The organism is Pseudomonas sp. MM227 (assembly GCF_947090715.1).
GTDB lineage: Bacteria > Pseudomonadota > Gammaproteobacteria > Pseudomonadales > Pseudomonadaceae > Aquipseudomonas > Aquipseudomonas baltica.
In genome coordinates, this window is sequence record NZ_OX352319.1 from 1,039,810 (window position 1) to 1,095,925 (window position 56,116).

General features: G+C 63.2%; 53 protein-coding genes (1 of these 53 cut by a window edge). 28 read left to right on the forward strand and 25 right to left on the reverse strand.

Features of this window, described 5'->3' with window-relative positions; translation table 11 throughout:
- Positions 1-521: the 5' portion of a LysE/ArgO family amino acid transporter gene (locus ONG87_RS04660; protein ID WP_122479435.1), read on the reverse strand. It extends 79 nt beyond the left edge of the window; only the first 521 of its 600 coding nucleotides appear in the window; its start codon is at positions 519-521; the stop codon falls past the left edge of the window.
- Between the two features lie 89 nt (positions 522-610).
- Between ONG87_RS04660 and ONG87_RS04665 the strand changes: the two genes are divergently transcribed.
- The 3 genes from ONG87_RS04665 to ONG87_RS04675 all read left to right on the forward strand — a co-directional run bounded on the left by ONG87_RS04665 (position 611) and on the right by ONG87_RS04675 (position 3,569).
- Entirely contained in the window at positions 611-1,501 is an 891-nt protein-coding gene (locus tag ONG87_RS04665) for a LysR family transcriptional regulator ArgP (protein ID WP_122479434.1), read from the forward strand.
- Positions 1,502-1,640: 139 nt separating this feature from the next.
- Positions 1,641-2,639: an NAD(P)-dependent oxidoreductase gene (locus ONG87_RS04670; RefSeq protein WP_264382295.1), complete on the forward strand. Its 999-nt coding sequence runs from the start codon at positions 1,641-1,643 to the stop codon at positions 2,637-2,639.
- A 90-nt stretch (positions 2,640-2,729) separates the two neighbouring features.
- Complete coding sequence (locus tag ONG87_RS04675) at positions 2,730-3,569, forward strand: ATPase (protein WP_264382296.1); 840 nt, start codon at positions 2,730-2,732, stop codon at positions 3,567-3,569.
- A 37-nt stretch (positions 3,570-3,606) separates the two neighbouring features.
- On the opposite strand, the gene ONG87_RS04680 is transcribed toward ONG87_RS04675, so the two are convergent.
- From ONG87_RS04680 to ONG87_RS04690, 3 genes are read right to left on the reverse strand one after another with little or no spacing between them, the layout of a single operon-like run.
- Positions 3,607-4,656 carry an alkene reductase gene (locus ONG87_RS04680; protein WP_122479431.1) on the reverse strand — a complete coding sequence of 350 codons (1,050 nt, stop codon included), beginning with the start codon at positions 4,654-4,656 and terminating at the stop codon, positions 3,607-3,609.
- A gap of 15 nt (positions 4,657-4,671) precedes the next feature.
- Positions 4,672-5,838 (reverse strand): MFS transporter, encoded by a 1,167-nt coding sequence (locus ONG87_RS04685; protein ID WP_122479430.1) that lies wholly within the window; start codon positions 5,836-5,838, stop codon positions 4,672-4,674.
- A 13-nt stretch (positions 5,839-5,851) separates the two neighbouring features.
- Positions 5,852-6,154 carry a helix-turn-helix transcriptional regulator gene (locus ONG87_RS04690; RefSeq protein ID WP_043186925.1) on the reverse strand — a complete coding sequence of 101 codons (303 nt, stop codon included), beginning with the start codon at positions 6,152-6,154 and terminating at the stop codon, positions 5,852-5,854.
- Between the two features lie 141 nt (positions 6,155-6,295).
- Here ONG87_RS04690 and ONG87_RS04695 point away from each other — a divergent pair, with 141 nt between their 5' ends.
- Positions 6,296-6,868 carry an ACP phosphodiesterase gene (locus tag ONG87_RS04695; protein ID WP_192053630.1) on the forward strand — a complete coding sequence of 191 codons (573 nt, stop codon included), beginning with the start codon at positions 6,296-6,298 and terminating at the stop codon, positions 6,866-6,868.
- Between the two features lie 66 nt (positions 6,869-6,934).
- Here the strand turns inward: ONG87_RS04695 and ONG87_RS04700 are convergent, their stop codons facing one another.
- Together ONG87_RS04700 and olsB are read right to left on the reverse strand one after the other, a co-directional pair.
- Positions 6,935-7,705 carry a lysophospholipid acyltransferase family protein gene (locus ONG87_RS04700; protein ID WP_264382297.1) on the reverse strand — a complete coding sequence of 257 codons (771 nt, stop codon included), beginning with the start codon at positions 7,703-7,705 and terminating at the stop codon, positions 6,935-6,937.
- A complete protein-coding gene (olsB, locus tag ONG87_RS04705) occupies positions 7,705-8,460 on the reverse strand; it encodes an L-ornithine N(alpha)-acyltransferase (RefSeq protein WP_185794009.1) in 756 nt (251 codons plus the stop codon). Before olsB ends, ONG87_RS04700 begins: the two co-directional genes overlap by 1 nt.
- 209 nt (positions 8,461-8,669) lie before the next feature.
- On the opposite strand from olsB, the gene ONG87_RS04710 reads away from it, so the two are divergent.
- The 4 genes from ONG87_RS04710 to sbcB all read left to right on the forward strand — a co-directional run bounded on the left by ONG87_RS04710 (position 8,670) and on the right by sbcB (position 12,869).
- Positions 8,670-9,749 (forward strand): serine hydrolase, encoded by a 1,080-nt coding sequence (locus ONG87_RS04710; protein WP_264382298.1) that lies wholly within the window; start codon positions 8,670-8,672, stop codon positions 9,747-9,749.
- The gene (locus ONG87_RS04715) at positions 9,746-10,075 is read left to right on the forward strand and encodes an amidase (RefSeq protein WP_122479425.1); all 330 of its coding nucleotides are present in this window, start codon (positions 9,746-9,748) and stop codon (positions 10,073-10,075) included. The genes ONG87_RS04710 and ONG87_RS04715 overlap by 4 nt, the downstream gene beginning before the upstream one ends.
- A 123-nt stretch (positions 10,076-10,198) precedes the next feature.
- A complete protein-coding gene (locus tag ONG87_RS04720; RefSeq protein WP_264382299.1) occupies positions 10,199-11,356 on the forward strand; it encodes a phosphatidylserine/phosphatidylglycerophosphate/cardiolipin synthase family protein in 1,158 nt (385 codons plus the stop codon).
- A gap of 73 nt (positions 11,357-11,429) precedes the next feature.
- Positions 11,430-12,869 (forward strand): exodeoxyribonuclease I, encoded by a 1,440-nt coding sequence (gene sbcB / locus ONG87_RS04725; RefSeq protein ID WP_264382300.1) that lies wholly within the window; start codon positions 11,430-11,432, stop codon positions 12,867-12,869.
- 96 nt (positions 12,870-12,965) lie between these two features.
- Here the strand turns inward: sbcB and mvaT are convergent, their stop codons facing one another.
- Positions 12,966-13,346: a histone-like nucleoid-structuring protein MvaT gene (gene mvaT, locus ONG87_RS04730; protein ID WP_122479728.1), complete on the reverse strand. Its 381-nt coding sequence runs from the start codon at positions 13,344-13,346 to the stop codon at positions 12,966-12,968.
- A gap of 314 nt (positions 13,347-13,660) precedes the next feature.
- Here mvaT and purU point away from each other — a divergent pair, with 314 nt between their 5' ends.
- Positions 13,661-14,512, forward strand: coding sequence for a formyltetrahydrofolate deformylase (gene purU, locus ONG87_RS04735; RefSeq protein ID WP_192175578.1), 852 nt, complete (start codon positions 13,661-13,663; stop codon positions 14,510-14,512).
- A gap of 2 nt (positions 14,513-14,514) precedes the next feature.
- On the forward strand, positions 14,515-14,742 hold the full coding sequence (locus ONG87_RS04740) for a hypothetical protein (RefSeq protein ID WP_264382301.1): 228 nt from the start codon (positions 14,515-14,517) through the stop codon (positions 14,740-14,742).
- Here ONG87_RS04740 and ONG87_RS04745 read toward each other — a convergent pair.
- Positions 14,711-15,706, reverse strand: coding sequence for a lysylphosphatidylglycerol synthase transmembrane domain-containing protein (locus tag ONG87_RS04745; protein ID WP_264382302.1), 996 nt, complete (start codon positions 15,704-15,706; stop codon positions 14,711-14,713). The two genes, ONG87_RS04740 and ONG87_RS04745, sit on opposite strands and share 32 nt — an antisense overlap.
- A gap of 343 nt (positions 15,707-16,049) precedes the next feature.
- Between ONG87_RS04745 and ONG87_RS04750 the strand changes: the two genes are divergently transcribed.
- Positions 16,050-17,522, forward strand: a complete 1,473-nt coding sequence (locus tag ONG87_RS04750; RefSeq protein WP_264382303.1) for a DUF853 domain-containing protein — start codon at positions 16,050-16,052, stop codon at positions 17,520-17,522.
- A gap of 67 nt (positions 17,523-17,589) precedes the next feature.
- Here ONG87_RS04750 and ONG87_RS04755 read toward each other — a convergent pair whose 3' ends face one another.
- Positions 17,590-19,062 (reverse strand): inorganic phosphate transporter, encoded by a 1,473-nt coding sequence (locus tag ONG87_RS04755; protein WP_122479418.1) that lies wholly within the window; start codon positions 19,060-19,062, stop codon positions 17,590-17,592.
- A gap of 297 nt (positions 19,063-19,359) precedes the next feature.
- Entirely contained in the window at positions 19,360-19,560 is a 201-nt protein-coding gene (locus tag ONG87_RS04760; protein ID WP_122479727.1) for a hypothetical protein, read from the reverse strand.
- Positions 19,561-19,837: 277 nt separating this feature from the next.
- Between ONG87_RS04760 and pcaR the strand changes: the two genes are divergently transcribed.
- The 9 genes from pcaR (at position 19,838) to pcaC (ending at position 29,330) form a co-directional block, all read left to right on the forward strand.
- The gene (gene pcaR, locus ONG87_RS04765; protein ID WP_264382304.1) at positions 19,838-20,707 is read left to right on the forward strand and encodes a pca regulon transcriptional regulator PcaR; all 870 of its coding nucleotides are present in this window, start codon (positions 19,838-19,840) and stop codon (positions 20,705-20,707) included.
- A gap of 165 nt (positions 20,708-20,872) precedes the next feature.
- On the forward strand, positions 20,873-22,219 hold the full coding sequence (locus tag ONG87_RS04770; protein WP_264382305.1) for an MFS transporter: 1,347 nt from the start codon (positions 20,873-20,875) through the stop codon (positions 22,217-22,219).
- 133 nt (positions 22,220-22,352) lie between these two features.
- Positions 22,353-23,213, forward strand: coding sequence for a CoA transferase subunit A (locus ONG87_RS04775; RefSeq protein ID WP_192136989.1), 861 nt, complete (start codon positions 22,353-22,355; stop codon positions 23,211-23,213).
- Entirely contained in the window at positions 23,210-23,989 is a 780-nt protein-coding gene (locus ONG87_RS04780) for a CoA-transferase subunit beta (protein ID WP_122479414.1), read from the forward strand. The genes ONG87_RS04775 and ONG87_RS04780 overlap by 4 nt, the downstream gene beginning before the upstream one ends.
- Entirely contained in the window at positions 23,986-25,191 is a 1,206-nt protein-coding gene (pcaF, locus tag ONG87_RS04785; RefSeq protein WP_264382306.1) for a 3-oxoadipyl-CoA thiolase, read from the forward strand. The genes ONG87_RS04780 and pcaF overlap by 4 nt, the downstream gene beginning before the upstream one ends.
- Before the next feature lie 235 nt (positions 25,192-25,426).
- A complete protein-coding gene (locus ONG87_RS04790) occupies positions 25,427-26,716 on the forward strand; it encodes an MFS family transporter (protein ID WP_122479412.1) in 1,290 nt (429 codons plus the stop codon).
- A gap of 45 nt (positions 26,717-26,761) precedes the next feature.
- Positions 26,762-28,126 (forward strand): 3-carboxy-cis,cis-muconate cycloisomerase, encoded by a 1,365-nt coding sequence (locus ONG87_RS04795; RefSeq protein ID WP_264382307.1) that lies wholly within the window; start codon positions 26,762-26,764, stop codon positions 28,124-28,126.
- Positions 28,127-28,136: 10 nt separating this feature from the next.
- Positions 28,137-28,925, forward strand: coding sequence for a 3-oxoadipate enol-lactonase (pcaD, locus tag ONG87_RS04800; RefSeq protein WP_264382308.1), 789 nt, complete (start codon positions 28,137-28,139; stop codon positions 28,923-28,925).
- A gap of 12 nt (positions 28,926-28,937) precedes the next feature.
- Entirely contained in the window at positions 28,938-29,330 is a 393-nt protein-coding gene (gene pcaC / locus ONG87_RS04805; protein ID WP_122479410.1) for a 4-carboxymuconolactone decarboxylase, read from the forward strand.
- Positions 29,331-29,378: 48 nt separating this feature from the next.
- On the opposite strand, the gene ONG87_RS04810 is transcribed toward pcaC, so the two are convergent.
- The 4 genes from ONG87_RS04810 to ONG87_RS04825 form a co-directional block, all read right to left on the reverse strand.
- Positions 29,379-30,644 (reverse strand): OprD family porin, encoded by a 1,266-nt coding sequence (locus ONG87_RS04810; protein ID WP_122479409.1) that lies wholly within the window; start codon positions 30,642-30,644, stop codon positions 29,379-29,381.
- Positions 30,645-30,971: 327 nt separating this feature from the next.
- Positions 30,972-32,426, reverse strand: coding sequence for an AdeC/AdeK/OprM family multidrug efflux complex outer membrane factor (locus ONG87_RS04815; RefSeq protein WP_122479408.1), 1,455 nt, complete (start codon positions 32,424-32,426; stop codon positions 30,972-30,974).
- Entirely contained in the window at positions 32,423-35,599 is a 3,177-nt protein-coding gene (locus ONG87_RS04820; RefSeq protein ID WP_122479407.1) for an efflux RND transporter permease subunit, read from the reverse strand. The genes ONG87_RS04815 and ONG87_RS04820 overlap by 4 nt, the downstream gene beginning before the upstream one ends.
- A gap of 3 nt (positions 35,600-35,602) precedes the next feature.
- Entirely contained in the window at positions 35,603-36,751 is a 1,149-nt protein-coding gene (locus tag ONG87_RS04825) for an efflux RND transporter periplasmic adaptor subunit (protein ID WP_122479406.1), read from the reverse strand.
- Between the two features lie 258 nt (positions 36,752-37,009).
- Here ONG87_RS04825 and ONG87_RS04830 point away from each other — a divergent pair, with 258 nt between their 5' ends.
- Both ONG87_RS04830 and ONG87_RS04835 read left to right on the forward strand, forming a co-directional pair.
- Positions 37,010-37,642, forward strand: coding sequence for a TetR family transcriptional regulator (locus ONG87_RS04830; protein ID WP_122479405.1), 633 nt, complete (start codon positions 37,010-37,012; stop codon positions 37,640-37,642).
- A gap of 137 nt (positions 37,643-37,779) precedes the next feature.
- Positions 37,780-38,676: a DMT family transporter gene (locus tag ONG87_RS04835; protein WP_122479404.1), complete on the forward strand. Its 897-nt coding sequence runs from the start codon at positions 37,780-37,782 to the stop codon at positions 38,674-38,676.
- A 56-nt stretch (positions 38,677-38,732) separates the two neighbouring features.
- Here ONG87_RS04835 and ONG87_RS04840 read toward each other — a convergent pair whose 3' ends face one another.
- On the reverse strand, positions 38,733-40,241 hold the full coding sequence (locus ONG87_RS04840; RefSeq protein ID WP_264382309.1) for an MDR family MFS transporter: 1,509 nt from the start codon (positions 40,239-40,241) through the stop codon (positions 38,733-38,735).
- Positions 40,242-40,365: 124 nt separating this feature from the next.
- Positions 40,366-41,295 (reverse strand): AraC family transcriptional regulator, encoded by a 930-nt coding sequence (locus ONG87_RS04845; RefSeq protein WP_264382310.1) that lies wholly within the window; start codon positions 41,293-41,295, stop codon positions 40,366-40,368.
- A 311-nt stretch (positions 41,296-41,606) separates the two neighbouring features.
- Here ONG87_RS04845 and ONG87_RS04850 point away from each other — a divergent pair, with 311 nt between their 5' ends.
- Positions 41,607-41,930, forward strand: coding sequence for a putative quinol monooxygenase (locus tag ONG87_RS04850; protein ID WP_192053660.1), 324 nt, complete (start codon positions 41,607-41,609; stop codon positions 41,928-41,930).
- 42 nt (positions 41,931-41,972) lie between these two features.
- Positions 41,973-42,212: a hypothetical protein gene (locus tag ONG87_RS04855; protein WP_192053662.1), complete on the forward strand. Its 240-nt coding sequence runs from the start codon at positions 41,973-41,975 to the stop codon at positions 42,210-42,212.
- Here the strand turns inward: ONG87_RS04855 and ONG87_RS04860 are convergent.
- From ONG87_RS04860 to bglX, 5 genes are all read right to left on the reverse strand, one after another.
- Entirely contained in the window at positions 42,205-42,831 is a 627-nt protein-coding gene (locus ONG87_RS04860; RefSeq protein ID WP_264382311.1) for a flavin reductase family protein, read from the reverse strand. The genes ONG87_RS04855 and ONG87_RS04860 overlap by 8 nt on opposite strands.
- A gap of 96 nt (positions 42,832-42,927) precedes the next feature.
- Positions 42,928-44,247, reverse strand: a complete 1,320-nt coding sequence (locus ONG87_RS04865) for an MFS transporter (RefSeq protein WP_264382312.1) — start codon at positions 44,245-44,247, stop codon at positions 42,928-42,930.
- A 159-nt stretch (positions 44,248-44,406) separates the two neighbouring features.
- Entirely contained in the window at positions 44,407-45,735 is a 1,329-nt protein-coding gene (locus ONG87_RS04870) for a sigma-54 dependent transcriptional regulator (RefSeq protein ID WP_185793991.1), read from the reverse strand.
- Positions 45,732-47,486 carry an ATP-binding protein gene (locus ONG87_RS04875; protein ID WP_264382313.1) on the reverse strand — a complete coding sequence of 585 codons (1,755 nt, stop codon included), beginning with the start codon at positions 47,484-47,486 and terminating at the stop codon, positions 45,732-45,734. Before ONG87_RS04875 ends, ONG87_RS04870 begins: the two co-directional genes overlap by 4 nt.
- A gap of 24 nt (positions 47,487-47,510) precedes the next feature.
- Positions 47,511-49,802 (reverse strand): beta-glucosidase BglX, encoded by a 2,292-nt coding sequence (gene bglX / locus ONG87_RS04880; protein ID WP_264382314.1) that lies wholly within the window; start codon positions 49,800-49,802, stop codon positions 47,511-47,513.
- 223 nt (positions 49,803-50,025) lie between these two features.
- On the opposite strand from bglX, the gene ONG87_RS04885 reads away from it, so the two are divergent.
- Both ONG87_RS04885 and ONG87_RS21100 read left to right on the forward strand, forming a co-directional pair.
- Positions 50,026-51,231 (forward strand): SAM-dependent methyltransferase, encoded by a 1,206-nt coding sequence (locus ONG87_RS04885; protein ID WP_264382315.1) that lies wholly within the window; start codon positions 50,026-50,028, stop codon positions 51,229-51,231.
- Positions 51,232-51,317: 86 nt separating this feature from the next.
- Positions 51,318-51,530 (forward strand): response regulator transcription factor, encoded by a 213-nt coding sequence (locus ONG87_RS21100; RefSeq protein WP_277305613.1) that lies wholly within the window; start codon positions 51,318-51,320, stop codon positions 51,528-51,530.
- A gap of 22 nt (positions 51,531-51,552) precedes the next feature.
- On the opposite strand, the gene ONG87_RS04895 is transcribed toward ONG87_RS21100, so the two are convergent.
- The gene (locus ONG87_RS04895) at positions 51,553-52,572 is read right to left on the reverse strand and encodes a DUF4917 family protein (RefSeq protein ID WP_264382316.1); all 1,020 of its coding nucleotides are present in this window, start codon (positions 52,570-52,572) and stop codon (positions 51,553-51,555) included.
- 182 nt (positions 52,573-52,754) lie between these two features.
- On the opposite strand from ONG87_RS04895, the gene ONG87_RS04900 reads away from it, so the two are divergent.
- Positions 52,755-53,783, forward strand: coding sequence for a glycerophosphodiester phosphodiesterase (locus tag ONG87_RS04900; protein WP_264382826.1), 1,029 nt, complete (start codon positions 52,755-52,757; stop codon positions 53,781-53,783).
- Positions 53,784-53,881: 98 nt separating this feature from the next.
- Here the strand turns inward: ONG87_RS04900 and ONG87_RS04905 are convergent, their stop codons facing one another.
- Together ONG87_RS04905 and ONG87_RS04910 are read right to left on the reverse strand one after the other, a co-directional pair.
- Positions 53,882-54,196 (reverse strand): hypothetical protein, encoded by a 315-nt coding sequence (locus ONG87_RS04905; protein WP_185793985.1) that lies wholly within the window; start codon positions 54,194-54,196, stop codon positions 53,882-53,884.
- A 102-nt stretch (positions 54,197-54,298) separates the two neighbouring features.
- On the reverse strand, positions 54,299-54,880 hold the full coding sequence (locus ONG87_RS04910; RefSeq protein ID WP_264382317.1) for an ATP-binding protein: 582 nt from the start codon (positions 54,878-54,880) through the stop codon (positions 54,299-54,301).
- A gap of 367 nt (positions 54,881-55,247) precedes the next feature.
- Between ONG87_RS04910 and ONG87_RS04915 the strand changes: the two genes are divergently transcribed.
- On the forward strand, positions 55,248-55,688 hold the full coding sequence (locus ONG87_RS04915) for a YqaA family protein (protein WP_185793983.1): 441 nt from the start codon (positions 55,248-55,250) through the stop codon (positions 55,686-55,688).
- Positions 55,689-55,765: 77 nt separating this feature from the next.
- Here ONG87_RS04915 and ONG87_RS04920 read toward each other — a convergent pair whose 3' ends face one another.
- Entirely contained in the window at positions 55,766-55,987 is a 222-nt protein-coding gene (locus tag ONG87_RS04920) for a PLDc N-terminal domain-containing protein (RefSeq protein WP_122479387.1), read from the reverse strand.
- Between the last annotated feature and the right edge of the window lie 129 nt (positions 55,988-56,116).

Genomic DNA, 56,116 nt, shown 5'->3' on the forward strand with positions numbered 1-56,116 from the left:
CGCGCCAGCCAGGGCGCCAGCCACGCCGCAGCCAGGGCCAGGCCGAAGAACCACAGCAGCGATGCGCTGGTGGCGCCGGCGACATAGGCGGCAGGCACGCTTTGCTGGGCGCCGAGCGAGCCGATCAGCAGGACCGTGTCCAGATACACGTGGGGGTTGAGCAGGGTCACCGCCAGGGCGCTGAGCAGCACCGCCCTGCGCGAGCGCAATCCGGCGGTGCCGGCCTGTTCCAGGCTTTGCCGCGAGCAGGCACGGCGCAGGGCCTTGACGCCGTACCAAAGCAGAAACAACGCACCGCCCCAGCGTGCCACCGCCAGCAAGGTCGGATTGTGCGCCAGTACCGTGGCCAGGCCGAACACACCCGCAGCCACCAGCAGCGCATCGCATACCACGCACAGCAGCGCCACGGGCAGGTGATGCTCACGGCGCAGGCTCTGCGCCAGAACGAAAGCGTTCTGCGTGCCGATCGCCATGATCAGGCCGAACGCGACCAGCAAACCGTTCAAGTAACTCTGCCACATCGCTGTATCTCCCATTTGATGCTGGCCATTGTGAAGCGCGGCGCGGTATAAGAAAAAGCAATAGTGCTGATCACTCATTAGGAAATCTGATGTTCGATTACAAGCTGCTCGCCGCGCTGGCCGCTGTGGTGGAGCAAACGGGCTTCGAGCGCGCCGCGCAGGTGCTGGGCCTGTCGCAGTCGGCCGTGTCGCAGCGGATCAAGCTGCTCGAGGCGCGGGTGGGTCAGCCCGTGCTGATTCGCGTCACGCCGCCGGCACCCACCGATATCGGCCGCCGCCTGCTCAACCATGTGCAGCAGGTACGCTTGCTCGAGCGTGACCTGCAGGGGCAGGTGCCGGCGCTGGATGAGCAGGGCATGCCCGAGCGCCTGCGGATTGCCTTGAACGCGGACAGCCTGGGCACTTGGTGGGCCGGCGCGGTCGCGGATTTCTGCATTCGCGAGCAATTGCTGCTGGACCACGTGGTGGAGGATCAGGACGTCGGGCTCAAGCGTATGCGCGCCGGTGAAGTGGCCGCCTGCCTGTGTGCCAGTGAGCGGCCCCTGGCCGGGGCGCGCAGCCTGTTGCTGGGGGCCATGCGCTATCGCGCGCTGGCCAGCCCCGAGTTCATGGCTCGGCATTTTCCCGCAGGCTTCGAACCGGCCCATCTGCCCCGCACGCCTGCGCTGGTGTTCGGCCCCGACGATTATCTGCAACATCGTTTTCTGGCGTCGCTGGGGCTGGCGGAAGGTTTTCTCCATCACCTGTGCCCGTCGTCGGAAGGGTTCAACCGATTGGCCAAGGCCGGGATGGGCTGGGGCATGGTCCCCGAGCTGCAGGTCGAGGATGCACTGGCTGACGGCAGCCTGATCGAGATCGTAGCCGGGCATCCGGTGGACGTACCGTTGTACTGGCATCACTGGCGCAACGGTGGGCAATTGCTCGAGCGCCTCACCCGGCATCTGCGCGAGGGCGCCGCAAGCTGGTTGGTGCCGCTGTGAGCCCTGCGTGCGTCTACCGCTAGCGGCCCGGTCGCCTGCAGCCAGGGTGCCGGGCAGCGAGTGACCTCGAAGAACGCTGCAGGACCTTCCCGAGGTCGTGCGGCGGTAACACATTGAACGATGCACAGCGGAGCAATTCATGAAGATTCTGGTTACCGGCGCAAGCGGCTTCATCGGCGGGCGCTTCACGCGCCTGGCGTTGGAGCAGGGGCTTGAAGTGCGCATCAACGGTCGCCGGGCCGAAGGGGTGGAGCATCTGGTACGACGCGGCGCACAGTTCATGCAGGGCGACCTGCTCGACCCCGACCTGGCCAAGCGCCTGTGCATCGGCGTCGACGCCGTGGTCCATTGCGCCGGTGCCGCAGGTACCTGGGGCCGCGCCCAGCTGTTCCAGCAGGCCAATGTCGAGGTCACCGAGAACGTCGTCGAGGCCTGCCTCAAGGAGCACGTGCAGCGGCTGGTGTATCTGTCTTCGGCAGCGGTCTGTTTCGACGGTCGCAGCCACCTGGCAGTCAAGGAAGAGCAGGTACCGGGACGTCTGCGCGGGCATGCCGCGCGCAGCAAATGGCTGGCCGAGCGCAAGGTGCTCGGCGCTGCCGAGTTCGGCCTGGAAACCGTTGTGCTGCGAGCACATCGGGTGACCGGTGCGGGCGACGGGCAGCAGTTCGCGCGGTTGATCGAGATGCAGCGCAAGAATCGCCTGCGGATCATCGGCGACGGCTTGAACAAGGTCGACTTCACCAGCGTGCAGAACCTCAACCAGGCACTGCTGGGCGCTCTGACGGCGGGCGATACCGCGCTCAACCAGGTCTACAACATCAGCAATGGCGCGCCGATTCCGCTGTGGGACGTGATCAACTACGTGATGCGTCAGCTGGAGTTGCCCCAGGTACGTCGCTACCGCGACTTCGGCCTGGCCCACGTCAGTGCTGCGGTGTGCGAGTCGGCGTGCCTGCTCTGGCCCGGCCAACCCCGACCGCGCTTGTCGCGTTTTGAAGTCCAGGCCTTGCACGAGCATTTCACCCTGGATATCAATCGCGCCCGGCATTACCTGGGCTACGAGCCACGCACGTCCGTGTGGGCATCGCTGGATGAATTCTGTGGCTGGTGGCGTGCCCAGGGCACGCCCGGCGGTTGAGCCAATCGCCCGGGTGGTCGGCCAGTGCCCGCCGTTGCAAGGGTATACTCGCGGTCCTGGCCATTACCCCGTGACACAAAGGTTTCTCACATGCGCAAAGATGCTCCCGACGACTTCGACGACAATCTGCCCAGTTTGCGTGGTGATACCCGCGACGATCACGAGTTTGCCCCAGTGGGCGGCGGGCGCGATCGCGACGCGTTGTACTCGCGCAACACGCCGGTGGTGCGCGTCAAGGCGCCCAGCACGGGTGCGCTGTGGGCGCTGATCGGCGCGTTGTTCATCGCCCTGGGCGGCCTGGGCTGGTGGAGTTTCCAGCAGATCAACCTGATGGAGCAGCAACTGGTAGCGACTCAGGAAAGTTTTGCGCGCATCAGCGAAGAAGCGGCGGGGCGCTTGCAGGACATCAGCGGCAAAGTAGCCAACACCCAGTCCACTGCCGTATCGGGTAGCGAAGCGCTGCGGGCCGAAATCAAGCAGTTGCAGGACCAGCTGGCGCAACAGACTCAGCAACAGAGTGGCGTGGCCGGCCAGCAGAGCACCTTGCAGACCCGTCTGGAACAGGCCGCGTCTCAGGTGGCTGCGCAGCAGACGCTCAACGAGCAATTGCAGACGCAGTTGAAGGCGCTGGCGACCGAGCTTGCGACGTTGAAGCAGGCACAGCCGGACACCGGCAAGTTGCAGGCACGTCTGGACAGCGTGGACGGCGAGCTAGCCGCGTTGAAGAAGAGCAATCCGGGCGCGCAGCTCGAACGCCTGGAGCAGGATCTCATCGTGCTCAAGAGCGAGCAGGACAATCGACCGGCCACCACCAGTGGCCCCAGCATCAGTGAGTTCGATGCGTTCCGCGGACAGGCCACGCGCAGCTTGAACACGCTGCAGAGTCAGGTGCAGAACCTGCAGCAGCAGATCAGCCAGCTGCGACGCTGAACGGCCGGGCACGCCTGGCGGCGGCCCGGCCTGCCGCTTACATGCGCGGGTAGTCCAGGTAGCCTGCGGCGCCCTTGGCGTAGAACGTTTCGGGGTGTGGCTCGTTCAATGGCGCGTCGGCCTGCAGGCGTTCCGGCAGGTCGGGGTTGGCGATGTACGGAACGCCGAAGGCCACGGCGTCGGCAATGCCATTGGCCAGGGCGGCGTTGGCCGACGCCTTGTCGAAACGCTCGTTGACGATGTACGGACCGCCAAACGCATCACGCAGTTGCGCGGCCAGGCTGTCCTCGCCTTCCTTCTCGCGGGCACAGATGAACGCGATGCCGCGCTTGCCCAGTTCGCGGGCAACATAGGTGAAGGTTTCGGCACGGTTGCCGTCGCCCATGTCGTGCAGGTCGGCACGTGGCGAGAGGTGCATGCCGACACGGTCGGCGCCCCAGACGTCGATGGCCGCATCGGTCACTTCCAGCAGCAGCCGTGCACGGTTTTCCAGGGAGCCGCCATAGGCGTCGGTGCGCTGGTTGGTGCTGCTCTGCAGGAACTGGTCGAGCAGGTAACCGTTGGCGCCGTGGATTTCCACGCCATCGAAGCCCGCAGCCTTGGCGTTCTCTGCGCCCACTCGATAGGCCTCGACGATGTCGGCGATTTCAGCGGTTTCCAGTGCCCGTGGGGTTTCGAAACCGGTGATCGGACGCACCAGGCTGACGTGGCCGTCGGCGGCGATTGCGCTGGGGGCCACCGGCAGCTCGCCGTTCAGGTATTGCGAATGCGAGATCCGGCCCACGTGCCACAGCTGCAGCATGATCCGGCCACCGGCGGCGTGCACGGCCTGGGTGACGTTGGCCCAGCCGCGAACCTGGTCGTTGGACCAGATGCCAGGGGTGTCCGGGTAGCCGACGCCCATGGGCGTCACCGAGGTCGCTTCGCTGAGGATCAGCCCGGCGCTGGCGCGTTGCACGTAGTAGTCGGCCATCATCTGGTTGGGCACGCGGCCCTCGTCGGCGCGGCAACGGGTCAGCGGTGCCATGATGATGCGGTTCGGCAGTTCCAGTGCGCCGAGCTTGATCGGGTCGAAAAGTGTGGTCATGTAGGACAGCCTCTATCAGTGAGTGACGGGTGCCAGGTCCGGCGTCCGGGTCTGGCGAAAAGTGATCAGGGTGACGATCAGGGCAAGCACGGCCAGCGCTGCGGCGGCCAGCGGCACGCTGGTCAGGCCCAGGCCGCCGGCGATGACGGCGCCGCCGATCCAGGCGCCCAGGGCGTTGCCGACGTTGAAGGCACTGATGTTCAGGGTCGACACCAGGTTGGGCGCCGACTTGCCGAAGGTCACCACGTTGATCTGCAGCGCAGGCACGGCGGCGAATGCCGCGGCGGCCCAGAGGAATAACGTGATTTCGGTCGGGATGACGGCCACTGCGGTCCAGCTCAGCGCGGTGGACACCACGGCCATGGCCGCGAAGACCCCGATCAGGGTGGCACCCAGGCGTCGATCGGCCAGCTTGCCGCCGATGATGTTGCCCACGGTCAGGCCCAGGCCGATCAGCAGCAGGGTGTAGGTGACCCCGCGCGGTGATATGCCGGTGACATCACCCAGCAGCGGCGCGATGTAGGTGAACAGGGTGAACATGGACGCGGCGAACAGCGCTGTCATGCTCAGCGACAGCCAGATGCCGGCGCCCTTGAGCGCCGACAGTTCGGCGACCATGTCCAGCTTGGCTTCTTCGCGATTGCCTGGCAGAAAACGCAGCAGACCGATCAGCGCGATCACGCCGATCAGGGTGACCACCCAGAACGTCGAGCGCCAGCCCGCCGCCTGGCCCAGCGCAGTGCCCAATGGCACGCCCAGCACGTTGGCCAGGGTCAGGCCGGTGAACATCAAGGCCACCGCCGAGGCACGCTTGTTGGGTGCCACCAGCCCTGCAGCCACCACCGAGCCGATGCCGAAAAAGGCACCGTGGGACAACGCAGTAACCACCCGAGCGAACATCAGCACGTTGTAGTCGCTGGCGATGGCGCAGAGCAGGTTGCCGACGATGAAGATGCCCATCAGCACCACCAGCGCGGCCTTGCGCGGCAGGCGCGCGGTGGCCAGGGCCATGAACGGCGCGCCGATGGCCACGCCCAGGGCGTAGCCGGTGACCAGCCAGCCGGCGCTGGGAATGCTGACGCCGAGGTCGCCCGCCACATCGGGCAACAGGCCCATGATGACGAACTCGGTGGTGCCGATCGCGAAGGAGCTCAGCGCCAGGATCAGCAGAGATAAAGGCATGAAAAAATCCTTGTCAGAGCTGTGCGCTCATTTGCGCGAGAAACGCCTGGATGACGTCCTCGTTGCGTTTGAAGAAGTGCCACTGGCCAACCTTCTTGCTGCTGATCAGGCCGGCCCGTTGCAGGGTGGCCAGATGCGCCGAGACGGTTGACTGCGAGAGGCCGCAGCGTTGGTCGATCTGCCCGGCACATACACCGTTTTCGGTGCTGTGGTGCTGATCGGGAAACTGCCCCTGGGGATCCTTGAGCCACGCCAGGATTTCCCTGCGCACGGGGTGGGAGAGGGCTTTTATTATTTCGTCGAGATCGAGGGACATGACGTACTCGGCTTATATCGGGACGAGGCGAAATATATATCTGTATTTCGCGATATACAAATATGAATGTGTGCTAACGACGGGTCATTCGGCTATATCGGGTTATAACGATACAGTCGCAATGGTGCTAAGCTGCGCGGCATGAACTACCTGGCACACCTTCATCTCGGCGGTCCTGCACCTGAGCAACTGCTCGGCAGCCTCTATGGCGATTTCGTCAAAGGCCCGCTGGCAGGGCGCTTCAGCGCACCCATGGAGGCCGGCATTCGCCTGCATCGGCAGATCGATGCATTCACCGACAGTCACCCGCTGGTGCTACGCGCCATCGGCCGCTTCCCGGCCGAACGGCGCCGCTATGCCGGGATCATCGTCGATGTGTTTTTCGATCATTGCCTGGCGCTGCACTGGGCGGACTATTCCCGGCAGCCGCTGACGGCGTTCACCGACCATGTCTATCGGGTGCTGGCAGCCGAAGCCGAGCTGCCGGGGCGGCTGGCGGCCATGGCGCCGCACATGATCGCCGAGGATTGGTTGGGGTCGTACCGGGATTTCCAGATCATCGAGCGGGTGCTGCAGGGGATCTCACGGCGGTTGTCCAAGCCCGAAGGGCTGGCTGGGGGGTTCGAGGAAGTACGAGCCCTGTACGCGCCACTGACCGAAGATTTCCGCGCGTTCTATCCGGTGGTGCAGGGGTTCGCGCGGGAGAGGCGGTGACTGTACTGACGTATTCGCGGGCGGCGAGCCCTCTGCCCGCGAATGACGCAACTCGGAACACCAGACTCACGCCGCCTGCCGCAGCTCCTCAACCTCCCCGAACAACGCGAAGCGCACTGCCTCCTGAGCCTCATAGGCCAGCGCCGCGCGTTCCTTGCCCAGGCTGGCGATCGGTGTCAGCACCTGGATCAACACCTGCCCGCGGGGCTGAGCAAAGATGCGCAGCAAGTGCGACAGCAGATCATCATCGCCCACAAACGGCGCGATCGGATCCAGCTCGCCGTCACGCTGATAGCGGATCGCGATCGGCTGCACCGGCACCCCCGCGTCTATGGCGCTGGACATCAGCCGCCCATGGAACGTACGCAGGCTGTGACCATCGGTGGTGGTGCCCTCGGGGAAGATCATCAGGTCCAGATCGTTGCGCAAGTGCTGGGTCATCTGCCGCCGGATCAACTGGCTGTCGCCCGCGCCGCGACGAATGAACAACGTGCCGGCCTTGAGCGCCAGCCAGCCGGCCACTGGCCAGGTACGCACTTCGGCCTTGGACAGGAACGAAAGCGGCGCCAGCATGCCGAGCAGAGGGATGTCGGTCCAGGAAACATGGTTGCCGACCCACAGCATGGGCTTGTGCGGCAACTCGCCCTGCACGGTTACCTCGAACGGCAGCGCGTTGCTCAGGCGCACCATGAACCAGCGCGACCAGCGCTGGCGACGGCCCATGCAGTCGGGCAGGCGCAGCCGCTCCAGCAGGCTGAACATCGCGGCCAGCGCCAGGCCCAGGCCGATCACCCAGAGCAGGCGCAGGATGCGCGCGTACACGCGCCAGCGCGGCATCACACAGCCGCCTTGAAGTGGCGAGCGTAGCGCGGGCATAGATCGTCGCGCTTGAGCAGGATGAACACGTCGGCAACCTGGAAATCCGGGTCCCAGCATGGCTCGCCACAGATCTTCGCGCCCAGGCGCATGTAGGCCTTGAGCAGCGGCGGCAGTTCGGCAATGACGTTGCCTGGAATGTCCAGGCTGGGCAGGGGCATCTTCGGCTCGGCGCGCAAGTGCTCGGTGCACAGGTAGCGCTCGCGCAGACGCTGCATGATCGCCTGCGCCTGGATGCCGCCATCCTGCATCGGGATGCTGGCACAGCCCATCAGGTAGTCGTAGCCACCTTCGTTCAGCACCTCCGCCAGCTCGCCCCAGAGCACCGCGATGGTGCCGCCGTTGCGGTAGGCGGGGGCCACGCAGGTGCGCCCGATTTCCAGGATCGAGCCTTGCAGGTGGCGCAGGCCGTGCAGGCTGAATTCTTCTTCGCTGTAGAAGCGCCCCAGCCGGTCGGCAGCGCGGTGGTCGAGCAGGCGTGTGGTTGCTACCAGTCGCCCGGTGGCCAGGTCGCGCACTCCGATGTGCTGGCAATGGGCATCGTAGTCGTCGATATCCAGACCCTGCTCGGCGCTCTTGAGTTTGGCGTTGAGCTCGGTGCTGAACACGGCGAAGCGCAGGGCCTGGGCCTCGTGCAGAGCTTGCGGGCCGACAAGTCGTTCGGCGTGCAGACGGCGTTCGGTACGGGTGTCGCCAGAGCGTGCGATCTGAGTCATTGCAAGTCTCCAAAAGCCGGCCGGTGAGTGCGGCAGGTCGATTTTGCTAGGCATGGCCAGCCTAGGAAGGCCCGGTGTCATCACCATGAAGCTTTGGTGATGCTTGCGTGACAGCCCTCGACTGCCATACGCCACACAACTCTTGCAGCGAACGGCTGTCATACCCGCACTGCACACTCGCTCCAACCTCGATCACGAGCCTTCCCCGCATGCCGCGTCTGCTTATCCTGTCGATCTCTCTGCTGTGCGCGTTACCGGTGGGTGCGCAGAATTGGCCATCCGAGCGATGGAGCCAGGCACCGGCACCGGCGTCGCCGGCCATTGCCGCTCTGGAGCAATACGCGTTCGTCGCCCGCGATGACGCCGTGCGCGAAGGCGTGCGCACCGATGCGCTGCTGGTGGTCCGCGACGGCGAGATCGTCTACGAGCGCTACGCCGGCCCCGGTGCTGCCGACCGGGTACATGCCACCTGGTCGATCAGCAAGAGCCTGCTGGCCACGGTAATGGGCGTGGCCTATGGCGAAGGGCGTTTTGCCCTGCAGGATGCCGCCGCCGACTATTTCCAGCCCCTTGCCCAGCACCGCGATATACGCGTGCAGGACCTGTTTCACTGGGCGTCGGGGCTGGACTGGCAGGAAGACTACGAATATGCACCGCTCAATTCCTCGGTGGTGGCGATGCTCTACACCCGTGGTCAGCGCGACATGGCCAGCTATGCCGCCAGTCACGGGCGTGCCTACCCGCCCGGCGAACATTTCCGCTACTCCAGTGGCGACAGCAATCTGCTCGCCGCAGCGCTGCGCAACATGGTCGGCCTGCACGAGTACCCGGACTATCCCTGGCAGGCGTTGTTCACGCCTCTGGGTATCGACCAGGCGGTGTGGGAAACCGATGCCAGCGGCACATTCGTCGCCTCGTCCTATGCCTACCTGACCGCGCGCGATCTGGCCCGGGTGGGCCTGCTGATGCAGCGCGATGGCCAATGGCGTGGCCGGCAATTGCTGCCGCAGGCGTGGGTGGCCTTCAACCGCACGCCGTTCGCCCCGAGTGAGCACGTTGCGAGAGAGCCCGCAGCAGGCGCGCACTGGTGGCTCAACAGCAATATGGCCTGGCCCCATGCTCCGCGCAGCACCATGGCGGCACTGGGGCATTGGGGGCAGGCGCTGTACGTGCTGCCCGAGCAACGCCTGGTGGTGGTGCGCTATGCCGACGACCGCGATGGCAGCTTCAGCCACGATGCGCTGTTGCAGCGGATCGTGGCCGCCTTCGCCGCACCGGGTGGCCAATGAGCACTGGCAAGCGCGCCTGGGCGGCGCTGGGCCTGCTGCTGTCGCTGGCGGCGGCCACTTGGCTGTGGCACGAACGCACGCAGTTGCTGGCCTTTCCCGACATTCTCAGCGCCTTTTCAGCGAAGGAATACTGCTCGTGCCGCTATGTGCTGCAAAACAGTGCCGACTACTGTCAGAGCTACATCAAGCAGTATCTGCCGCTCAGCAGCCTGAGCGAGGACGCTGGCCAGCGGCGGGTTCTGGCCAGCGGCCTGGGGCGCAGCAATACGGCGGCCTGGGTTGGGCCACGGCAAGGCTGCCGCTTGATTCCCGGGAGCGACGGATGAACCGGCCCGAACCTGGTCTGCCTGCACCCGCCACCGATGTCTCCATCCACCTGGTTACAGGACTGCCCATGCGTGAATCGAACGGCTTGCAAGCGACCCTATCTGTCATGCAGGGGCGCTGACATGGGCGGGCCGGTGTTTCCGTGGCGCGAGAGCAGCGAATTCGAGTTGCTGATCGACGGGCCGCAGTTCTTCCCGCGCATGCTCGAGCGCATCGGCCAGGCCGAGCACGCGATCGATCTGGAACTGTACCTGGTGGAGGCCGGCGCCTGTGCCCAGGCCGTGGTCCAGGCACTGCACGCGGCGGCCGCACGGGGCGTGCATGTACGCTGCCTGTTCGACCACTACGGCTCGCTGGCCTTCACCGCAGAACTGCGCGCGCAGTTGACCGACGTTGGGGTGGAGCTGCGTTTCTACAACCCGATCAGTTGGCGCCGGGGCGTGCGCAACCTCTACCGCGACCATCGCAAACTGTTGCTGGTGGACCAGCAATGGGCGATGGTCGGCGGCACTGGTGTCACCGACGAGTTCTGGCAGCCAAATGAAAGTGTCAGCGAATGGCATGAGGTGATGGTGGCCATGACGGGCACCTTGGTCGCTGACTGGCAGATGCTGTTCGACCGCCAATGGCGCGCCAACCTGCGGCGCACCGCCTGGCGTCCGCCTACCCATTTCGGCTTGGCGCGCGTGCCACCCATGCCCGACGGCGGCCAGGGGCTGGGGCGGGTCGCCTACGCCGATGCCCGGCAACATCGCGACATTCTGCAGTCACTGGTGCGCGCACTGAACAGCGGACAGCGCCGCATCTGGCTGGCGACACCTTATTTTCTGCCGACCTGGAAGGTCCGCCGCTCGCTGCGTCGCGCCGCCAGCCGCGGCATCGACGTCAGGCTGTTGCTCACCGGTCCGCGCACCGACCACCCATCGGTACGCTATGCCGGCCATAACTATTACCCGAAGTTGCTCAAGGCCGGGGTCAAGATCTATGAATACCAACCCTGTTTCCTGCACTTGAAAATGGTCTTGATCGACGACTGGGTCAGTGTCGGTTCGTGCAACTTCGACCATTGGAACCTGCGCTTCAATCTGGAAGCCAACCTCGAAGCGCTGGACCCTGGCTTGACTGCGGCGGTGGAACGCAGCTTCATCACCGACTTCGCCGCCAGCCATGAAGTCAGCCTGGCCGATTGGCGCCGTCGGCCGTTCTGGGGGCGGGTTCAGCAACGCATTTTCGGCTGGATGGATCGCCTCAGCGTGGCGGTGTTTCGGCGCCGGGGCTGAGGCCGCCCGACAACCGTGGCCTCATGCGGGGCAGGGCTCTACACTGTCGCGCAACTGCGCACAGGACACCTCAGTGACTTCCAGCATTTTCTGGTACGACTACGAAACCACCGGTATCAACCCGCGCTGCGATCGGCCCTTGCAGGTCGCCGGCATCCGCACCGATGCAGACCTCAACGAGATCGCCGCGCCGGTCAACCTGTACTGCCAGCCCAGCGACGATATTCTGCCGCACCCGGCAGCCTGCATGATCACCGGCATCACTCCGCAGCGCCTGGCCGATCGCGGCCTGAGCGAGGCCGACTTCATGACCCGGGTCCACGCCCAGCTGGCGATGCCCGGTACCTGCGGGGCCGGCTACAACACCTTGCGCTTCGACGATGAAATGACCCGCTACAGCCTCTATCGCAACTTCTTCGACCCCTACGGTCGCGAGTGGCAGGGTGGCAACAGCCGGTGGGACTTGATCGACGTGGTTCGCGCTGCCTATGCGCTGCGCCCCGAGGGCATCCACTGGCCGCAGGTGGACGGACGGGCGAGCATGCGCCTGGAGCTGCTCACGGCCGCCAACGGCATCGACCATGGTCAGGCGCACGATGCGTTGTCCGACGTGCGTGCAACCATTGCGCTGGCGCGCTTGATTCGCCAGTGCCAGCCTCGGCTATACGATTGGCTGTTCCAATTGCGTGGCAAACAACGGGTGCAGGAAAACATCCAGCTGTTGCAGCCGCTGGTACATGTTTCCGGGCAGTTCGGCGCAGCGCGACGCTATGCCGCAGTGGTGTTGCCATTGGCTTGGCATCCAAAGAATCGCAATGCCTTGATTGTCTACGACCTGGCTCATGATCCGCAGCCGTTGATCGAGCAAAGTATCGAGGTATTGCAAGAGCGTCTGTACAAACGCCGCGAGGACCTCGCGGAGGGCGAGGCGCCATTGCCTTTGAAACTTCTGCACATCAATCGCTGCCCGGTAATAGCCCCGCTTGGCGTACTGCGCGACGAAGATTGGCAACGCCTGAATCTGGACAAGCCGCTTTATCAAGCTCGGGCAATGCGTTTGTGCGATGCCCAACCGCAATGGCATTACAAATTGTCACCGTTGTATCAAGCGCAGGCGTTTTCCGAGAGTGTCGATCCGGAACAACAGTTGTATGACGGGTTCATCGGTGACCGCGACCGGTTATTGTGCGAACAGATTCGCACATTGGATCCAGAACAGTTGGCGACAGCTCAGTGGGTATTCGATGACGAACGCCTGCCTGAATTGTTGTTCCGCTACAGGGCGCGCAACTTTCCGCATACCCTGAATCCTCTTGAAACACAGCGTTGGTTGCAATTCTGCCAACAGCGCCTGAGTGATCCACTATTGGGCGCGCCCAATACTCTGCAAGGTTTCAATGCCGCGCTGGTCGACTGCATGGTCAAGGCCGATCCGGCGCAGACCCAGGTGCTGAATCACTGGCAGACCTACGCGCAGGCACTGGCGGCGCGCCTGGGCCTACAGCCGACTTGAATTGAAGTCGCGGCCATAAAAAACGCCAGTCACAGGACTGGCGTTTTTTTATCTACAGGCTGTGATCTACAGACTGCGATCCAAACGATGTAGCGATCAGCCGAGGAAACTGGCCCAGCTTTCGACCACGTCACCACCCCATTTGGCTTTCCATTCTTTCAGGGTCTTGTGGTTGCCACCCTTGGTCTCGATGACTTCACCGTTGTGCGGGTTCTTGTATTGTTTGACCTTGCGCGCGCGCTTGGTGCCGGTAACTTTGCCTGTGGCAGGGCGCGGTGCCTTGTTCAACTTGGCTTCCGGATCCAGCAGGGCAATGATGTCACGCAGTGATTTCTGGTATTCGCCCATCAGGGTACGCAGTTTGCCTTCGAATTCCAGTTCGGTTTGCAATTTGTCGTCTTCGGACAGGTTCTTCAGGCGTGCCTGAAGCTCTTTGATAGCCTCTTCGGTTGCGCGATATTCGTTGATCAGGGACATGGTCATACCTCGGTAATGCAAGTGTCAGTGGAAACAGTGTCGTGATAATAAGCATCCACCGAGGCCAAGTAAACATTTAACGGAAACACTGCGTTGATACCGACAGTGCCTGCAAACTCGAGGTGAATGATTTTTCATGTCATTACCGGGCAGATCTATTTAATACCTGTGACTCCATCGACAGTGTGCCGGCCGACCCGTTCGGTGGAGCGGGGCGGGTGTGCGACACGCTTGAAAGGCTGCAATCAATACTGCAGATTCGGCCGTCAGCCGCTAGAATGGCGCCCTTTGCGAAGTTTCTGGAGTTTGAATACATGCGCACTTTTCGGCTGGTGACCGCTTGCCCGGACCGCGTTGGCATCGTTGCCAAAGTCAGCCATTTCCTGGCGTCCCACAACGGCTGGATCAGCGAATCGAACCACCACTCCGATGACCAGAACGGCTGGTTCTTCATGCGCCACGAAATTCGTGCCGACACCCTGCCGTTCGACATCGACGCCTTCCGCGAAGCCTTCGCGCCCATCGCCGAAGAGTTCGCCATGGAATGGCGGGTCACCGACACCGCGCAGAAGAAGCGCGTGGTGCTCATGGCCAGCCGCGAATCCCACTGCCTGGCCGACCTGCTGCACCGCTGGCACAGCAACGAGCTGGACTGCGACATCGCCTGCGTGGTGTCCAACCACGACGACCTTCGCAGCATGGTCGAATGGCATGGCATTCCCTACTACCACGTGCCGGTCGACCCTCAGGACAAACTGCCGGCGTTCGCCGAAGTCTCGCGCCTGGTCGATCAGCACCAGGCCGATGTCGTGGTACTGGCGCGTTACATGCAGATTCTGCCACCGCAGTTGTGCCAGGCCTATGCCGGCAAGATCATCAACATCCACCACAGCTTCCTGCCGTCTTTCGTCGGCGCCAAGCCTTACCACCAGGCCTCGCTGCGCGGCGTGAAACTGATCGGTGCCACCTGTCACTACGTCACCGAGGAGCTGGACGCCGGCCCGATCATCGAGCAGGACGTGGTTCGCGTCAGCCACAGCGACAGCATCGACGACATGGTGCGCTTCGGTCGCGATGTCGAGAAAATGGTTCTGGCCCGTGGTCTGCGCTATCACCTCGAAGACCGCGTGATGGTGCACGGCAACAAGACCGTAGTCTTCAGCTGAGCATGGACGAGCCGGGCGACAAGGCCAGTGCCAAGCCGTTGCCGGTGCTCGGTGCGGGCTGTGCGAGCCGCTTCGATCCCGAGGCGCTGAGCGAGGAGCACGGCACCGATTTTCCGGGTGCCGAGGCGTTGTGGGCGCAGCAGCTGCGGGAACAGCCGCAGGGCGAGCCTGCCAGCGACGTCGACACGCCCGCTGCGGTCAAGCCTGGCGGGCCCGCAGCAGCTTGTTGAGCAAGGGCTTGCCCAACAGGGCGACGAACACCGGGCCGCCGGCGATCAGGTAGAAGTAGTAGGTGACCAGCCGCCAGATCAGAATGGCGGCGGCAGCGGTCGACTTGCCTACCATGGGCGCCAACAGGGCGGCCGAGGCCAGCTCGGCGGCGCCCGCGCCGCCGGGCAACAGGCTGAACTGGCCGGCGCTCAGGGCCAGCATCTGAATCAGAAAGCTCCACGCCCAGTCCACCTCGCTGCCCAGCCCCTGCAAAGTGAAATACAGCACGCTGTAGCGCAGCGTCCAGTGCACGCAGGTCAAGGCAAACACCTGGGCAAGCACGCGGCGCGGCAGGCGGAAGTTGTCAGCGAAAGCGTCGAGAAAATGCAGCAGTTTGCGCGCCCAGCGCCGTCGTGTGGCGGGCTTGATGCGCAGCAGTTGCAGGAGCCGGCCGTTGATCTTGATCACCGGGCGGTGATAGCGCGCCAGTACCGCACAGGCGATCAACGCGCCCGTCATCAGAACTCCGCTGGCCAGCAGCATGCTTTCCAGTGCCTGGCTGAGGTTGTGAAACAGCGCGTAGACCAGAATGCACAGCAGGGCGAAGAAGAAGAACATCAGGTCGTTGAGCTGGTCCATGGCGAACACGGCGCTGGTCTTGGCCGCGCCGATGCCCTGGCGTCCCAGCAAGGCCAGTAGGGTCAGTGGTGCGCCGCTGCCGCCCGGGGTGGCGCAATAGGCGAACTCTGCCGCCATCACTACCGCAACCGTCTTCAGCCGACCGATGCGTGCGGCCTGCTCGGCCAGCAGCAGCCGCAGGCGCATGGCATTCACCACCCAGCCGACGCAGATCATGCCGAACATGCCCAATAGCAGAAGCAGCGAGAACCCGCGCAGGCGCTGGAGCATTTCGCTGCCGCCCATGACGATGGGAATGAGCACGGCGACGGCGATGATCAGAACCAGCCACAGCATACGACTCATGGTAGGCGAGTCGTCGCGAGGTTCGCGGGAGGGGAAAGGCGAGTGCGCTGCATGGAAGAGTCCGTATGGGCCGGCGTCGGGCCGTCGTGGGCGAGATGATAGCCGCGTCGGCGCGATTCGTCAGCGACTTGGGTTCGCGGTTAGATCAGTGGGTCATACGTGCACTCAGGGGCCTCTTCGCGGGCAGAGCCCCGCTCCCACAGGGAACACCCCCCTTGCCCTGTGGGAGCGGGCTCTGCCCGCGAAGAGGCCGGCACTGATTCACCCAGGATTTTTTCCTGCACACCGGCCGGTTTGGCATTACGCTGGGTCAGGCTTCATTGAATAACAGCAGAGGTGCAACATGACGGATGCCCGACACGTATTGTTCGGTGCCGACCTGAGCGGCGAGCCAGTGGGTCTGGACCTGCGCCTGGCCAACCGCCACGGTTTGATTGCCGGCGCCACCGGAACCGGCAAGACGGTCACCCTGCAGCGCCTGGCCGAGGCTTTCAGCGAGGCCGGAGTGGCGGTGTTTGCCGCCGATATCAAAGGCGATCTGTGCGGCCTCGGCGCCAGCGGCAATCCGCAGGGCAAGATCGCCGAGCGGATTGCGCAGATGCCATGGCTGGATTACCGCGCTCAGGCCTGTCCGGTCACCCTCTGGGACATCCATGGGCAATCCGGCCATCCGTTGCGTACCACGCTGAGCGAAATGGGACCGCTGCTGCTGGGCAGCCTGCTGGAACTCACCGACAGCCAACAGTCCGCGCTGTACGCCGCCTTCAAGGTAGCCGACCGCGAAGGCTTGCTGCTGCTCGACCTCAAGGATCTCAAGGCGCTGCTCAACCACCTCCGGGACAACCCAGAGCTGCTCGGTGACGACAGCGCGCTGATGACCACGGGCTCGAGCCAGGCACTGTTGCGCCGCCTTGCCACGCTGGAGCAGCAGGGCGCCGAGGCGCTGTTCGGTGAGCCGGCGTTGCGCCTGGAAGACATTCTGCACCCGGACGCCGACGGCCGTGGTCGCATCCATTTGCTCGACGCCAGCCGCCTGGTGCACGAGGCGCCGAAAGTCTACGCCACGTTCCTGCTGTGGCTGCTGGCTGAGCTGTTCGAGCAATTGCCCGAACGCGGCGACGCCGACAAGCCGTTGCTGGCGCTGTTTTTCGACGAAGCCCACTTGTTGTTCAACGGCACCCCCAAAGCCCTGCAGGATCGCCTGGAGCAAGTGGTGCGGTTGATTCGCTCCAAGGGCGTCGGCGTGTACTTCGTCACCCAGTCCCCCAGCGACCTGCCCGATGCGGTGCTGGCCCAACTGGGCCTGCGCATCCAGCACGGTCTGCGGGCGTTCACCGCCCGAGAGCAGAAAGCGCTTAAGGCGGTTGCCGAAGGTTTCCGCCCCAACCCCGCGTTCGACACCCTGGCGGTGCTGACCGAGCTGGGCACCGGCGAGGCCTTGGTCGGAACGCTGGAGGAGAAAGGCACCCCGGCGATGGTCCGGCGCGTCTCGATCGCGCCGCCGCAGTCGCGTATCGGCCCGCTGACGGGCGCCGAGCGTGCCGCCGTGGTCCGCAACTCTGCACTGGCCGGGCGCTACGATCAGCCGGTGGACCGCGAGTCCGCCTATGAACTGCTGACCGCGCGCAAGCTGGCGCCCGCCGCGGACCCTGCACAGCCGCCCGCGCCAAGCCTGGCCGACAAGGCCGGCGAGTTTCTCAGTGGCGCGGCGGGGCAGGCATTGAAGTCAGCGGTGCGCCAGGCGGCCAACCAGTTCGGTCGCCAGTTGGTCCGCGGCTTGATGGGGTCTTTGCTGGGCGGCAGCAAGCGCAAGTAGCGTCACCGTTTTCCCACCCATGCAAAAAGGCGCCCGCGGGCGCCTTTTTGCAACTGTCGCTCATTACCTACCCGACCAGTTGGCTCGCCAACCAGAACAGTCCAGCCGCCAGGCCCATGGAGGCCGGCAGGGTCAACACCCATGCCAGCATGATGGTGCGCACCGTGCCGCCCTGCAGCCCGCTCTTGTTGGCCACCATGGTACCAGCGACCCCCGAGGACAGGATGTGGGTAGTCGACACCGGCAAGCTGAACACGTTGGCTGCGCCGATGGCGCACGCTGTGACGATCTGCGCCGACATGCCCTGGGCGTAGGTCATGCCTTGCTTGCCGATCTTCTCGCCGATGGTCAGCACCACGCGTTTCCAGCCGACCATGGTGCCGGTGCCCAAGGCCAGGGCCACGGCCAGGATGACCCAGAACGGCGAGTATTCGGTGGTTGCGGTGAGGTCCTTGCGCAGCTTCTCGAGGTCGGATTTCTCACGCGGCTCCAGTGCTGGCAACTTGCCGACCTTCTTCGCCGTGTCATCCAGGCAGAGCAGGTAGCGACGCACTTCGATGCGACGCTCGGCCGCCAGCGAATGGTAGTCGGAGACACCTTCAAGCGTGCTCAACAGCGCTGCGATGGTAGGTTCGGTCTGCTGCGGATTGCAGCTGAACTTCTCTGGCAGATCGCCCTGCTGGGCTTTGCCCAGCGCCAGGAACTCACCCAGGGTGGCCTGGTTGCGCTGGTAGAACTGGCTCAAGTGCTGGGTCGCGTCGCGGGTCCGCTCGATCTGGTAGGTGGTCGAGTTCAGGTCAAGTACGAACTGCTGCGGGACGATACCAATCAATACCAGCATGATCAGGCCGATGCCCTTCTGGCCATCGTTGGAACCGTGCACGAAACTCACGGCCATGGCCGACAACACCAGCACCAGGCGATTCCAGAACGGTGGGTGCTTCTTGTCGTCCAGTTTGCGCCGCTGCTCCGGGGTCTTGTGCATCTTGGACGCCGGACGCCACCATTTCAGGCCGATCAGCACCAGGGCCGCCGCCACGAAGCCGGCGATGGGCGAGAACACCAGCGAGGCGCCGATGTCGATTGCCTTCTGCCAGTTGACGCCGTCGCCCAAGGGGATGTCGTTGATCAAGGCATTGGCCAGACCCACGCCCAGGATCGAGCCGATCAGGGTGTGCGAGCTCGAGGCCGGAATGCCGAAATACCAGGTGCCCAGGTTCCAGGTAATGGCCGCGGCCAGCAGCGAGAACACCATGGCCAGGCCATGTCCGGTGTTGACGTTGATCAGCAACTCCACCGGCAGCAGGTGGACGATCGCGTAGGCCACGCCAACGCCGCCCAGCAGCACGCCGAGGAAGTTGAAGATACCGGACAGGAATACGGCCAGGTGCGGCGGCATTGCCTTGGTGTAGATGACTGTGGCCACCGCGTTGGCGGTGTCATGAAAGCCGTTGATGAATTCGAAGGTGAGAACAAACGCCAGCGCTAAGAACAGGCTGACCAACACCCACGCATCCAGTGCGCTGAATAATTCGATCATGAAGGTTTTGTGACCGGGCCATTGAGGGGGCGCGATTATGCCAGAAATCGAGGCGTTATGACCCCCCAGGCGCTGACCGGTGGGTCCGCTTTTCCGGCATTCAGCAGGCAGTGGCGAGGGCTGACGCCAATGCAGCAGGCACCTTGGCCCCGAAAATTCGGGCTCTCGGTAGCAGGCAACGTCCCGCATACAACCCTGAATAATTCAAACGGGCGTATGAAATCTGTCGCCACATGACGCATTTTTGATGGCAATTGACGTGGCAGGGCCGGCGCGGTGCGTCGTGCCACGTCAATATCAGGCGTTAGGCTGTTGCAGGTCTTTTTCGATCTTCTGGATCTCTTCCTGAAACGCCAGGTCGACAATACTGGCGCGTTTGCGCCAAGGCTTGCGTTCGGGTTCCGGCTGAGCGGCGTAGGTGGTGATCTCGCCGCCGTAGACTTCCTTGTAACGTTGTTCCTGGCGCTCCAGTTGCGCGCGCAGTTCGTCTTTCGTCACATTCATTACTCTGATAATTGGAAAGTTGAAACCCGCGGATAGGGCTTCATAAGCAACATGCCGGTCGGCGACCGCATTGTAGCGGCTCGCGGAGTTAACGGGACACGTAGGCCTGTCATCGGATGTGTATCGCGTCACTCGACACACATTGAGAAAGCGTAAACAGCGATAAGTTTCAGAACTGCCCACGAAGCGCCCGTGCCGCAGGTTTGCGATTATCGCCCGGTGGTTCGATAATCGCCCTCGATCGGTTCCGAAGAATCCAGAGGGCAGTACGATGAACGAACACACTCCACCGGCAGGCTCGACAGCGCCTCAGCGAACGGCGTTCAGCTCTCTGGCTCCGCCGATCGTCGCATCGCCGGCCAAGCGCATCCAGGCGTTTACCGGCGATCCCGACTTCATGACCTCGTTGGCCCGTGGGCTTGCGGTGGTTCAGGCGTTCCAAGAGCGCAAGCGACACCTGACCATTGCGCAGATTAGCCACCGCACCGAAATTCCGCGCGCCGCCGTAAGGCGCTGCCTGCATACGCTGATCAAGTTGGGCTACGCCACCACCGATGGGCGCACCTACTCGCTGCTGCCCAAGGTCCTGACCCTGGGGCATGCCTACCTGTCATCGACGCCCCTGGCGGTGTCGGCGCAACCGTATCTGGATCGCATGAGCGAGCAGTTGCACGAAGCCTGCAACATGGCCACGCTCGAAGGCGACGATATCCTCTACATCGCGCGCTCGGCCACGACCCAGCGGCTGATCTCCGTGGACCTGTCGGTGGGCGGCCGGCTGCCGGCGTATTGCACCTCCATGGGCCGCATATTGCTCGCCGCGCTCGACGACGCCTCTTTGCACGAATACCTGCAGCACACCGACCTTGCACCCAAGACCAGCCGTACCTTGACCAGCAAGGTGACCCTACTCGAATGCCTGGAGCGGGTCCGCCAGCAGGGGTGGTGCATCGTCGATCAGGAGCTGGAGCAGGGCCTGCGCTCGATTGCCGTGCCGGTGTACGACGCGTCGGGGCAGGTGCTGGCCGCGCTCAACGTCAGCACCCACGCCGGGCGGGTGACGCGGGTGGAACTGGAGCAACGCTTCCTGCCGATCATGCTGGCTGCCAGCCGCGACTTGAGTGCGCAACTGTTCGCTTGAACCATCGTGGCCAGCGTGGGCATTGCAGTGTGCGGTGACCGCACACATCTGCAGGTGCGCGATTGACCGGGCCGGGGCGCGCTGACTAATGTCCATCGCATCGACTGCTCAGGCATGTGTCGATGTGCCCGTCTTTCCCGAATAACTACAATGACAAGAACAATAATGAACAGACCTGCCAACGCTGCAGGGGTGTGCCTGGATGTGCAGACCCTGATCAACGACCGACCGCTGTCGCGCTACCAATGGCGCGTGGTCATCCTGTGTTTCCTGATCGTCTTTCTCGATGGCCTGGACACCGCCGCCATGGGCTTCATCGCGCCCGCGCTGTCGCAGGAGTGGGGCATCGACCGGGCCAGCCTCGGGCCGGTGATGAGCGCCGCGCTGATTGGCATGGTGTTCGGCGCGCTGGGCTCCGGGCCCTTGGCCGACCGCTTCGGGCGCAAACTGGTGCTGGTTGGGGCGGTGCTGGTGTTTGGCGGGTTCAGCCTGGCATCGGCCTACAGCAGCAACGTCGATCAACTGCTGATCCTGCGCTTTCTCACCGGTTTGGGGCTGGGCGCAGGTATGCCCAACGCCACCACGCTGTTGTCCGAATACACCCCCGAACGCTTTCGTTCGCTGTTGGTGACCAGCATGTTCTGCGGTTTCAACCTGGGCATGGCCGGTGGCGGGTTCATGTCCGCCAAGCTGATTCCTGCCTTCGGCTGGCACAGCCTGCTGTTGCTCGGCGGTGTGCTGCCGCTGCTGCTGGCGGTGGTGCTGATGGTCTGGCTGCCCGAGTCGGCGCGGTACCTGGTGGTACGCAACAAAAGCGTGGAAAAAATCCGTCGTACCCTTGCACCGATAGACCCTGAGCAAGTGGCGCGGGCCGAGCGTTTCAGCGTTCCCGAACAGAAAACCGTCAAAGCGAGCAACGTCCTCGCCGTGATCTTTTCGGGCACCTACCGTGCCGGCACCTTGCTGCTGTGGCTGACCTACTTCATGGGTCTGGTGATCGTCTACCTGTTGACCAGCTGGCTGCCGACGCTGATGCGCGACAGCGGCGCGAGCCTCGAGCAGGCCGCCTTCATCGGCGCGCTGTTCCAGTTCGGCGGTGTACTGAGTGCCGTAGGCGTGGGTTGGGCGATGGACCGGTTCAACCCGCACAAGGTCATTGCCACGTTCTACCTGCTGGCTGGCGTATTCGCCTACGCGGTAGGGCAAAGCCTGGGCAGCATCACCGTGCTGGCGACGTTGGTGCTGATCGCCGGGATGTGCGTCAACGGTGCGCAGTCGGCGATGCCGTCGCTGGCCGCGCGGTTCTATCCGACACAGGGGCGCGCTACCGGTGTGTCGTGGATGCTGGGCATCGGCCGTTTCGGTGCAATCCTGGGTGCCTGGATGGGCGCGACACTGCTCGGCCTGGGCTGGGATTTCGAACAGGTGCTGACGGCGCTGGTCGTTCCCGCCGTGCTGGCCACCGTGGCCTTGTTGATCAAGAGCCGGGTCAGCCACGCCGACGCTACCTGAAGAACGCCGCTGTACTGTTCGATAATCGAACAGATAGTCGATAATCGGATTGTTCGTGTGAGGCTGGCGCCCTAACCTGTATGCCAGCTTCATTCAAACAAGATGGCTCACAGTACCGAGGAGTCCTGCCCACATGGCTGCAATTCTGTCGCTCACCGACGCGGTGAAGCAATTCGTCAACGATGGCGACACCATCGCGCTCGAAGGCTTCACCCACCTGATTCCAACCGCTGCAGGTCACGAGATCATTCGTCAAGGCAAGAAAGACCTTACGCTGGTGCGCATGACCCCCGACCTGATCTACGATCAGTTGATCGGCGCCGGTTGCGCTCGCAAGTTGATCTTCTCGTGGGGCGGCAACCCCGGTGTCGGTTCGCTGCATCGACTGCGCGACGCAGTCGAGAAGCAGTGGCCGCAAGCGCTGGAGATCGAAGAGCACAGCCATGCCGACCTGGCCAATGCTTATGTGGCCGGCGCCTCGGGCCTGCCGTTCGCGGTGTTGCGGGCCTACGCAGGCTCCGACTTGCCCAAGGTCAACCCGTTGATCAAAACGGTCACCTGCCCGTTCACTGGCGAAGTGCTGGCCGCTGTGCCTTCGGTCCGTCCAGACGTCACAGTGATCCATGCGCAGAAAGCCGACCGCAAGGGCAACGTGCTGCTGTGGGGCATCCTCGGCGTGCAGAAGGAGGCCGCCTTGGCCGCCAAGCGCTGCATCGTCACGGTGGAAGAAATCGTCGACGACCTGCAGGCCCCCATGAACTCCTGTGTACTGCCAACCTGGGCACTGACTGCGGTCTGCCACGTACCGGGTGGGGCACATCCGTCCTACGCCCACGGCTACACCGAGCGCGACAACGTGTTCTACCAGGCCTGGGACCCTATCGCGCGAGACCGGCAGACCTTTACCGCCTGGATCGACACCTACATCCGTGGCACCCAGAACTTCAGCGAATACCAGGCGAAACTGGCCAGCGCAGCGCAGGTGACCCCATGACTTACTCCACCAACGAGATGATGACCGTCGCGGCTGCGCGGCGCTTGCGCAACGGCGCGGTGTGCTTCGTCGGCATCGGCCTGCCGTCCAAGGCCGCCAACCTGGCCCGTCTGACCTCCTCGCCGGACGTGGTGCTGATCTACGAATCCGGTCCGATTGGCGCTAAACCCACCGTGCTGCCCTTGTCCATCGGCGATGGCGAACTGGCAGAAACCGCCGACACGGTGGTGCCGACGGGTGAGATCTTCCGCTACTGGCTGCAGGGTGGACGTATCGACGTCGGCTTCCTCGGCGCCGCCCAGGTCGACCGTTTCGGCAACATCAACACCACCGTGGTGGGCGACTATCATCAGCCCAAGGTACGCCTGCCGGGCGCTGGCGGAGCGCCTGAAATCGCCGGTTCAGCCAAGAGCGTGCTGATCATCCTCAAGCAGTCGCACCGCAGCTTCGTCGAGAAGCTCGATTTTCTCACGTCGGTGGGCCATGGTGACGGCGGCGACTCGCGCAAGCGCCTGGGCCTGCCGGGCCAAGGCCCGGTCGGGATCATCACCGACCTGTGCATCATGGAACCGGAAGCCGGCACCAACGAGTTCGTGGTCACCTCCATCCACCCCGGTGTGACCCGCGAGCAGATCAGTGCTGCCACCGGCTGGAAGGTCCGCTTCGCCGACGACGTGCAGACCACGGCCGAGCCCGACACCACCGAACTGGAGGCGTTGCGCGCCCTGGAAGCACGCACCGCGGCCGCCCATGGCCAAGCGCCGGGAGAAGCATGATGCGTGACGTATTCATTTGCGATGCGGTACGTACGCCCATCGGTCGCTTTGGCGGCAGCTTGGCCAACGTGCGTGCCGACGACCTCGCCGCCGTGCCGATCAAGGCGTTGCTCGAGCGTAACCCGACGGTGGATTGGGCGCAGGTCAACGAAGTGTTCATGGGCTGCGCCAATCAGGCGGGCGAAGACAACCGCAACGTCGCACGCATGGCGCTGCTGCTGGCCGGCCTGCCCGAGGGCGTGCCGGGCGTGACCCTCAACCGCTTGTGTGCTTCGGGCATGGATGCGGTGGGCACGGCGTTCCGCGCCATTGCCAGTGGCGAGATGGAGCTGGCGATTGCCGGTGGTGTTGAATCGATGTCGCGCGCACCCTTCGTCATGGGCAAGGCCGACGCCGGTTTTTCCCGCAACATGAAGCTGGAAGACACCACCATCGGTTGGCGCTTCATCAACCCGCTGATGAAGGCCCGATACGGCGTCGATGCGATGCCGCAGACCGCTGACAACGTGGCGGACGATTACCGGGTTTCCCGTGAGGACCAGGACGCCTTCGCCGTGCGCAGCCAGCAGCGTACCGCGACCGCCCAGGCGGCGGGGTTCTTCGCCGAGGAAATCGTACCGGTGCGCATTCCCGGCAAGAAGGGCGACACCGTGGTCGAGCAGGACGAGCATCCACGTGCCGATACCACCCTGGAAACCCTGGCCAGGCTCAAGCCGGTCAACGGCGCCGACAAGAGCGTGACCGCAGGCAATGCTTCGGGTGTCAACGACGGCGCCGCCGCCATGATTCTCGCCAGCGCCGAGGCAGTGCAGAAGCATGGCCTGACGGCCCGTGGCCGGGTGCTGGGCATGGCCAGTGCCGGGGTGGCGCCACGGGTGATGGGCGTCGGTCCGGTACCGGCAGTGCGCAAGCTGCTGGAACGCCTGAACCTGACGGTCGAAGACTTCGACGTGATCGAGCTTAACGAAGCGTTCGCCAGCCAGGGCCTGGCCGTGCTGCGCGAGCTGGGGCTGGCGGACGACGCGGCGCAGGTCAATCCCAACGGCGGGGCGATTGCCTTGGGGCACCCATTGGGCATGAGCGGGGCGCGGCTGGTGTTGACCGCGCTGCATCAGTTGGAAAAAAGTGGCGGCAAGCGCGGGCTGGCGACGATGTGTGTGGGGGTAGGGCAGGGTCTGGCGTTGGCGATCGAGCGGGTTTGAGGGGGCTTCACTGGCCTATTCGCGGGCAGAGGGCTCGCCGCCCGCCCCGCTCCCACAGAAAAGCCCTCTCCCACATAGATCAAATGTTCTTGTGGGAGCAGGCTCCTGTGGGAGCGGGCTCTGCCCGCGAATAGGCCATCAAGCCATCTTCCCTGTATCAAGCAGCCACCTGACTTGTGCCTGAGGTTGTAACAGGTTATGTCTAGCCTTTACTGACCTCAATGAGAACTAAAACATGACAACAGTTCATTACACCGGTGAGGAGCGCAAGAAGCGCATATTCGCGATCGTCGGCGCTTCATCGGGCAACCTGGTGGAGTGGTTCGACTTCTATGTCTACGCCTTCTGCGCCATTTATTTCGCCCCAGCCTTCTTTCCTTCCGACGATCCAACCGTGCAACTGGTCAACACCGCCGGAGTGTTCGCCGCAGGCTTTCTGATGCGGCCGATCGGTGGCTGGCTGTTCGGCCGCGTGGCCGACAAGCATGGCCGCAAGAACTCCATGATGATCTCGGTGCTGATGATGTGCGCTGGCTCGCTGGTGATCGCCTGCCTGCCGACCTACGCCACCATCGGTGTCTGGGCACCGATCATCCTGTTGCTGGCCCGGCTGTTCCAGGGTCTGTCGGTGGGCGGTGAATACGGCACCACGGCGACCTACATGTCCGAAGTCGCCCTGCGTGGCCAGCGTGGTTTCTTCGCGTCGTTCCAATACGTGACGTTGATCGGCGGGCAACTGCTGGCTGTGCTGACCGTGGTCATCCTTCAGCAGTTTCTCGACGAGCAGGAACTGCGGGCCTGGGGCTGGCGCATTCCGTTTTTCGTCGGTGCCGTCGCCGCGATCATCTCGCTGTTGTTGCGCCGTACGCTGAAGGAAACCAGCACCGCCGAAACGCGCAACGACAAGGACGCCGGCAGCATCGCCGGGCTGTTCAAGAATCACAGCGCAGCCTTCATCACCGTATTGGGCTACACCGCCGGCGGCTCGCTGATTTTCTACACTTTCACCACCTACATGCAGAAGTACCTGGTCAATACCGCAGGCATGCATGCCAAGACCGCCAGCCTGATCATGACCGGCGCGCTGTTCCTGTACATGTGCATGCAGCCGCTGTTCGGCATGCTCGCCGACCGCATCGGCCGACGCACCTCTATGCTCTGGTTCGCCGGGCTCGGTACCTTGTGCACCCTGCCGATCCTCATGGCATTGAAGACCGTCACCAGCCCGTTCCTGGCCTTCGTGCTGATCACCCTGGCGCTGGCCATCGTCAGCTTCTACACCTCGATCAGTGGCCTGGTCAAAGCCGAGATGTTCCCGCCGCAAGTGCGCGCCCTGGGCGTCGGCCTGGCCTACGCGGTGGCCAACGCGGTGTTTGGCGGTTCTGCAGAATTCGTCGCCTTGAACCTGAAGAACATGGGCAACGAAAACGCGTTCTACTGGTACGTCACGGTGATGATGGCCATCGCCTTCCTGTTCAGCCTGCGTCTGCCCAAGCAGCCCAAGTACCTGCATACCGACCATTAAACCCAGGGGCGCGCCATCGCTGGCGCGCCCTTGCAGGGGAGCTCCATGAACCAACCGCCGAACAATCAGTTGTTCGATGTCTACTTCACCGCCCCGGCCATGCGCCAGATCTTCTGCGACCATGGCCGGGTGCAGGGCATGCTCGATTTCGAAGCCGCGCTGGCTCGCGCCCAGGCGCGGGTCGGTGTGATCCCCAGCGCGGCAGTCGCTCCCATAGAGGCCGCGTGCAAGGCCCAGCTATACGACTTCCAGGCCTTGGCGCAGGCCATTGCCAGTGCTGGCAACTCGGCCATCCCCTTGGTCAAGATGCTCGGCAAGATCATTTCCGCCACCGACGCCGAGGCCGAGCGCTACGTGCATCTGGGGGCGACCAGCCAGGATGTCATGGACACCGGGCTGGTCCTGCAGCTGCTGGCGGCAGTTGAGCTGATCGAATCCGACCTGCGCCTGCTGACCGACGCCCTGAGCCTGCAGGCTCGCCGCCATGCGGCCACGGTGATGCCCGGACGAACCTGGCTGCAACACGCCACACCCGTCACCCTGGGCATGAAGATCGCTGGCTGGCTCGGCGCCCTGACCCGCAGCCGGCAGCGCCTGCGCGAGCTCAGGCCGCGGCTGGCCTGCCTGCAGTTCGGCGGTGCCTCGGGCACCCTGGCCGCCCTCGGCGATCGAGCCATGCCGGTGGCCCAGGCGCTGGCCGAGGAACTGCACCTGAATCTGCCCGAGCAGCCTTGGCATACCCAACGCGACCGACTGGTCGAGCTGGCCTCGGTGCTGGGCTTGTTGGCCGGCAGTCTGGGCAAGCTGGGGCGTGATATCAGCCTGCTGATGCAGACCGAGGCGGCGGAAGTCTTCGAACCTTCGGCACCGGGAAAGGGCGGTTCCTCGACCATGCCGCACAAGCGCAATCCGGTCGGTGCGGCGGTGCTCATTGGCGCTGCCACCCGGGTGCCGGGCCTGCTGGCCACGATGTTCAGCGCGATGCCGCAGGAACACGAGCGCAGCCTGGGGCTGTGGCACGCCGAATGGGAAACGCTGCCGGAGATCTGCTGCCTGGTGTCCGGCGCGCTGCAGCAGGCGCTGGCCATCGCCGACGGCATGCAGGTCGACGATGGGCGCATGCTGGCGAACCTGGAACTGACTCACGGCCTGGTGCTGGCCGAAGCTGTGAGCATCGTGCTGGCCCAGCGGATCGGTCGCGACCGCGCCCATCATGTGCTGGAGCAGTGCTGCAAACAGGCCGTCGCCCAGGGCCGGCATCTGCGCGCGGTGCTCGGCGACGAGCCGCAGGTCACCGAGCATTTGGACGCCAATGAACTGGACCGTCTGCTGGACCCTTCGCATTACCTGGGCCAGGCCCGGGTCTGGGTCGAACGGGCGGTCGCCGAACACGATCTTTTGAATGCGTGAGGAGATGAGCGTGGCACAGGTACAACTCGCCGACGGCGAACTCGATTACAGTCTGCAAGGCCCCGAGGACAAGCCGGTACTGGTTCTGTCCAACTCGCTGGGCACCGACCGGCACATGTGGGACAGCCAGATGGCCGCCTTCACCGAGCATTTCCAGGTGCTGCGCTACGACACCCGTGGCCATGGCCAATCCCTGGTCTCCCCTGGCACCTATACCGTCGAGCAACTGGGCGGCGACGTGCTGGCGTTGCTCGATGCCCTGCACCTGGAGAAGGTGCATTTCTGCGGGCTGTCCATGGGCGGCCTGATCGGCCAATGGCTGGGGATCAACGCCGGCGAGCGCCTGCACAAGCTGGTGATCTGCAACACGGCGGCAAAAATTGGCACCCAGGACGTCTGGAACCCCCGGATCGAAATGGTCCTTGGGCAGGGCGAGGCGGCCATGCAGTCGCTGCGCGACGCCTCCATCGCGCGCTGGTTCACCCCGGCGTTCGCCGAAGCCAACCCGGGCGAAACCCGGCGCATCACCGACATGCTCGCGGCCACTTCGCCCCAAGGCTACGCCGCCAACTGCGCGGCCGTGCGCGACGCCGATTTCCGCGAGCAGTTGGGCGCTATCGTGGTACCACTGCTGGTGATCGCAGGCACCGAGGACGCTGTGACCACGCCCGCCGACGCGCAATTCATCGTCGAGCAGGTGGCCGGTGCGCAGTACGCCGAGTTTGCCGCAGCGCATTTGTCCAACGTTGAAGTCGGTGCGCCTTTCAGTGCCCGCGTCGTCGAATTTCTGTTGCGCTGAAGGAGCACGTCCATGGACGAAAAAGAACGCTACGAAGAAGGCCTGAAAGTCAGGCGAGCGGTGTTGGGCGATGCCCACGTGGAACGCAGCCTGAACAACCTGACCGAGTTCAACAGCGAGTTCCAGGAGATGATCACCCGCCATGCGTGGGGCGATATCTGGACCCGTCCGGGCCTGCCGCGGCATACCCGCAGCCTGGTCACCATCGCCATGCTGATCGGCATGAATCGCAACGACGAGCTCAAGCTGCACTTGCGTGCGGCGGCAAGCAACGGTGTCACCCGTGAAGAGATCAAGGAAGTCTTGATGCAGAGCGCCATCTATTGTGGCATTCCAGCGGCCAACGCGACGTTTCACCTGGCCGAATCGGTATGGGATGAGCTGGGCGTCGAATCGCGCCAGTGACGCCCGAATGGGCCGGTGCGGGCGGCATGCCCGTCACCGGCGCGAGAGTTACAGAATGCTCAGCGGATAGCTGACGATCACCCGGTTTTCGTCGAACTCGCTGGTGCTGTAGTCGCGGCGCATGGTCGAGTTGCGCCAGCGCATGTTCAGGCTCTTGAAGGTGCCCGACTGCACGGTGTAGGCCAGTTCGGTTTCGCGGCCCCATTCCTTGCCGTCGGTGACGGTGGCGGTGTGCACATTGTCGCCGCTGATGTAGCGGTTCATCAGGGTCAGCCCCGGTACGCCCACGCCGGCGAAGTTGAAGTCATGGCGCAACTGCCAGGATTTCTCCTTGGCGTTCTCGTAGCTGGAGTTGTAGCTGTCGTTGGCCAGGGTGCCGCCACTGGTGCCGTTGACGCGCATCCAGCCATTGTCGCCGGTGACTTTCTGCAGACCGACATAGAAGGTGTTGCTGCCGTACTTGGCCGACAGCAGCGCCGACCAGGTCTTGTTGTCCAGGTCACCGGCCCGTGCGCTGCCGTCCTCCTTGCCATGGAAGAAGCCCAGGTTGGCACCCAGGGTCCAGTCGCCCAAGGGCTGGCTGTGGAGAATCTGCAGGTACTGCTGCTGGTAGATGTCCTTGAGCTCGGCATTCCACAGGCCGACCAGGGTGTTCTTGCCGTTGAAGGTGTACTCGCCACCGACGAAATTGAAGCGGTCGGAAGTGATGCCGGCGCGGCCCTGCAGGAACATGTCCTCCATGCTGGCGTCGTTGCGCGGGCTGTTCTTGCGGAACTGGCCGCCGTATAGCGTCAGGCCGTCGATTTCCTGGGAGGTGACCTGTCCGCCCTGGAAAGTCTGCGGCAGCGAGCGCCCGTCATCCGAGCGCAGGATAGGCAGCACCGGCATCCATTCACCGACCTTGAGCACGGTCTTGGATATCTTGGCCTTGGCGGCCACACCCAACCGACCGAAATCGTCGGCCGGGTCATTGCCGTCATGCACAGGCAACAACTGCGTGCCATAGGTACCACGGCCGCCGTCGAGCTTGACCGAGTACATGCCCAGCACGTCCACACCGAAGCCGACCATGCCTTGGGTGTAGCCGGACTTGGCATCGAGAATGAAGCTTTGGGTCCATTCCTCGGACTTGCTCTGCGGGAAGGCCGGGTTGGTGTGATTGCGGTTGAAGTAGAAGTTGCGCAGGTTCAGCCCTACCTTGGCGTCCTCCAGGAAGCCGGACTCGGCCGCAAAGGAGGGCAGGGCGGCCGTGGCAACGGTCAGCGCAATCAGGTTGGGCAACAGACGGGGTGAACGACGGAAGTGCTGGCGCATGGGGTAAACCTATTGTTATTGATTTTATGATTGACGCACGCTTGTACGAGCAGGTCATGCATGTTTCTAAGTGTTGCGCGGATGGTGCGTTGGGGTGACGCCCGATTCAACCGACCGCACGGGAATACGTGCGATAACCGAACACTAACTAACTGGTTAATAACAAGTCAGTTATCTGGTCATCAGACCACTATTGCTCAAGATTGAACTTTCGGCCAGTCCCGTGTGACATTTTCTTCAGGGGCTACCCTGTTCGTGCCGACGTCGCCGCCTGACCTGCATAAAAAAACCACCGCAGGCGGTGGTTTTTTCTTGCAACGTTGCGCTTCAGCTTTTCGGCGCCTGCGCTGGCTGTGCCAACTGGGCCTGGCCCGTACGCTCGTACCAGCCGCCACCCAGGGCCTTGTACAGATTGACCTCGCTGGTCAGCTGCGAAAGCCGGTCGGTGATCAGCGATTGCTGGGCACTGAACAGCGAGCGCTGGGCATCGAGGAAGGTCAGGTTGCTGTCGATACCGATCCGATAGCGACGCTCTGCCAGACGGTAGTAATCCTGGTTGGCCTGTACCGAGTCACGCTGGGCCTGCAACTGCTCGTTGTAGGTCTTGCGTGCGGCGAGGCCGTCGGACACTTCCTGGAAGGCCGTTTGAATGACCTTCTCGTAGTTGGCGATGTTGATGTCCTTCTGGATCTTCGAGTAGTCCAGGCTTGCACGCAGCGCACCGGCGTTGAAGATCGGCAGGCTGATGCTGGGCGAGAACAACCAGCTGCCGGAACCGGCGTCGAACAGGCCGGACAACTGGCGGCTCGAAGTGCCGGCGTTGGCGGTCAGGCTGATGCTGGGGAAGAACGCTGCGCGAGCCGCGCCGATGTTGGCGTTGGCAGCGAGCAAGGCGTGCTCGGCTTCGAGGATGTCCGGGCGCCGGGTCAGCAGCTGCGACGGCATGCCTGCAGGTACTTCGCTGAGCAGGTCGGCATCCAGGCCACGGGCTTCGGGCAGGTCCACCGGAATGCGCGTGCCCAGCAGCATGGTCAGGCTGTTGCGGTCCTGGGCCACCTGGCGGTGGTAGCGGGCCAGACTGACGCGGGCGGTTTCCACCGCGGTGCGCGCCTGGCTCAGGTCCAGGGCCGAGGACACGCCCACTTCGGTGCTGCGGCTGGTCAGCTTGAGGCTCTGCTCGAACGCGCCCAGGGTGTCCTGGGTCAGCTTCAGCAGCGCCTGGTCGGCCTGCCAGGTCAGGTAGGCATTGGCCACGTTGGCCACCAGGCTGATCTGGGTGGAACGACGTGCCTCTTCGCTGGACAGGTAGGTCTGCAGCGCCTGTTCGTTGAGGCTGCGGATGCGGCCCCACAGGTCCAGTTCATAGGCGCTGACGCCCAGGGTGACCCCGTACTGGCTGGAGATGCCCGACTCGCCAAGCTGCGACAGGTCGGCCGGTGTGCGCTGACGCGTACCGGTGCCGTCGGCGTTGATCGCCGGGAACAGATCGGCGCGCTGGATGCGGTACTGCGCCCGGTAGGCCTCGATGTTCAGGGCCGCCACGCGCAGGTCGCGGTTGTTCTCCAGCGCCACCTGCACCAGGCGCTCGAGCGCCGGGTCGGTGAAGAACTGCCGCCAGCCTTGCTCGGCCGCAGCCACTTCGGCCGCATCGGCGGGCGCGTAGGCCTCGCCTTGCGGAAACTGCTCGGCCACTGGCAGGGCAGGCTGCTGGTACTCGGGGATCATCGAGCAGCCGCCGAGCACGAAGGCGGCGACAGCGATGGATATCAGTGACTTGCTCATTGGCCAGCCTCTTCGTGTGTAATGGCTTTGTCGTTGCCCTTGTCCTTCTCGTGTTCCTTGTCGTATTTGCTCTTGAACATCGACGACACGGCCACGTAGAACATCGGCACCCAGAAGATTGCCAGGACGGTGGCGGTGATCATACCGCCGATCACCCCGGTACCGATTGCATGTTGGCTGCCCGAACCTGCGCCGCTGGAAATCGCCAGCGGGACAACGCCGAGGATGAACGCCAGGGACGTCATGATGATCGGCCGCAGACGCATGCGGCATGCCTCGGCTGCTGCATCGACCAGGCTCTTGCCCTGTTCGTGCAGTTCCTTGGCGAACTCGACGATCAGAATGGCGTTCTTCGCCGCCAACCCTACCGTGACCAACAGGCCCACCTGGAAGAACACGTCGTTGGACAAGCCGCGCATGCTGGTGGCGATCAGCGCACCGATCACACCCAGCGGCACCACCAGGAGCACCGCGATCGGGATCGACCAGCTTTCGTACAGGGCTGCCAGACAGAGGAACACGAACAGCAGCGAGATCGCATAGAGCGCCGGGGCTTGCGAGCCGGACAGACGTTCTTCGTACGACAGGCCGGTGAACGAGTAGCCGATGCCATCAGGCAGTTTCTTCGCCAGCGCCTCGACCTCGGCCATGGCATCACCCGAGCTGTAGCCCGGTGCCGGCGTACCCAGGATCTCCATCGCCGCCACGCCGTTGTAACGCGAGAGTTTGGGCGAACCGTAGATCCATTCACCGGTGGCGATGGCCGACAGCGGCACCATGGTCCCGGAGTCGTTGCGCACGTACCACTTGTTCAGGTCTTCGGGGGTCATCCGCGCTGCCGCTTCGCCCTGCACATAGACCTTCTTCACCCGACCGCGGTCGATGAAGTCGTTGACGTAGCTACCGCCCAAAGCGATGGACAGGGTCTGGTTGATGGTCGACAAGGTGATGCCCAGGGCACTGGCCTTCTCGTCATCCACGGTGAGCTGGTACTGCGGCTCGTCGTTCAGGCCGTTGGGACGCACGCCCGCCAGGATCTTGCTCTGGGCGGCCATGCCGAGGAACTGGTTACGTGCCTCCAGCAGTTTTTCGTGGCCAACCCCGCCCTGATCCTGCAGGTAGAAGTCGAAGCCCGATGCGTTACCCAGTTCCAATACCGAAGGCGGGACCACGGCGAAGACCATGGCATCGCGGAAGCTGGCGAAATGCTTCTGCGCCCGCTCGGCGATCTTGAACACAGTCGTCTCGGCGTCGCGCTCACCCCAGGGTTTGAGCATGACGAACGCCAGGCCCGAACTCTGGCCACGACCGGCGAAGTTGAAGCCGTTGACACTGAACACCGACTTCACACCGGCGCCTTCGCCGTTTTCCCCATCCAGCAGGAAGGTGCGCATCTCGTCGATGACCTTCTGCGTCCGCTCGGCCGAGGAGCCTGCAGGCGTCTGCACCTGGGCGAAAATCACGCCCTGGTCTTCTTCAGGCAGGAACGCCGAGGGGATGCGGGTGAACAGGAAGATCATGCCAGCGAAAATGATCAGATAAACGATGAACGCCGGCAGCTTGTGCGTGACCATGCGCTTCACGCCGTTCTCGTAGCTGACCACGCTGCGGTCGAAGGTTCGGTTGAACCAGCCGAAGAACCCACGCTTGGGTTGGCCGTGTTTTTCCGGATCGATCGGCTTGAGCATGGTGGCGCACAATGCCGGGGTGAAGATCAGCGCGACCAGTACCGACAGCGCCATGGCCGAAACGATGGTGATCGAGAACTGTTTGTAGATCACACCGGTGGAGCCGCCGAAGAAGGCCATCGGCAGCAGTACCGCCGAGAGCACCATGGCGATACCGACAAGCGCGCCCTGGATCTGCTCCATGGACTTCTTGGTCGCCTCCTTGGGCGACAGGTGCTCCTCCGCCATGACCCGCTCGACGTTCTCCACCACCACGATCGCATCGTCCACCAATAGTCCGATGGCCAGGATCATGCCGAACATGGTCAAGGTATTGATGGTGAAACCGAACGCGGCGAGGATGCCGAAGGTGCCGAGCAGTACCACCGGTACCGTCATGGTCGTGATGACCGTGGCGCGGAAGTTCTGCAGGAACAGGTACATCACCAGGAACACCAGCACGATCGCTTCGATCAGCGTGTGCACGACGCCGGAAATCGACTCGGTCACGGTCGGCGTGGTGTCATACGGGTAAACCACTTTCATGCCTGGCGGAAAGAACGGCTCCAGGTTGGCCACGGTGGCACGGATCGCCTTGGCGGTGTCCAGTGCGTTGGCGCCCGAGGCCAGCTTGATCGCCATGCCCGAGGCCGGCTTGCCGTTGAACTGGGCGTCGATGCTGTAGCTCTGGCCGCCCAGGGCGATGCGTGCAACGTCCTTGAGACGTACCTGCGAACCGTCAGCGTCGACCTTGAGCAGAATGTTGCCGAACTGCTCGGCGGTCTGCAGGCGGGTCTTGCCGATGATGGTGGCGTTGAGCTGGGTGCCAGGCACGGCCGGCAGGCCGCCGAGCTGACCGGTAGCGATCTGCACGTTCTGCGCGCTGATCGCGGCGCTGATTTCCACCGGTGTCAGTTGATACTTGTTCAGCTTGGCCGGGTCCAGCCAGATGCGCATGGCGTACTGCGAACCGAACACCTGGAAGTCGCCCACGCCCGAGGTCCGCGAGATCGGATCCTGGATGTTGGAGACGATGTAGTTGGACAAGTCTTCACGGGTCAGCGTGTCGTCTTCGGCCACCAGGCCGATCACCAACAGGAAGTTCTTCACCGACTTGGTCACGCGCAGGCCCTGTTGCTGCACTTCCTGCGGCAACAGTGGGGTGGCCAGGTTGAGCTTGTTCTGCACCTGCACCTGGGCGATGTCGGGGTTGGTGCCCTGGTTGAAGGTCACGCTGATGGTCATGCTGCCGTCGGAGTTGCTCTCCGAGGAAACGTAACGCAGGTTGTCGATACCGTTGAGCTGCTGCTCGATGATCTGTACCACGGTGTCCTGCACGGTCTGTGCGGACGCACCTGGGTAGGTGACCTGGATGTCGATGGCGGTCGGCGCGATGGCCGGGTATTGGTTGATGGGCAGCTTGAGAATGGCCAGCCCACCCACCAGCATGATCACCAGGGCAAGTACCCAGGCGAAAATGGGTCGGTCGATAAAGAATTTAGACATCGATCACTCACCTTTGCCGTTGGCGGCAGGGGCGGACTGTTCAGGAGTCAGGTTGCCAGCATCCTTGACGGTCACATCGGCACCCGGCTTGACGTATTGCAGACCTTCGGTGATCAAGCGATCGCCGGCGTTAAGGCCCTTTTCGATCACCCAATAGGCGCCATCGGTGCGATTGGCCACCAGCTGACGCTGCTCGACCTTGTTGTCCTTGTTGACGATCAAGGCGGTCGGGGTGCCCTTCAGGTCACGCGTCACGCCTTGCTGGGGCGCCAGGATGGCTTCGCTGCGCACACCGGCCTGCAGCTTGGCGTGCACGAACATGCCGGGCAGCAGCACGTGTTCCGGGTTGGGGAACACGGCGCGCAGGGTCACCGAGCCTGTGGCTTGATCGACCGACACTTCGGAGAACTCCAGCTTGCCGGCCTGGGCGTACTCGCTGCCATCTTCCAGGGTCAGCTTGACCGAGGCGGCGTTGTCGCCGGCCTTTTGCAGCTTGCCGCTGTCGAGGTCGCGTCGCAGCCGCAGCATTTCGGCGGACGACTGTGTCACGTCGACGTAGATCGGGTCCAGTTGCTGGATGGTCGCCAGGGCGTTGGTCTGGCCATTGGTCACCAGTGCGCCTTCGGTCACGTCGGAACGGCCGATGCGGCCCGAGATCGGCGCCATCACCTTGGTGTAGCGCAGGTCGATCTGCGCGCTCTTCACCGAGGCCTCTGCCTGCAGCTGCTGCGAGCGTGCATTGTCGTATTCCTGGCGGCTGACGGCTTGCTCGTCGATCAGCTGCTTGTAGCGCCCGGCCAGCGACTTGGCCGACTCAAGCGTCGCCTGGGAGCTGCCCAGCGTAGCCTCGTACACCGACGGGTCGATCTGGTAGAGCTGCTGCCCGGCCTTGACCTCGGTGCCTTCCTTGAACAGACGCTTGAGGATGATCCCGTTGACCTGCGGCCGTACTTCGGCCACGCGGTACGCGGTGGTCCGGCCCGGCAGTTCGCTGGTCAATGTGTAGGGTTGGGTTTTCAGGGTAACCACGCCGACCTGAGGAGCTTGCTGAGCCTGTTGCGGGGCTGCTTCTTCCTTTTTGTCACAGCCGCTGAGCAAGGTTGCCAGGGCGACGGCGGATACCAGAGCGGTAACAACTGGCTTGAATTGCATGAAGATCCTCGGGTCGTGAGCGCGGGGGAGGGCTCAAGAATAGTGGAAAGGTAAAAAAATGTTACGACTGGATTAATAGCTTACTAACGAATATACTTACATTCGTGGTTGTTTGTAAACAACTTGATGGCCTGATGCCCGCGACGTTGCGGCGCACCCATCGATATTCCGGACAAGCCCCGCACAAAAGGGATTCCCGGCCTGAGCAGGCGCTGCGTTACGCATCGCGCGTGCATTGAAGATTGAGGTTCGACTGCCATGGTTCGCCGTACCAAAGAGGAAGCCCAGGAAACCCGCAGCCAGATTCTCGAGGCGGCCGAGCAGGCCTTCTACGAGCGCGGCGTGGCGCGCACGACCCTGGCTGACATCGCGACCCTGGCAGGGGTGACGCGCGGCGCCATCTATTGGCACTTCAGCAACAAGGCGGATCTGGTCCAGGCCATGCTCGACAGCTTGCAGGAGCCGCTCGAGGAGCTGGCCCAGGCCAGCGAGAGCGAGGATGAGCCCGACCCGCTGGGTTGCATGCGTCAGTTGCTGATCCGCCTTTTCCAGCAGATCGCCGTAGACCCCAAGACCCGCCGCCTCAACGAAATTCTGCATCATAAATGCGAGTTCACCGATGAAATGTGTGACATGCGCCGCCAGCGCCAGTCGGTCAGCATCGACTGCAATGTGCGCATCGAGCGCTCGTTGCGCAACGCCGTGAACCGCGAGCAGCTGCCGCACGATCTGGACACCGTCAGGGCGGCCATCGCCTTGCACGCCTATATAGATGGCATGATCGGCCAATGGTTGCTCGTCCCCGACAGTTTCGATCTGTACCAGGAAGCGGAGCGTTGGGTGGACCTGAGCCTGCAGACGCTGAGCCTGACACCGGCGTTGCGCAAATAAAGTTCTGAATCAAGTTGTAACAGCGCCCCCGCTCGCGCCATGATCGACCCGACACCATCCAGCCGCTGCCCGAGTACCTGCGTGCGGCGGACAGGTCACGACCGGTACCCTTTCATCATCCTGTTGCGAGCGTGTGAATGAGCGTGCAAAACCCGTTGCTCACCGGGGTCAACCAGCCGCTGCGCGGTATCGCGCTGATCTGTCTGGCAACGTTGCTGTTCGCCAGCCACGACGCCTTGTCCAAGTACCTCTCCGGGCTGTTCCCCATCGTTGTGGTGGTGTGGGCGCGCTACGTGGTGCACACCTTGCTGATGCTGGTCATATTCGTGCCGCAGACCGGGCTGTCCACGGTGATCCGCACCAAGCGGCCGGGGCTGCAGCTGTTGCGCGCGCTGTGCCTGATCGCCACTAGCCTGTTCTTCACCACCAGCCTGCGCTACATACCGCTGGCCGAAGCCACGGCGGTCAACTTCCTGGCACCGCTGTTGGTGACGGCGTTGTCGGTGCCGCTGCTCAAGGAAGTGGTGACGCGCGCGCAATGGGCGGCGGTGATCACCGGCTTCATCGGCGTGCTCATCGTGATCCGCCCCGGCGGTGCCCTGTTCACGCCGGCCATCCTGCTGCCGTTGATATCCGCGTTCTTCTTCGGCCTGTACCAATTGCTGACGCGCAAGCTCAGCAGCATCGACAGCCCGACCACCAGCAATTTTCTCGCCGGTATCTTCAACACGCTGATCATGAGCGCCGCGCTACCGTTCTTCTGGCAGGCGCCGGGGTGGATCGATGCATTGTTCATGGTCGGCCTGGGCACCTGCGGCATGCTCGGGCATCTGTTGCTGACCCAGGCCTTTCGCCATGCCGCGCCGGCGCTGCTGGCACCGTTCAGTTACGGGCAGATCCTGTTCGCCGGGATGTATGGCTACCTGATCTTCGACCACACCCCCGACATCTTCGGGGTGGTGGGCATCAGCGTCATCTGCCTCAGCGGCCTGGCCGTAGCCTGGGCCCAGCGCAAGAAGCGACCGGTTGCCTGAGCGGGCCCCTTCGCGGGTTCTACCCGCGAAGAGGCCAGGCCTGCCTTGCGCCCAAGCTACTTCTCGCCATGCCCGCGGCCGCGCAATTCCAGATTGGGCAGCGCCAGTGCCACGGCCACTCCCAGCAGGGAAATGCCGGCACTGGCCCACAGCAAGTGCTGGAAGGTCTGCGCCAGTTCCATGCGCAAGGCATCGCGAGCAGGGCCGGCCGCAGCGTTGAGCCCGGTCAGCAGCACGTTGCCACTCACCACCTCAAGCCCATGACCGCTCAGGGCACCATCCGCCAACTGCACACCGTGCAGCATGGCCAACAGCAAAGCCGACAGACAAGCCACCCCAACAGCGCCGCCTAACGAACGAAACAACGCCAAGGTACTGGTGGCCACGCCGATGTCCCTGGCCTGCACCGAATTCTGCGCGCCGACCAGCGAGGTGGGAAACTGCAACCCGCAGGCAAACCCCGTCAACAGCATGAAGGTCACGCTGAGCAGCAGGTTGTCCGGCGCACTGAACGCCATGCCCAGAATCCCCAGCGGAGCGAGTAACGCCCCGGTCAGAATGATGGGTTTGTAGCGCCCGGTCTGCGATGTGCAACGCCCGCCCAGAAAAGCCCCGATGGGCAACCCCAATGCGAGTGGCAGCAGGTACAGAGCCGCCTGGTCCGCCCCGGCACCGGTGACGGTCTGGAAGCGCAGGGGCATCATCACGCTCAGCCCGATGGCCTGGAAGCTGGTGAAAAACACCGTGCACCAGCACAGCACCGCTGCGCGATTGGCAAACAGATGCATCGGCAGCAGCGGTTCGCGGAAACGTCGTTCATGCCAGACAAAACCCAGCAGCGCTGCCGCGGCAATCACCAGCAGCGCCCACACCTGGGTGTCGTCCAGCCCATGCCCCTGGCCAACGCGGGTGATGCTCATGAGCAAGGTGCTCAGGCCGACGATCATCAGCACCGTACCCAGGTAATCGATGATCGGCGTACGCTGCGGTATGGGCAGCCCCGCCAGCTTGCGGCTGGCGTACCAACAGGCGAACGCGCCCAGCGGCAGGTTGATCAGAAACACCCAGCGCCACGACAGGTACTGCGTCATGTAGCCGCCCAGTACCGGGCCCAGCACGCTGGCGGCTGCGTACATGCTGCTGAAATAGCCCTGGTAGCGGCCACGTTCGCGCGGCGGCACGACATCGCCGATGATCGCCTGGCTCACCGAAACCATGCCGCCAGCGCCGACGCCCTGCAGCAGGCGCGCCAGCACCAGTTGCTCCATGCTCTGCGCCATGCCGCAGAACAGCGACGCCAGGGTGAACAATCCCGTGCCGATCAGAATCATGCGTCGGCGTCCATACAGGTCGCCCAGCTTGCCGTAGATCGGCGTGGCCACGGTCATGGCCACCATATACCCGGAGATCACCCAGGCCAGGCGGTCGACGTCGTTGAACTGGGCGGAGATCGCCGGCATGGAGACCGCAACGATGGTCTGGTCCAACGCGCCCAGGAAAATGGCCAGCATCAGGGCCACCAGAATGCTCTTGATGGCCGGCGGAGAGTGGCTGAGATCGGTCACAGGTAGGCCTGCAAAGAGACGCCCCGGCAAGATGGCCACGGGCTGCGGTCTTCGAGTGTACTTGATAGCTAGCTATCGGTTCTATTGGTGATCTGCGGTTTTTTTCAACCCTGCCAGCGTGACATCAGAGGCTGATGCGCAGGCGTGCCAGGTCACGCACCGGTGGTGCGCCGAAATGCCGGCTGTATTCGCGGCTGAACTGCGAAGGACTTTCGTAGCCCACGCGATACCCGGCGGCCGACGCATCGAGATCTTCGCTGAGCATCAGTCGACGAGCCTCCTGCAAGCGCAGCTGTTTCTGGTACTGCAACGGGCTCATGGACGTCACGGCCTTGAAACGGTGATGCAGGGTGGACACGCTCAGGTTGACTTCGCGAGCCAGGTCTTCGATGCGCAGGCTGCGCTGGAAATGCCGATTGATCCAGGCGATGGCCTGGCTGACCCGGTGGGTCTGGCTGTGGGCTACGGCGATTTCATACAAGCGGTGACCCTGTTGCCCGCCCAGCAGGCGATAGAGGATTTCCCGCCGCACCAGTGGCGCCAGCACGGCAATGTCCTTAGGGGTTTCCAGCAGCCGCACCAGGCGCAGCACGGCGTCGAGAAACGCCGTGTCCATCTGCTCCACGTACAGGCCGCGCTGGGTCGAACGCGAAGGCACGCCCAGCGGCCCGGCGTCGGCGATCACCGCGTTGATTTCGTCGGGGTCGATGTCCAACCGCAGGGACAAGCTAGGGTCGCCGGGGCTGGCATCAAGGATCCGTCCAGAGATCGGCATGGCCACCGACACCACCATGAAGTTCAGCGGGTCGTAGATATAGCGCTCTTCCCCCAGGCGCACCTCCTTGCTGCCGTGGGCAAGGATGCACAGCGCCGGTTGCACCAACGCCGGGAACGACTGCACGCACTCTTCATAGCGCACCAGATGCAAGCCGCTGATCGCGGTGCCATGGCAGCCGGGTGCCTGTGCGCCACGGGCAATGCGCTCGGCAAGTTCGCACCGACTTTGTTCCAGGGCAGGGTGCAGGGGCAGGGCAGCAGGTGCGGCGGGTTTCATGCAGGCTCCATGATCTGTGCATCACATGACTAAGAGGATAATCCGCGCTTAATGCCAAGGGTAGACGATAGCTGCAGGATGTTTGCCCAATCCTGCCAAGTTGTAGGAGCGTCTTGTCCGAACCCGCACGTGCACTGTGCGGATGGGCAGGAAAACCGCCACACAGGGCCGCTTGGGTTGATTGAAACTGCAACCCTGCAGGATCGGGCAAGACCTTGACAGGAAACGGCTAACCCCTGTGGTCCGGGGTTGCGTAACGTTGTCGCTGCAACCTTGTTCACCGCAGACCGTTCAATCAGGGAGAGTCGAGCATGAACTCATTATCTACCGTCAGTCACTGTGCCTTGGTCACCGCCCGGCATGGGCATTCCGAACAGGTCGGGCTGGGGTTGTCGGCACTGGTGCGGCCTGCGCTGGGCATGCCCGGCTGCCTGCATTTTGCAGTCCAGCGCAGCCACGGCGACGAGCGATTGTGGCAAGTGGCCGGCGTCTGGCGCGATCACGCCGCGATGACCGCCTGGTTCAAATCCCCCGGCATGCAGGTGTTCTCCGACCTGGTCCAGGGCCTGCTGGTCACCAGCCTCGATCTGCACACTTTCGAGGATGCCGCGATCGAACAGGCCAGCGCGGCCTGAGCTGCGTACAATCGTGGCTTTTGCATAGCTGCGAGGTACGTCATGGCACGCAAGGTATTTGAACATCACGAAGCGGTTTCAGCGGTAGTGCCCAATGAAGGCAGTTACCACGCCGCCATCGCCATCAAGGCCCTGCAGGGCGGTGGTGCGCCGCGGTTTCACAAGGTGCTCGACGGCCAGTCGTTCCGTACCGCGCACGAGGCCGATGGCGCTGCCGCCGAGATTTTGCTGACTCTGGCCGCTGTCGACGATGAAGGCGAGCCGCGCTTCGAGCCTACTTGACCTGCGGTCGGTGCATTTTGAACAGCGCCTGCGGACCGATCTCGAAATAATCGGCCGGCCCGCCGCCGCGCAGGATCGGACCGGCTGCGGCCGTGTCGTAGATCCCGTCCTTGAGCAATGACTTTGCGATGTGCACCGCCACCACTTCACCCAGGATCAGCCAGGTGGGCACTTCCTGCTGGTCGGCGCCCTTGAGCTGAATGATCTGCGTCACCTTGCACTCGAACGACACCGGCGCTTCGAGCACCCGCGGCACGCTGACGATTGTCGACGGTGCATGGTGCAGGCCACTGAGTTCGAACTCGTCGACTTCGGGGCCGACCGCGGCGCAGCTCTGGTTCATCTGCTCGGCCAGGGCACGAGTAGACAGGTTCCAGACGAATTCGCCGGTCTGTTCGATGTTGTTCAGGCTGTCCTTGCGTCCCACACTGGCGAAACCGATGATTGGCGGCGTGTAGTTGAAGGCATTGAAGAAGCTGTACGGCGCCAGGTTCAGGCGACCTTCACGGTCGTGGGAAGAGATCCAACCAATGGGCCGCGGGCCGACGATGGCGTTGAACGGGTCGTGGGGCAGACCATGGCCCTTGGCCGGCTCGTAGTAGTAGGTGTCATCCGACATCAGGGGCAATCCTCAGCGTTCAGGTGCCCCCAGTGTGCGTCGGCCATGGCGGCCAGTGCAACTGCCCCCGCCTTTGCGGCGCAGGCATGCTCAGCTTCAGTCCGTTTCGATCCGTGAGTGCTTCTTGGTGTCCTTCATGAACACGTACACCAGCAGCGAGCAGGCGATGCAGGCGGTCACGTACCAGTAGTAACCGGTTTCCATGCCGATCTGCTTGAACCACAGGGCGATCAGTTCGGCGGTTCCGCCGAAGATCGACACGGTCAGCGCATAGGGCAGGCCGACGCCCAGAGCGCGGATCTCGGTGGGGAACAGCTCCGCTTTCACCACGGCGTTGATCGAGGTGTAACCGCTGACGATGATCAGCGCCGCCATGATCAGGAAGAACGCACCCCACCAGGTTTGAATGGTGTGCAGCGTGGTCAGGATCGGAACGGTACACACCGTGCCCAGTACCCCGAACGCGATCAGGATGGGGCGGCGTCCGATCTTGTCGGAAAGGGCGCCGATCACCGGTTGCAGGCACATGAACAGGAACAGCGTGGCCGCCGAGATAGCCGTCGAGTCCGCTTTGCTGAAGCCCACCGTGTTGACCAGGTATTTCTGCATGTAGGTGGTGTAGGTGTAGAAAGCCAGGGTACCGCCCATGGTCAGGCCGACCACGGTCAACAGTTCCTTGGGATGGCGCAGCAGGGTGCGCATCGTGCTTTCCTTGGATTCCTTTTTCTGGGTGAAGGAGTCGGTCTCTTCCATGCCACGGCGCAACCACAGCGCCACCACTGCGCACAGCGCGCCGATCACGAACGGTACACGCCAGCCCCAGCTGAGCAGCTGTTCTTCGGTGAGCGTCTGCTGCAGCACGATCAGCACCGCCAGCGCGATCAACTGGCCGGAGATCAGGGTCACGTACTGGAAGCTGGAGAAGAAGCCGCGCCGTTCCCTGGTTGCCATCTCGCTCAGGTAGGTGGCGGACGTGCCGTACTCGCCGCCCACCGAGAGGCCCTGCATCAGCCGCGCCAGCACCAGCAGCACGGGCGCCCAGATGCCGATGGTTTCGTAGCTTGGTGTCAGCGCAATGACCAGCGAGCCAAAGCACATCAGCAATACCGAAGCCATCAGCGCAGCCTTGCGGCCCTTGCGGTCGGCGTACAAACCCATCAGCCAGCCACCGATGGGACGCATCAGAAAACCGACGGCGAAGATCGCGGCGGTGTTGAGCAGTTGCGCGTTGAGGCTGTCCTTGGGAAAGAACACCTGGGCGAAATACAGCGAGAATGCCGCGTAGACGTACCAGTCGTACCATTCGACCATGTTGCCGACCGAGCCACTGAAGATCGACTTGACGCGGCTGGCGGTGGTGCGAGGCGGGGCGGATGCAGCGGTTGCCCCGGCGGGCAGGGTGTTGGAGTTATCCATGATGGATCCTTCTCATTATTGTTGGTAGCGCGTTGGTTCGCGCTTGCCAAGGCAATAGCAGGAGCCGTGCCAGCCGCTGTACCCCCGATTTCAGAGGGTTCACGAAAAAAAGCCGGCGGATTCTTGCCGATACGAGAAGTGGGGTGAGCGGATTCTTGCCTACTCGCGAAAGTCGTCGCGGGCCAGGCCGTGACGCTGCATCTTTTCGTTGAGGGTGCGCCGAGGCAGTTGCAGTTCCTCCATCACCGACTTGATATCGCCGCGGTGCCGCGCCAGCGCCGCGCGCAGGCATTGGGCTTCGAAGGCTTCCTGTTGTGCCGCCAGGGACAGCCGGACGCTGACCGTTTCCGCCGCTGGCGCGGCCAGGCCCAGCACGTGGCGTTCGGCGGCATTGGCCAGCTCGCGGACATTGCCCGGCCAATCGTGGCTGAGCAACTGGGCCAGTTGCGCCGAATTGACCGGCGGCGCCTGTCGCGCCAGACGCTTTGCGGTTGCCGCGGTGAAGTGATCGAACAGCCGCACGATGTCTTCGCGCCGCTCGCGCAATGGCGGCAGGCGCAGTTCGGCGACATTCAGTCGATAGGCCAGGTCTTCGCGAAACAACCCAGCCCGTGCCTGCTCCAGCAGGTCGGGCTTGCTCGCCGCGACCAGCCGCAGGTCAACCGGAATGCTCTGGTTGGAGCCCAGGCGCTCGAGCTTCTGCTCCTGCAGCACACGCAGCAGCTTGGCCTGCTGAGCCATCGGCAGGCTCTCCACTTCGTCGAGAAACAGGGTCCCGCCGTGGGCGTACTCCAATTTGCCGATGCGCTTGCCCTGGGCGCCGGTGAATGCACCGCTCTCGTGGCCGAACAGTTCGGCCTCGAACAATGCCTCGGGAATCGCGGCACAGTTGAGCGCTACAAAGGGTTTGCCAGCCCGTGGGCCGAAATCGTGCAGGCAGCGCGCAACCAACTCCTTGCCACTGCCGGTTTCGCCACGAATCACCACGTTGACCGGCAACTGCGCCAGATCCAGTACCTGGCGCCGCAGCTGGGCGATGGCGGGCGCAGCGCCAAGCAGGGTCGCCTGCAATTGCTCGCTGAAATCGGCCCGACTGTGCAGGCGCCGGTTTTCCAGAACCAGTCGACGCTTGTCCTGAGCGCGCTGCAGGCTGGTCAACAGGCTTTGCGGGCTGAAAGGCTTCTCGAGAAAATCGTAGGCACCCTCGCGCATGGCCTGCACCGCCATCGGCACGTCACCGTGCCCGGTCAACAGAATCACCGGCAACTCGGGGTCGCGGGCCTGGACCTGTGCCAGCAGGCCGAGCCCGCCCATGCCCGGCATGCGCACGTCGCTGAGTATGACCCCGGCGAAATCCGCTGGCAGCTGCGCCAGGCAGTCTTCGGCCTGGCTGAAGCGCTGCACCGAAAAGCCGCTGAGGCCCAACCACTGTTCAACGGCGTCGCGAATGCTCGCTTCGTCGTCGATGACCATCACTTGATTGCTCATGCAGGCTCCGTATCGATGGGCAGGGCAAGGGTGAAACGTGCGCCGTGTGCCAGGTTTTCCGCGCTCAACTGGCCGCCGTGTTCGTGAGCGATCGCCAGGGAGACCGCCAGCCCCAGGCCGAGGCCTTCGCCGATGGGCTTGGTGGTGAAGAACGGGTCGAACAAGTGTTCGAGGTGCTCGCTGGCGATGCCGCCACCGCTGTCGGCAATGTCCAGCTGCCATTGCTCGCCATGAAGCTGCAGGCTGATGTGCATGTCCTTGGCAGGCACCCCTGTCATGGCGTCCAGCGCATTGCGCAACAGATTGATCAGCACCTGTTCGAGGCGAATCACGTCGCCACGGACACAGGCCGGCCGCCGGACCTGCAAGTGCAGGCGTACATCCGCCGCCTGCAGAGGCGTTTCCAGCAATTGCAGGGCTTGATCGAGTACCCGCGCCAGGTCGAGTCGTTCACGCACGCCGGCCGGGCTCTTGCGCGCGAAGGTCTTCAAATGGGTGGTCAGCGCCGCCATGCGCGCCACCATCTGTTCCAGCGGCGCCAGGGCCTGGCGCGCCGCGTCGATGCGATCCTGATCGAGCAACAGCCGCAGGCTCGCCAGCTGCATGCGCTGCGCAGTAAGCGGCTGGCTGATCTCGTGGGCCAGGGCCGCCGACATCTGCCCCAATGCCGCCAGTTTGGCCGCCTGGACCAAGCCCTCCTGGGCATCGCGCAACTCCCGGGTGCGTGCCCTGACCAGTGATTCCAATTGCTCGCGACCACGCTGGCGCAGGGCGGCCAGGCGCCGCCGCTGATTCAGCCAGAGGCCGCCGAAGACCAGGCTCAACCACAAACCGGCCGCTGCCAGCGCGGCATTGCGGCTGTCTTCGGTACTCGCCATGGGAGGCTTGAGCAAGTGCAGGGTCCAGCCTTCGCTGGCCATCGGCAACGATGCCCACAGGTAGTCGGCGGTGCCTTGAGGGCCGTTGACGCGCACGTGCCGGGCCGCTCCATCGAGGTTGCCCAGCACCTGGTGGTCCAGCGGCTGCAAGGCTTGATCGTGATACTGACGGGTGCGCTGCAGTTCGGCACGGTCGGCCTCGCTCAAAGGGTGCAAGGTGCGATACCGCCATCCCGGTCGGTTGGCGATGAACACCACCCCGCGCGCGTCACTGACCAGCAAGGTATCGGGCCCCTGCGCCCATTCCTGTTCCAGTTCGGGCAGCTCGAGCTTGACCACCATGGCACCGAGAAAGCCGTCCCGAGCGTCCTTGATCGCACTGGACAAGAAGTAGCCGGGAATGCCGCTGGTCACGCCTACCGCATAGAAACGCCCGCTGCCCTGGCTGACCGACTGGCTGAAATAGGGACGGAAGGCGTAGTTGTGACCCACATAGCTGGTCGGCAGACGCCAGTTGCTGGCTGCCACCGCCAGGCCCTGGCTGTCCAGCAGTTCCAGGGTCGACGACCGCGCCGCCGCGTTGATGCGCTCAAGCTTGCGGTTGAGCATGTTCTGGGTGGCCGGATCGATCGGCCCCTGTAGCGACTGCTGCAGCTGAGGATCCAGCGCCAGTACGGCAGGCAGGGTGCGATACCGTTCGATCAGGGTGTGCAGGCTGTTGGCGTACAGCGCCAACTGGCCATTGCTGCGTGCCGCTTCTTCGTTCTGCGCCAGCAGCTGGGCGTGACGGCCCGCCCATACAGCGCACAACGACGCGCCGGCCACGATGACCAGCACGATGACGGCCAGGCGCGGGGCGCGGGAACCGGTCACGGGCGCTATCGAGCCGTTGCCGACCTACAACAACTCGAAGGTCGCCTCTTTGACGTCCTCGGAGTCCAGCCCGATCATCACGGTGAACTGCCCGGCCTCGGCGGCCCGCACCAGTTGCTGGTTATAGAACTTCAGATCACCCTCGACGATATCGAATGTCAGGGTCTGGCTTTCGCCCGGCTTGAGCATCACCTTGCGGAAATGCTTGAGCTCCTTGACCGGTCGAGCCATCGAAGCAGCGACATCACGCAGATACAGCTGAACCACGGTCTCGCCGGCGACCTTGCCGACGTTGCGCACGTTGATGCTGGCCGTCACCTTGCCGTCGCGGCTCAGGCGCTTGCTCGACAGGCTGACGTTCGACAGGCTGAAGTCGGTGTAGCTCAAGCCGTAGCCGAAGGGGTACAGCGGGCCCTGCTCGCTGTCGAAATACTGCGAGCTGTAGTTGCCCGGATGCCCCGGCGTGAACGGTCGGCCGATGCTCAAGTGGCTGTAGTACAGCGGCACCTGGCCAACCGCGCGCGGGAAGGTGACCGGCAGTTTGCCGGACGGGTTGTAGTCGCCGAACAACACGTCGGCAATGGCATTGCCGCCTTCGGTGCCGCTGTACCAGGTTTCCAGCACCGCATCTGCCTGGCGCTGTTGTTCGCCAATGGTCAGCGGGCGGCCGTTCATCAGCACCAGCACCAGCGGTTTGCCCGTGGCGCGCAGTGCAGTGATCAAGGCTTGCTGGGTACGCGGCAGGTCGAGGGCAACACGGCTGGCCGATTCATGGGTCATGCCGCGCCATTCGCCCACCGCGGCCACGATCACGTCGGCATCGCGTGCCGCTGCCAACGCTTCGTCGATCAAGGCCTGGCCGGAGCGTGGGTCGATGGCCTGCTTCACGTGCTCGGGGTTGAAGTGGGCGATGAAGTCCAGCGTCGCACGGTCATCGGTGAGATTCGCACCCTTGGCATAAGTGACCTTGGCGGGGTCGGCCACGGCATTGCGCAATCCGTTGAGCAACGTCACCGATTGCGTTGCGACGCCGGCTGCCGACCAGCTGCCGAGCATGTCGTCCGGCGCGTCGGCGAGGGGCCCGATGAGGGCAATGCGCGCGTCTTTTTTCAGCGGCAGCGTCTGCTTCTGGTTCTTCAGCAACACCAGCGTCCTGCGCGCGACATCACGCGCTTCGGCGCGATGCAGGCGGCTTTCCGCGTTGACATCGGCCGGGTCGTCCTGGGCCTTGCCGATGCGCAGGTACGGGTTGGCGAACAGGCCCATGTCGTATTTGGCGCCAAGCACCTCGCGCACCGCGTTATCGATGTCGGCCTGGCTGATCTGGCCGCTCTTGAGCAGCCCCGGCAGATGTTCGCCGTACGCCTGGTCGTTCATGCTCATGTCGATGCCGGCCTTGATGGCCAGCTTGGCCCCCTCACGGTCGTCGCTGGCCACGCCATGCTTTATCAATTCATGAATTGCACCGTGGTCACTGATGGTGACGCCCTTGAACCCCCATTGCTTGCGCAGCACATCCTGCATCAGCCAGGTATTGGAAGTCGCCGGCACACCGTTGATGGAGTTCAGGGCGACCATCATGCCACCTGCGCCAGCATCGACCGTGGCGCGATAAGGCGGCAGGTAGTCCTGGAACATCCGTTGCGGGCTCATGTCGACGGTGTTGTAGTCGCGCCCGCCCTCGATCGCGCCGTACAAGGCGAAGTGCTTGGCGCTGGCCATCATTCGGTCCGGGCTGGCCGGGCTGGGGCCCTGTATGTTTTCCACCATCACCCGGGCGATTTTCGACACCAGGTGGGTGTCTTCGCCAAACCCCTCGCTGATGCGGCCCCAGCGCGGATCGCGAGAGATGTCGACCATCGGCCCGAAGGTCATGTCGATACCGTCGGCCGCCGCTTCGGCGGTCGAGGTTCTGGCACTCAAGGCAATGGCTTCCATGTCCCAGCTCGCGGCCAGGCCCAGGCTGATCGGAAACTGCGTCCGGTGACCGTGGATCACGTCGTAGGCGAAGAACATGGGAATCTTCAGGCGACTGCGCTGCGCGGCATCCTGCATGGGCCTGTTGTCGGCGCGAGTAACCGAATTGAAAGTGCCGCCGATGCGCCCTGCGGCGATCTCGGCCTCGATGCGCTGGTGAGTCATTTCCCCACCGATGGCGATCAGGCGCAACTGGCCGATCTTCTCGTCCAGGGTCATGCGTGCGAGCAGGTCGGCAACGAATGCATCCTTGTTCTGCGGACCTAGGGAAGGGCTATCGGCATACGCGGTTTGCAAGGCCAGGCCAACGACGACACCCAGCAGACACAGCTTGTTCATTGAGTTCTTCTCTCTGGCCTACCGCAGGGATGCCGCAGCCGATTACGGGTGACAGTGTTTTTATAGTTTGCCGGAGGTGTTTTAACGTATCGGCGCTCGTCAATCCAGTCGGGTGCCGGGATTGATACAAATGCATCCGCGCAAGCAGCGTCGAATCAAATCCCCCAAGTCCATTCACAGCCACTAAAATGCCTGCCTGAATAGACCCGAGATCCGTTTCGCCATGTCCGTCACCGACCCCCGCGCCGAATTCCTTGCCCTGCTCGACACCAGCCTGGCGCAGAACGCTTTCATCAAGCTGGTGCTGGCTCGCCATGTCGGCCAGGAGCTAGACCTGCAGCGGCTGATCGTCAAGTTGGCGACCATCAAGGGTGAAGCGTGCCTGTCGTTCGTGTACCGCTACAAGACGCGTGACATCACCAAGAACTTCAGTCTGACCGATGGCCAGCAGTTCATTGCCGACGCCTTGCCCGACACCTTCAAGAACGCGCACCTGCTGACCTTGACCGACGAGTTGCAGCTCGAATTCAGCAAGAAGAACAAGGCCAGCCTGCACCGCAACAAGCAACAGCAGGAGCGGGCCGCGCCGGAGTTGGGTCACGATCGGGAGAAGAAGCGCTACCTGGAGCTGAGCCGGCCGTTTCTGCATGACCTGGGGGTCACCGACAAGCAGCAGCAGTTGATCCCGGCGATGTCGCGCAAGTGGAAACAGATCAACAAGTTCATCGAGGTGTTTTCCCACGCCTTCGCCTCGTCCGTGCTGGCCAGGACAGATGCGCCCGTGCGGGTCGCCGATTTCGGCTCGGGCAAGGGTTACCTGACGTTCGCCATCCATGACTATGTGGCCAACTCGCTGCAGCGTCAGGCTCGGGTCACCGGCGTCGAACTGCGTCCGGACATGGTCGAGTTGTGCAATGCCGCCGCCGCATCCTTGGAACATCCGGGGCTGGTGTTCGAGTGCGGTGACGTGCGTTCGGTGGTGCCCAGCGAGATCGACGTGATGATCGCCCTGCATGCCTGCGACATCGCCACCGACTACGCCATTCACACCGGCATTCGCTGTGGCGCGGCGATCATCATGTGCTCGCCGTGCTGTCACAAGGAAATCCGCCTGCAGATCCAGAGCCCAGGCTTGCTCAAGCCCATGCTGCAATATGGCCTGCATCTGGGCCAGCAGGCCGAGATGGTCACCGACAGTTTGCGCGCCCTGCTGCTGGACGCCTGTGGCTACGAGACCAAGGTGTTCGAGTTCATTTCCCTGGAGCACACCAACAAGAACAAGATGATTCTGGCGGTCAAGCGCGACACGTCCGGCCCGTCCGCCGAAGCGCTGGCGAAGATCGAGGAACTGAAAGCCTTCTACGGCATTCGCGAGCAGCGTCTGCAGACCCTGCTGCAGGAAGACGGTCTGCTGGGCCAGGCGCTGTGAGGCATCGGGACTACAAGTCGCCGGCATTGTGACCCACCCCTGACGAGCGCCACCATGAGCGCTCAAGCCAAGGGTTGGAGTTCGCAGTGACGCTCGACATCAAGCTGACGCCGCGCGAGCAGGAAGTGCTCGTCTGGAGTGGCAGAGGCAAATCCTCGTGGGAAATCTCGCGCATACTGGCCTGCTCCGAGGCCACGGTGAATTTCCATTTCGCCAACATTCGTCGCAAATTCGCCGTGGGTTCACGCAGCGTGGCTGTGCTGCTGGCACTGGAGAAAGGGTTGATATCGCTGTGGTGAGCGCCTGGTTGCGCTCCCGTCTTCAACGACGCTTCTTCAACACCGCAGGCACGGCCACGTTCAATTGCGCACTGCCCAGGCCATGGCTGGTCGCGTCGAAGAAATACAGTGCCTTGCCGCAGCCGGCGAACAGTTCTTCGAAGCGCTGTTTCTGGCTGATGATCCAGGCATCGCTGAGCGGGAAGATCGACACATACAGGGTCTGTGCAGGCGCCTGACGCAGTGCCTGAAGAATGTGCGCATCATCGCTGTCCAGGTTGTGGCCGAAGATGCACACAGTGCCGTCTTGCCGGCTCAACTCGCCGTGGCACCAGCTCAGGTAGTCCGAATCGCGGATGGTGCGCAGCTTCTGCGCACTGGGGCCTTCGTTGACCAGCAACGGCACATCGCCAGGCGTGTTGATCGCAAACCCGTCGAGCAAGGCTTCGCCCTCGGCGGTGCGTTGCCGGGTCGTGCCGTCGCTGTTCTTGATCAGCTGCAGACCGCCGTGCAGGTACAGCACGCGGCAGCCTGTGGCGGCGGTCTGGCGAATATCGAAACCGGTGTCCACGTCCATCAGCTCGGCAAAACCCTGCGGGTCGTGCTGCACGGCCCAGGGGCAGAGCAGGTCGTAGTTGCTGCTGTACACCGTATCGAACGCGCGCAGTGCAAGGTTGAGCGCGGCCAGGCGCTGTTCATCGAGCAGGCGAAAGGGAATGTGCACGCTGCGCACCGCATGGATCAACGCTTCCTTGATCGCATAGTAGCGATTGAGCGGGGCGGTGGAACTGATCGCCAGGGCGGCATTGACCCGAACGGTGCTGTTGAGCACCGCCAGCACCTGTTCGAAGCTGCGGGTCTGCAGCGATTTGAACAACGCCAGGTCGGTCAGGCTCAAGGGTTTGTTGCGCACCTTTTGCGCGCGCTCGAACAACCCATCGTAGGCGAAGCTGCGCCATACCGCGCGGCTGGCGCCGTTGCCCAGCAACAGGCTTTGCGCAGGCTGACGGTTATGCAGGGTTTGCCAATCGTCGAGGTGGGCGTCGGAGGTGTCATGTGCCATGGTGATGATTCGTTCTACTCGTGTCTTGGGCAAGGGCGCGACTCTATCACGCCATGTCCTGTCATCCGACGCCGTCTATGCTAGGTCGGTTCACCGGCATCAAACCGCGCCGTTTTCGATCATCCGTGGAAGGACTACACATGTTGGCACACCTGTACAAGACGCTCTGCCTCACTGCTGCCATGGGCGCAGCTGCCTCGGCCCAAGGGCAAACCCCCGATCAGTTGGCTCATGCCGCCAACATTCCCCACCCTGCGGTCATTGCCCATCGAGGTGCTTCGTTCGATGCGCCGGAATCGACACTGCCGGCCTACCTGCTGGCCCGTGATCTGGGCGCCGACTATCTGGAACTCGATGTGCAGCGCACTCGCGACGGGCAACTGATCGCACTGCACGACGATACCTTGCTGCGCACCACCGACATCGCCAGCAAGTTTCCCGAGCGCAAGGACAAGCCGGCCAGCGACTTCACCCTGGCGGAGCTGAAAACCCTGGATGCCGGCAGCTGGTTCAACGCAGCGCACCCCGAGCGCGCCCGTGACAGCTACAAAGGCTTGAAGATTCTCACCCTGGATGAGGTACTCGACGTGGCGCAAGGCGGTACGCACACGCCTGGGGTGTACATCGAAACCAAGGTACCGCAGCAGTTTCCTGGTATCGAGCGTGACCTCAAGGCCAAACTCGAGCAGCGTGGCTGGCTCGACGGTCAGCACCGGGTCGTGTTGCAGACGTTCGAAAAGGGCAGCCTGGAACTGCTGGCCAAGGAAATGCCGCAGGTACCCAAGGTGCTGCTGCTATGGGTAGGCGAGGGCAGCATCGAACCCGGATCCAAGGTGACGTTCGCAGCGTCCGGCATGAAGGACAAAGCGGCTTACTACGCCCAGCAACGACCCCGCGACCGTGCCGAGTTCGAGCGCTGGCTGGACATCGCCAAAGCCAACGGCGCGGTGGGTACCGGGCCTTCGGCAGCGTTGACCGAGGGGGGAGAGCAGAGCTACATGGACCTGGTTCAGCCCTGGATGAACAAGCTGACCCACGACAAAGGCCTTCTGGTGCACGTGTATACCGCGGACGAGCCGGTCGATTTCAAGAAGGTCAGTGACGCAGGCGTGGATGGCATCTTCACCAACCGTACCAGCGAGCTGCTGAAGTTCTACAAGCGTCCTGCCGCTGAATCGGTGATCGAGGTTCTTCAACGCAACGGTTACTGATCTGCGGAAACGCCAACGGCGCGAATCCGGTTGACCTTGCAATTGCGCTTGGCAATTTGAAGGACGGAATTCGCGCCGCTGCAGAAGGTGCGGTGGGCTTATTTGCCAGCGCCGCTGCCGTTGCCGCCGCTGTTGCCCGAGCTGCCATCGCCTTTGGTCGCGCCCATCGGGGTAGGCCCACCATCGGTGGTGCCGGCATCTGCGCCCTGGCTCATCGAACCGGTCTTGCCGTCTATGCCAGTGGCGTTGCCATTGTCGGGTGACTTGTCAGTGCCTGGAATGACCTGCTTGCCCGATGGCGCTTCTGGCGTAGCCGTGGGGTTGCTGTCGTTGGACGCCGCCATCGCCGCGAACGACGAAGCCGACAGAAGACCGGCCAGAGCCAGCGAGGCAAGCTTTTTGCTAATCATCATGGTGCATCTCCGCAGTGAATGGGGGGTACAAGCATTGGGCCAGCCTCTTGCGCGCAAGGTGCCGTCGAGGCGACGAGCGGCATCTCGTAGCGGCAATGCTTCTCAGCGGTATTGGCGATGAAATCCAGGTGGATGGCGTCTGGCTGTATCAATGGAGATGGGCTGGCCGCGCTTTAGCCATGCGTCCAGGGTCTGGCAAAAGGTGTGATCACTGCAGTCGCGCAGCAGCATCAGCGGAATGTCCAGATGCCGCGCCACCGCTCGCGCGCTGTCACGCTTCTGATGCTGGAACACCTCGACTTCGGTCGGCGAAGCGTGGCTGGCCGGCAAGCGCTTCAACACCGTCCACGGATCGCTCTCCAGCAATAGAATCGCCCCCAGGGAAAGCCGCTCGAACGCCGTCAGATCGGTGCCCGACGAACGTGGGCGCTTACCCATCAACGCCACGTTTCCTTCCAGCAGCATCGACTTGCCACTGGCGGCGATGCTGGTCACGGCCAGTTCCAGTGCCTGGCGGTTGCGGTCTCGATTGGTCGCATAGCGATCATCGCTCCATTTCACACAGGCCAACACCTGCCTGACCAAACCCGAAGCGCTGCTGTGCAACACGCCCCGACGGTGCGCGTAATGCTCGCAATGCCAGGTTTTTCCCACGCCATGAATACCGGCTACCAGGATGATCATGATGGATGTCCCTATCAAGTAAGAGGGTATTACTAGGCTGGATAGGCAACTGAACCGTCAACGTCAGTGTCAGAAATTTCTTCGCAATGTTGGGTAGTTTTCTGATTGAGTTGGCGTAACTGGCTGTTTGATCGAGAAATGAAGGGTGCTGGGCGGGGGGCTTTACAAGGTTCCGGGCAACGAATCTGTGCTGATCGATGCGCTACATCTGCATCTTGTTTATCTGTATAGCTGGTGCCAATGGGACAGTTTCCACACCATGCGGTACAGCAGAGCTGGTATCAGCCCTTGAAACCTGCGAGCTGTTGCGGATAACTGCGTTTGAAACGTTCACTCCGCAGCAGGCCTTCACACGCGAGATGACAAGGTGTTCGAACTGACCAGCTATGTAAGCCTTTTCGTCGTGGCGTTCGGTGCCGCCACGCTTCTGCCTTTGCAATCCGAAGCGGTATTGGTGGGCATGCTTGTTTCGCAACACTACGCAACGGTGTTGCTCGTACTGATCGCCACGGCGGGCAACGTGCTGGGTTCTGTCGTGAACTGGTACCTGGGCCGCTCTATCGAACGTTTTCGGCACCGCCGTTGGTTTCCCATCAGTGAGCGCCACTTGGATAAAGCGCAGAATGCCTACCTGCGCTACGGATACTGGGCGCTCTTGTTCAGCTGGGTGCCGATCATCGGTGATCCCATCACTATGATCGCTGGCGTCATGCGTGAGCCGCTCTGGCGTTTTCTGGTCGTGGTTACACTGGCCAAGGCGTTCCGCTATCTGGCACTGACCGCGATCACGCTTGGCTGGGCGATATGAACGCCTTCAGCCAAACGCCTGGGGATGGCGAATTAAATACATGCCAGCCAACGCGTATCAGATGGGTAGGATCGACATCAGCCTTTGCTGTGCTTATCCGATGTTGGCGGAATGGCAACGCCTCTCGGCCCCGCGATGCCCCAGATGGCGAGTCCGACAAGGGGCAGTACAAAGATCAGCACCGTCCAGCCCAGCTTCGTGCCGGAGCTTTTGGTGCTTCGCCAGACGCTCGTCAGTACCCAAGCGTCCAGCAACAGAACGATCACGGCGGACGCCGCCCAGAAAATCGAGGTTTCCATGGTCTATCACTCCTGAGCAATCACCTACAGGAGAGGGATACCGGTCTGCGCAAGTTCCCGATCATTTCCAGTTGGCGATTGACCGTACGTTCCCGTGCTCGATTTGCATGATGTAGAAGGGGGGGCAAA

Coding starts and splice junctions, on each gene's coding strand:
- ONG87_RS04835 (WP_122479404.1), top strand. CDS start 37,780: ATGAGCGTGCAAAACCCGTTGCTCACCGGGGTCAACCAGCCGCTGCGC.
- ONG87_RS04690 (WP_043186925.1), bottom strand. CDS start 6,154: ATGTCCCTCGATCTCGACGAAATAATAAAAGCCCTCTCCCACCCCGTG.
- ONG87_RS04750 (WP_264382303.1), top strand. CDS start 16,050: ATGACGGATGCCCGACACGTATTGTTCGGTGCCGACCTGAGCGGCGAG.
- ONG87_RS04870 (WP_185793991.1), bottom strand. CDS start 45,735: ATGAGCAATCAAGTGATGGTCATCGACGACGAAGCGAGCATTCGCGAC.
- ONG87_RS04865 (WP_264382312.1), bottom strand. CDS start 44,247: ATGGATAACTCCAACACCCTGCCCGCCGGGGCAACCGCTGCATCCGCC.
- ONG87_RS04920 (WP_122479387.1), bottom strand. CDS start 55,987: ATGGAAACCTCGATTTTCTGGGCGGCGTCCGCCGTGATCGTTCTGTTG.
- pcaR (WP_264382304.1), top strand. CDS start 19,838: ATGAACGAACACACTCCACCGGCAGGCTCGACAGCGCCTCAGCGAACG.
- ONG87_RS04855 (WP_192053662.1), top strand. CDS start 41,973: ATGGCACGCAAGGTATTTGAACATCACGAAGCGGTTTCAGCGGTAGTG.
- ONG87_RS04815 (WP_122479408.1), bottom strand. CDS start 32,426: ATGAGCAAGTCACTGATATCCATCGCTGTCGCCGCCTTCGTGCTCGGC.
- ONG87_RS04820 (WP_122479407.1), bottom strand. CDS start 35,599: ATGTCTAAATTCTTTATCGACCGACCCATTTTCGCCTGGGTACTTGCC.
- ONG87_RS04790 (WP_122479412.1), top strand. CDS start 25,427: ATGACAACAGTTCATTACACCGGTGAGGAGCGCAAGAAGCGCATATTC.
- bglX (WP_264382314.1), bottom strand. CDS start 49,802: ATGAACAAGCTGTGTCTGCTGGGTGTCGTCGTTGGCCTGGCCTTGCAA.
- ONG87_RS04860 (WP_264382311.1), bottom strand. CDS start 42,831: ATGTCGGATGACACCTACTACTACGAGCCGGCCAAGGGCCATGGTCTG.
- pcaC (WP_122479410.1), top strand. CDS start 28,938: ATGGACGAAAAAGAACGCTACGAAGAAGGCCTGAAAGTCAGGCGAGCG.
- olsB (WP_185794009.1), bottom strand. CDS start 8,460: ATGACTCAGATCGCACGCTCTGGCGACACCCGTACCGAACGCCGTCTG.
- purU (WP_192175578.1), top strand. CDS start 13,661: ATGCGCACTTTTCGGCTGGTGACCGCTTGCCCGGACCGCGTTGGCATC.
- ONG87_RS04850 (WP_192053660.1), top strand. CDS start 41,607: ATGAACTCATTATCTACCGTCAGTCACTGTGCCTTGGTCACCGCCCGG.
- ONG87_RS04775 (WP_192136989.1), top strand. CDS start 22,353: ATGGCTGCAATTCTGTCGCTCACCGACGCGGTGAAGCAATTCGTCAAC.
- ONG87_RS04740 (WP_264382301.1), top strand. CDS start 14,515: ATGGACGAGCCGGGCGACAAGGCCAGTGCCAAGCCGTTGCCGGTGCTC.
- ONG87_RS04780 (WP_122479414.1), top strand. CDS start 23,210: ATGACTTACTCCACCAACGAGATGATGACCGTCGCGGCTGCGCGGCGC.
- ONG87_RS04695 (WP_192053630.1), top strand. CDS start 6,296: ATGAACTACCTGGCACACCTTCATCTCGGCGGTCCTGCACCTGAGCAA.
- mvaT (WP_122479728.1), bottom strand. CDS start 13,346: ATGTCCCTGATCAACGAATATCGCGCAACCGAAGAGGCTATCAAAGAG.
- ONG87_RS04720 (WP_264382299.1), top strand. CDS start 10,199: ATGGGCGGGCCGGTGTTTCCGTGGCGCGAGAGCAGCGAATTCGAGTTG.
- ONG87_RS04710 (WP_264382298.1), top strand. CDS start 8,670: ATGCCGCGTCTGCTTATCCTGTCGATCTCTCTGCTGTGCGCGTTACCG.
- ONG87_RS04745 (WP_264382302.1), bottom strand. CDS start 15,706: ATGAGTCGTATGCTGTGGCTGGTTCTGATCATCGCCGTCGCCGTGCTC.
- ONG87_RS04755 (WP_122479418.1), bottom strand. CDS start 19,062: ATGATCGAATTATTCAGCGCACTGGATGCGTGGGTGTTGGTCAGCCTG.
- ONG87_RS04825 (WP_122479406.1), bottom strand. CDS start 36,751: ATGCAATTCAAGCCAGTTGTTACCGCTCTGGTATCCGCCGTCGCCCTG.
- ONG87_RS04885 (WP_264382315.1), top strand. CDS start 50,026: ATGTCCGTCACCGACCCCCGCGCCGAATTCCTTGCCCTGCTCGACACC.
- ONG87_RS04665 (WP_122479434.1), top strand. CDS start 611: ATGTTCGATTACAAGCTGCTCGCCGCGCTGGCCGCTGTGGTGGAGCAA.
- ONG87_RS04830 (WP_122479405.1), top strand. CDS start 37,010: ATGGTTCGCCGTACCAAAGAGGAAGCCCAGGAAACCCGCAGCCAGATT.
- ONG87_RS04680 (WP_122479431.1), bottom strand. CDS start 4,656: ATGACCACACTTTTCGACCCGATCAAGCTCGGCGCACTGGAACTGCCG.
- ONG87_RS04675 (WP_264382296.1), top strand. CDS start 2,730: ATGCGCAAAGATGCTCCCGACGACTTCGACGACAATCTGCCCAGTTTG.
- ONG87_RS04795 (WP_264382307.1), top strand. CDS start 26,762: ATGAACCAACCGCCGAACAATCAGTTGTTCGATGTCTACTTCACCGCC.
- ONG87_RS04670 (WP_264382295.1), top strand. CDS start 1,641: ATGAAGATTCTGGTTACCGGCGCAAGCGGCTTCATCGGCGGGCGCTTC.
- ONG87_RS04685 (WP_122479430.1), bottom strand. CDS start 5,838: ATGCCTTTATCTCTGCTGATCCTGGCGCTGAGCTCCTTCGCGATCGGC.
- ONG87_RS04895 (WP_264382316.1), bottom strand. CDS start 52,572: ATGGCACATGACACCTCCGACGCCCACCTCGACGATTGGCAAACCCTG.
- ONG87_RS04900 (WP_264382826.1), top strand. CDS start 52,755: ATGGGCGCAGCTGCCTCGGCCCAAGGGCAAACCCCCGATCAGTTGGCT.
- pcaF (WP_264382306.1), top strand. CDS start 23,986: ATGATGCGTGACGTATTCATTTGCGATGCGGTACGTACGCCCATCGGT.
- ONG87_RS04910 (WP_264382317.1), bottom strand. CDS start 54,880: ATGATCATCCTGGTAGCCGGTATTCATGGCGTGGGAAAAACCTGGCAT.
- ONG87_RS04700 (WP_264382297.1), bottom strand. CDS start 7,705: ATGCCGCGCTGGCGCGTGTACGCGCGCATCCTGCGCCTGCTCTGGGTG.
- ONG87_RS04905 (WP_185793985.1), bottom strand. CDS start 54,196: ATGATGATTAGCAAAAAGCTTGCCTCGCTGGCTCTGGCCGGTCTTCTG.
- ONG87_RS04810 (WP_122479409.1), bottom strand. CDS start 30,644: ATGCGCCAGCACTTCCGTCGTTCACCCCGTCTGTTGCCCAACCTGATT.
- ONG87_RS04715 (WP_122479425.1), top strand. CDS start 9,746: ATGAGCACTGGCAAGCGCGCCTGGGCGGCGCTGGGCCTGCTGCTGTCG.
- ONG87_RS04770 (WP_264382305.1), top strand. CDS start 20,873: ATGAACAGACCTGCCAACGCTGCAGGGGTGTGCCTGGATGTGCAGACC.
- ONG87_RS04845 (WP_264382310.1), bottom strand. CDS start 41,295: ATGAAACCCGCCGCACCTGCTGCCCTGCCCCTGCACCCTGCCCTGGAA.